At 66.8% G+C, this 57,671-nt stretch carries 44 protein-coding genes and 1 riboswitch (2 of these 45 only partly in view); of the genes, 21 read left to right on the top strand and 23 right to left on the bottom strand.

Features of this window, described 5'->3' with window-relative positions; genetic code table 11:
• Together ACFOWB_RS04795 and ACFOWB_RS04800 are read right to left on the bottom strand one after the other, a co-directional pair.
• A protein-coding gene (locus ACFOWB_RS04795; RefSeq protein ID WP_261405585.1) for a TonB-dependent siderophore receptor crosses the window boundary here: on the bottom strand, positions 1–1,916 show its 5' portion. Its footprint begins 280 nt before the window's first position; the window shows 1,916 of its 2,196 coding nt (coding positions 1–1,916); its start codon is at positions 1,914–1,916; its stop codon lies off the left edge, out of view.
• Between the two features lie 277 nt (positions 1,917–2,193).
• Positions 2,194–4,002, bottom strand: coding sequence for a pyrroloquinoline quinone-dependent dehydrogenase (locus ACFOWB_RS04800; protein WP_378145942.1), 1,809 nt, complete (start codon positions 4,000–4,002; stop codon positions 2,194–2,196).
• A gap of 391 nt (positions 4,003–4,393) precedes the next feature.
• Between ACFOWB_RS04800 and ACFOWB_RS04805 the strand changes: the two genes are divergently transcribed.
• Positions 4,394–6,889: a TonB-dependent receptor gene (locus ACFOWB_RS04805; RefSeq protein WP_378145944.1), complete on the top strand. Its 2,496-nt coding sequence runs from the start codon at positions 4,394–4,396 to the stop codon at positions 6,887–6,889.
• 81 nt (positions 6,890–6,970) lie between these two features.
• Here ACFOWB_RS04805 and ACFOWB_RS04810 read toward each other — a convergent pair whose 3' ends face one another.
• On the bottom strand, positions 6,971–7,942 hold the full coding sequence (locus ACFOWB_RS04810) for a LysR family transcriptional regulator (protein ID WP_261405581.1): 972 nt from the start codon (positions 7,940–7,942) through the stop codon (positions 6,971–6,973).
• Between the two features lie 158 nt (positions 7,943–8,100).
• Here ACFOWB_RS04810 and ACFOWB_RS04815 point away from each other — a divergent pair, with 158 nt between their 5' ends.
• From ACFOWB_RS04815 to ACFOWB_RS04835, 5 genes are all read left to right on the top strand, one after another.
• Positions 8,101–9,360 (top strand): sarcosine oxidase subunit beta family protein, encoded by a 1,260-nt coding sequence (locus ACFOWB_RS04815; RefSeq protein WP_261405580.1) that lies wholly within the window; start codon positions 8,101–8,103, stop codon positions 9,358–9,360.
• 152 nt (positions 9,361–9,512) lie between these two features.
• A complete protein-coding gene (locus ACFOWB_RS04820; RefSeq protein ID WP_261405579.1) occupies positions 9,513–9,797 on the top strand; it encodes a sarcosine oxidase subunit delta in 285 nt (94 codons plus the stop codon).
• Positions 9,794–12,775 carry a sarcosine oxidase subunit alpha family protein gene (locus ACFOWB_RS04825; RefSeq protein WP_261405578.1) on the top strand — a complete coding sequence of 994 codons (2,982 nt, stop codon included), beginning with the start codon at positions 9,794–9,796 and terminating at the stop codon, positions 12,773–12,775. Before ACFOWB_RS04820 ends, ACFOWB_RS04825 begins: the two co-directional genes overlap by 4 nt.
• Positions 12,768–13,343, top strand: coding sequence for a sarcosine oxidase subunit gamma (locus ACFOWB_RS04830; protein WP_261405577.1), 576 nt, complete (start codon positions 12,768–12,770; stop codon positions 13,341–13,343). The genes ACFOWB_RS04825 and ACFOWB_RS04830 overlap by 8 nt, the downstream gene beginning before the upstream one ends.
• A 466-nt stretch (positions 13,344–13,809) precedes the next feature.
• Positions 13,810–14,661 carry a TorF family putative porin gene (locus ACFOWB_RS04835; protein WP_378145947.1) on the top strand — a complete coding sequence of 284 codons (852 nt, stop codon included), beginning with the start codon at positions 13,810–13,812 and terminating at the stop codon, positions 14,659–14,661.
• Between the two features lie 398 nt (positions 14,662–15,059).
• On the opposite strand, the gene ACFOWB_RS04840 is transcribed toward ACFOWB_RS04835, so the two are convergent.
• From ACFOWB_RS04840 to ACFOWB_RS04860, 5 genes are all read right to left on the bottom strand, one after another.
• On the bottom strand, positions 15,060–15,584 hold the full coding sequence (locus tag ACFOWB_RS04840) for a hypothetical protein (RefSeq protein ID WP_261405575.1): 525 nt from the start codon (positions 15,582–15,584) through the stop codon (positions 15,060–15,062).
• A gap of 139 nt (positions 15,585–15,723) precedes the next feature.
• The gene (locus ACFOWB_RS04845) at positions 15,724–16,077 is read right to left on the bottom strand and encodes a YidB family protein (protein WP_261405574.1); all 354 of its coding nucleotides are present in this window, start codon (positions 16,075–16,077) and stop codon (positions 15,724–15,726) included.
• Between the two features lie 107 nt (positions 16,078–16,184).
• Positions 16,185–16,946 (bottom strand): metallophosphoesterase, encoded by a 762-nt coding sequence (locus ACFOWB_RS04850; protein ID WP_261405573.1) that lies wholly within the window; start codon positions 16,944–16,946, stop codon positions 16,185–16,187.
• Positions 16,947–17,023: 77 nt separating this feature from the next.
• Positions 17,024–17,434: a hypothetical protein gene (locus ACFOWB_RS04855; protein WP_378145950.1), complete on the bottom strand. Its 411-nt coding sequence runs from the start codon at positions 17,432–17,434 to the stop codon at positions 17,024–17,026.
• Positions 17,435–17,797: 363 nt separating this feature from the next.
• Complete coding sequence (locus ACFOWB_RS04860; RefSeq protein WP_378145952.1) at positions 17,798–19,753, bottom strand: polyhydroxyalkanoate depolymerase; 1,956 nt, start codon at positions 19,751–19,753, stop codon at positions 17,798–17,800.
• A gap of 137 nt (positions 19,754–19,890) precedes the next feature.
• On the opposite strand from ACFOWB_RS04860, the gene ACFOWB_RS04865 reads away from it, so the two are divergent.
• From ACFOWB_RS04865 to dnaA, 4 genes are all read left to right on the top strand, one after another.
• Complete coding sequence (locus tag ACFOWB_RS04865; RefSeq protein ID WP_378145954.1) at positions 19,891–21,252, top strand: ActS/PrrB/RegB family redox-sensitive histidine kinase; 1,362 nt, start codon at positions 19,891–19,893, stop codon at positions 21,250–21,252.
• Positions 21,253–21,430: 178 nt separating this feature from the next.
• Positions 21,431–21,697, top strand: a complete 267-nt coding sequence (rpsT, locus tag ACFOWB_RS04870; protein WP_261405569.1) for a 30S ribosomal protein S20 — start codon at positions 21,431–21,433, stop codon at positions 21,695–21,697.
• A gap of 681 nt (positions 21,698–22,378) precedes the next feature.
• Positions 22,379–22,819: a rhodanese-like domain-containing protein gene (locus ACFOWB_RS04875; protein WP_378145958.1), complete on the top strand. Its 441-nt coding sequence runs from the start codon at positions 22,379–22,381 to the stop codon at positions 22,817–22,819.
• A 79-nt stretch (positions 22,820–22,898) separates the two neighbouring features.
• The gene (gene dnaA, locus ACFOWB_RS04880; protein WP_261405568.1) at positions 22,899–24,362 is read left to right on the top strand and encodes a chromosomal replication initiator protein DnaA; all 1,464 of its coding nucleotides are present in this window, start codon (positions 22,899–22,901) and stop codon (positions 24,360–24,362) included.
• 239 nt (positions 24,363–24,601) lie between these two features.
• On the opposite strand, the gene ACFOWB_RS04885 is transcribed toward dnaA, so the two are convergent.
• A complete protein-coding gene (locus ACFOWB_RS04885; RefSeq protein WP_261405567.1) occupies positions 24,602–25,390 on the bottom strand; it encodes a mechanosensitive ion channel family protein in 789 nt (262 codons plus the stop codon).
• A 288-nt stretch (positions 25,391–25,678) separates the two neighbouring features.
• Here ACFOWB_RS04885 and dnaN point away from each other — a divergent pair, with 288 nt between their 5' ends.
• From dnaN to gyrB, 3 genes are all read left to right on the top strand, one after another.
• Positions 25,679–26,797 carry a DNA polymerase III subunit beta gene (gene dnaN / locus ACFOWB_RS04890; protein WP_261405566.1) on the top strand — a complete coding sequence of 373 codons (1,119 nt, stop codon included), beginning with the start codon at positions 25,679–25,681 and terminating at the stop codon, positions 26,795–26,797.
• Between the two features lie 166 nt (positions 26,798–26,963).
• Positions 26,964–28,106 (top strand): DNA replication/repair protein RecF, encoded by a 1,143-nt coding sequence (recF, locus tag ACFOWB_RS04895; protein WP_261405565.1) that lies wholly within the window; start codon positions 26,964–26,966, stop codon positions 28,104–28,106.
• 251 nt (positions 28,107–28,357) lie between these two features.
• Positions 28,358–30,790 carry a DNA topoisomerase (ATP-hydrolyzing) subunit B gene (gyrB, locus tag ACFOWB_RS04900; RefSeq protein WP_261405564.1) on the top strand — a complete coding sequence of 811 codons (2,433 nt, stop codon included), beginning with the start codon at positions 28,358–28,360 and terminating at the stop codon, positions 30,788–30,790.
• A 213-nt stretch (positions 30,791–31,003) separates the two neighbouring features.
• Here the strand turns inward: gyrB and ACFOWB_RS04905 are convergent, their stop codons facing one another.
• From ACFOWB_RS04905 to ACFOWB_RS04940, 8 genes are all read right to left on the bottom strand, one after another.
• Entirely contained in the window at positions 31,004–33,439 is a 2,436-nt protein-coding gene (locus ACFOWB_RS04905) for a helix-turn-helix domain-containing protein (RefSeq protein WP_378145962.1), read from the bottom strand.
• 19 nt (positions 33,440–33,458) lie between these two features.
• On the bottom strand, positions 33,459–34,454 hold the full coding sequence (locus ACFOWB_RS04910) for an ATP-binding protein (protein WP_261405562.1): 996 nt from the start codon (positions 34,452–34,454) through the stop codon (positions 33,459–33,461).
• A complete protein-coding gene (locus tag ACFOWB_RS04915) occupies positions 34,447–36,678 on the bottom strand; it encodes a hypothetical protein (RefSeq protein ID WP_378145964.1) in 2,232 nt (743 codons plus the stop codon). Before ACFOWB_RS04915 ends, ACFOWB_RS04910 begins: the two co-directional genes overlap by 8 nt.
• Positions 36,679–36,739: 61 nt before the next feature.
• Positions 36,740–37,486, bottom strand: a complete 747-nt coding sequence (locus ACFOWB_RS04920; RefSeq protein ID WP_378145966.1) for a TnsA endonuclease N-terminal domain-containing protein — start codon at positions 37,484–37,486, stop codon at positions 36,740–36,742.
• Complete coding sequence (locus ACFOWB_RS04925; RefSeq protein ID WP_261405558.1) at positions 37,479–38,003, bottom strand: hypothetical protein; 525 nt, start codon at positions 38,001–38,003, stop codon at positions 37,479–37,481. The genes ACFOWB_RS04920 and ACFOWB_RS04925 overlap by 8 nt, the downstream gene beginning before the upstream one ends.
• A 198-nt stretch (positions 38,004–38,201) precedes the next feature.
• Positions 38,202–38,630, bottom strand: a complete 429-nt coding sequence (locus ACFOWB_RS04930; RefSeq protein ID WP_378145969.1) for a hypothetical protein — start codon at positions 38,628–38,630, stop codon at positions 38,202–38,204.
• The gene (locus ACFOWB_RS04935) at positions 38,627–40,555 is read right to left on the bottom strand and encodes an AAA family ATPase (protein WP_378145971.1); all 1,929 of its coding nucleotides are present in this window, start codon (positions 40,553–40,555) and stop codon (positions 38,627–38,629) included. The genes ACFOWB_RS04930 and ACFOWB_RS04935 overlap by 4 nt, the downstream gene beginning before the upstream one ends.
• Positions 40,556–40,572: 17 nt before the next feature.
• Positions 40,573–41,208, bottom strand: coding sequence for a hypothetical protein (locus tag ACFOWB_RS04940; RefSeq protein ID WP_261405555.1), 636 nt, complete (start codon positions 41,206–41,208; stop codon positions 40,573–40,575).
• A gap of 223 nt (positions 41,209–41,431) precedes the next feature.
• Between ACFOWB_RS04940 and ACFOWB_RS04945 the strand changes: the two genes are divergently transcribed.
• Positions 41,432–41,656, top strand: coding sequence for a helix-turn-helix domain-containing protein (locus tag ACFOWB_RS04945; protein ID WP_261405554.1), 225 nt, complete (start codon positions 41,432–41,434; stop codon positions 41,654–41,656).
• Between the two features lie 277 nt (positions 41,657–41,933).
• Here ACFOWB_RS04945 and gcvP read toward each other — a convergent pair whose 3' ends face one another.
• The 4 genes from gcvP to ACFOWB_RS04965 all read right to left on the bottom strand — a co-directional run bounded on the left by gcvP (position 41,934) and on the right by ACFOWB_RS04965 (position 47,663).
• The gene (gene gcvP, locus ACFOWB_RS04950) at positions 41,934–44,777 is read right to left on the bottom strand and encodes an aminomethyl-transferring glycine dehydrogenase (protein WP_378145974.1); all 2,844 of its coding nucleotides are present in this window, start codon (positions 44,775–44,777) and stop codon (positions 41,934–41,936) included.
• A 10-nt stretch (positions 44,778–44,787) separates the two neighbouring features.
• Positions 44,788–45,150: a glycine cleavage system protein GcvH gene (gene gcvH, locus ACFOWB_RS04955; protein WP_378145976.1), complete on the bottom strand. Its 363-nt coding sequence runs from the start codon at positions 45,148–45,150 to the stop codon at positions 44,788–44,790.
• A 16-nt stretch (positions 45,151–45,166) separates the two neighbouring features.
• Entirely contained in the window at positions 45,167–46,324 is a 1,158-nt protein-coding gene (gene gcvT / locus ACFOWB_RS04960) for a glycine cleavage system aminomethyltransferase GcvT (RefSeq protein WP_261405553.1), read from the bottom strand.
• A gap of 138 nt (positions 46,325–46,462) precedes the next feature.
• Positions 46,463–46,570, bottom strand: a riboswitch (glycine riboswitch).
• A gap of 319 nt (positions 46,571–46,889) precedes the next feature.
• The gene (locus ACFOWB_RS04965; RefSeq protein ID WP_378145979.1) at positions 46,890–47,663 is read right to left on the bottom strand and encodes an FCD domain-containing protein; all 774 of its coding nucleotides are present in this window, start codon (positions 47,661–47,663) and stop codon (positions 46,890–46,892) included.
• Positions 47,664–47,865: 202 nt separating this feature from the next.
• On the opposite strand from ACFOWB_RS04965, the gene ACFOWB_RS04970 reads away from it, so the two are divergent.
• Genes ACFOWB_RS04970 through glcF form a run of 3 tightly spaced genes read left to right on the top strand, consistent with a single transcriptional unit; the run spans position 47,866 to position 51,789 of the window.
• A complete protein-coding gene (locus ACFOWB_RS04970; RefSeq protein ID WP_378145981.1) occupies positions 47,866–49,323 on the top strand; it encodes an FAD-linked oxidase C-terminal domain-containing protein in 1,458 nt (485 codons plus the stop codon).
• Positions 49,320–50,474 carry an FAD-binding protein gene (locus tag ACFOWB_RS04975; RefSeq protein WP_261405551.1) on the top strand — a complete coding sequence of 385 codons (1,155 nt, stop codon included), beginning with the start codon at positions 49,320–49,322 and terminating at the stop codon, positions 50,472–50,474. Before ACFOWB_RS04970 ends, ACFOWB_RS04975 begins: the two co-directional genes overlap by 4 nt.
• 1 nt (position 50,475) lies before the next feature.
• A complete protein-coding gene (gene glcF, locus ACFOWB_RS04980; RefSeq protein WP_261405550.1) occupies positions 50,476–51,789 on the top strand; it encodes a glycolate oxidase subunit GlcF in 1,314 nt (437 codons plus the stop codon).
• 17 nt (positions 51,790–51,806) lie between these two features.
• Here the strand turns inward: glcF and bhcR are convergent, their stop codons facing one another.
• The gene (gene bhcR / locus ACFOWB_RS04985; protein ID WP_378145983.1) at positions 51,807–52,616 is read right to left on the bottom strand and encodes an HTH-type transcriptional regulator BhcR; all 810 of its coding nucleotides are present in this window, start codon (positions 52,614–52,616) and stop codon (positions 51,807–51,809) included.
• Between the two features lie 182 nt (positions 52,617–52,798).
• On the opposite strand from bhcR, the gene bhcA reads away from it, so the two are divergent.
• Genes bhcA through bhcD form a run of 4 tightly spaced genes read left to right on the top strand, consistent with a single transcriptional unit; the run spans position 52,799 to position 57,131 of the window.
• Positions 52,799–53,989, top strand: a complete 1,191-nt coding sequence (gene bhcA, locus ACFOWB_RS04990; RefSeq protein WP_378145985.1) for an L-aspartate--glyoxylate aminotransferase BhcA — start codon at positions 52,799–52,801, stop codon at positions 53,987–53,989.
• A 14-nt stretch (positions 53,990–54,003) separates the two neighbouring features.
• Complete coding sequence (bhcB, locus tag ACFOWB_RS04995) at positions 54,004–54,966, top strand: beta-hydroxyaspartate dehydratase BhcB (protein WP_378145987.1); 963 nt, start codon at positions 54,004–54,006, stop codon at positions 54,964–54,966.
• A 13-nt stretch (positions 54,967–54,979) separates the two neighbouring features.
• Positions 54,980–56,143: a 3-hydroxy-D-aspartate aldolase BhcC gene (gene bhcC / locus ACFOWB_RS05000; RefSeq protein ID WP_378145989.1), complete on the top strand. Its 1,164-nt coding sequence runs from the start codon at positions 54,980–54,982 to the stop codon at positions 56,141–56,143.
• 22 nt (positions 56,144–56,165) lie between these two features.
• On the top strand, positions 56,166–57,131 hold the full coding sequence (bhcD, locus tag ACFOWB_RS05005) for an iminosuccinate reductase BhcD (RefSeq protein ID WP_378145991.1): 966 nt from the start codon (positions 56,166–56,168) through the stop codon (positions 57,129–57,131).
• 312 nt (positions 57,132–57,443) lie between these two features.
• On the opposite strand, the gene ACFOWB_RS05010 is transcribed toward bhcD, so the two are convergent.
• Positions 57,444–57,671 carry the end of a response regulator gene (locus ACFOWB_RS05010; RefSeq protein ID WP_378145993.1) on the bottom strand. It continues 570 nt past the right edge of the window, so the window shows 228 of its 798 coding nt (coding positions 571–798); the start codon falls outside the window, past its right edge — the gene reads right to left on this strand; its stop codon occupies positions 57,444–57,446.

Consider the following 57,671-nt stretch of genomic DNA (forward strand, 5'->3'; position numbering starts at 1 on the left):
GACTTGGCGTCATAGCCCGCCCAGACCTTGAAGGAATGGCGGGGGATCGCGGTGATCTGCTTGCCGTCGAGGCTGGCCGGCTTGGAAATCTCCGTGTCGATATAACTGTAGGCCGCCTGCAGCGTGATCCCGTTCTGCATGGCGCCGGTCGCGTCGAGCTCGAAGCCGCGGTTGCGGAAGTCGAGCTGGGTCTGCTGGTTCAGCCCGCTGACGACCGCGTAGACCACGCCGTCCTTCTGCTTGAGGTTGAACACCGAAGCGGTGATCAGCGAGTTGGTGCCGGGATGGGCGTATTTCACGCCGGCTTCGACCTGCTCGCCGACGGTCGGCTTGGTGACGCTGCCGTTGATCACAGTGCCGGGGTTCGGCACGAACGAGGTGCCGTAGGCCGCGAACGGCGTCAGGCCGAAGTCGGTCACGTAGCTGACGCCGACGCGGCCGGTGAACTTGCCGCCGTCCTGCTTCTGCAGCTCGATCGTGTCGCGCGGCGTGGTCGTGGTGGTCTTCGACAGGAAGTCGCTGTCGAACCAGTCGTAGCGTCCGCCGAAGGTGAGCCGCCAACGGTCGATCTCGACCTCGTCCTGGCCGTAGACGCCGAACAGCTTCTGGGTCTGATGGTAGTAGGCCGGGAACGCGCCCGCGTCGTCGTAGTCGGGCTTCGAGATGTCGTTGGGGTCGGTGAAGGTCCCGAACGCCTGCTTTTCGGTGTATTTCAGATAGCTGTAGTCGAAGCCCGTCAGGATCTTGTGACGGGCCGGTCCGGTCTCGACCTTGGTGAGCAGATAAGTGTCGGCGGCGACGCCCTGGACGTCGTCGACCAGCAGGCCGGTGTCGCGCAGCGTGAGGTTGAGATCGGGGACCGGCTGGGTGCCGTTGTATTCCTGCCGGGTCGAGAGCGCGGAGTAGCGCACGTTCTGGTGCAGCGTGACGAACTCGTTGAACTGGTGCTCGAACTCGTAGCCGATCCGGCCCTGCTTCTGGCGGAAGTCGTTGAAGTCGTCGGAGGCGAGCGGCGTGCGGATCGCGCCGCGCGTGACGAAATTGGCGTCGTAGTCGTTCTGATAGGCCGCCGAGCCGCCGGTCGTGGCGTCCATATATTCGCCGAGCAGCGTGATCTTGGTCGCGTCGGTCGGCTCGAAGGTCAGAGCCGGCGCGATGAAGGCGCGGTTGTCCTTGACGGCGTCGAGCTCGGTCCCGGCGTTGCGTCCGAGGCCCGTGAGGCGGAACATCACCGAGCCGTCGGCGTTCACCGGGCCGCCGAAGTCGAACGCGCCCTGCACGCGGTTGAACGAGCCGGTCTGCGCCTCGACCTCGGCGAACTTGTAGTCGGTCGGACGCTTCGAGATCAGGTCGACGACGCCGGCCGACGAGCTCGCGCCGTAGATCGCCGAAGCCGGGCCCTTGAGGATCGAGATCTGCTCGAGGCCATAGGGTTCCAGGCGGAACAGGCCGTTCGGCGCGTTGAACTGGCGGAGGCCGTCGCGGAAGATGCCGGTGTAGGTGACGTCGACGCCGCGGATGAAGAAGCTGTCATAGCGCGGGTCGAAGCCGAACGCCCCGACCTTGACGCCGGGCGTGTAGGCGAGCGCTTCCTGGAGGTTCTGGGGCTGGCGGTCCTCCAACTGCTTTTGGGTGATCGAATTGATCACCACCGGCGCCTCGAGGATCGGCGTGTCGGTCTTGGTGCCGCTGCGCGTGGTCTTCGCCACGTAGCCGTCGCTTGTGGCGACGCCCGGAGCGCCGTCGATCGTCGGCGCCCCGCCGCCGCCCGGTCCGGTCGCCTGACCCTGGTTCTGGCCCTGGACCGTGATCTCCTCAAGCTGCGTGCCGCCGGCGGCCTGCGCATGCGCGGCTCCCGCCGACAGCGCGGCGATGGAAACGGATGCAGTCAGCGCGAGTAGAGTGCGATACGCCACGGAAAGGCCCCCGATGAAGACATCGTTCGGCCTTACTGACGCGCCTGACGGCGCGCAATCAGAGATACAATAGCTTACACGACCCAGAGTTTAGAATTTGATCTAAACCAATTCCAGATAAGCTGATTTTCTTGATCAGGCCTCGTGACCTCTGTCCGACGGCCGCAACCCCAGACGGAAAACAGGCGATTGCGGCCGCCGTCGCGGCAAATGATCTTGTCGAAGCGTGTTGCCTTCCGGCCACGAAGCCGTGAGCGGTCCGCCGAAATCAGCGGCGTCAGTCCGGCAGGCCGAAGGCGATCACCGCCCCGCCCTGTCGGAAGCCCCAGATCTGGCTGCCGCCGGCCGCCACCGCGACGAAGTCCTTGCCCCCGGCCTTGTAGGCGATCGGCGGCGCGTTCACGCCCGCGCCGGCGTTGAAGCTCCAGAGCTTGGCGCCGTCTTTGGCGTCGAAAGCCGAAAAGTCGCCGCCGCCCTCGCCGCTGAACACCAGGCCGCCGGCTGTGGCCAGAACGCCGCCGATCAGGGGTTCGGGAGTCTTGGTCTGCCAGAGCAGGCGGCCGCCGGCCTTGAGGTCGATCGCCGTAAGCAGGCCGTAAGTCCCGGACGTCACGGGCTCGATGTTGAAGTAGCGCACTTCCGGCTTGCCGCCTTCGGCCGGAAGGGTGCTCGCGCGGTAGACCGCGGGCCAGTGCATCGCCGCGACATAGGCGACGCCGGCCGCCGGATCGACGGAGGCCGGCGACCAGTTGACCCCGCCCGCCACTCCCGGGGCGATCGTGATCCCCTCCGGCGTCGGCGCGCGGAACATGTTCTGCTGCGGCGAGAAGGGCTCGGATTTGTAGAGCAGCCGCCCGGTCTCGCGCTCGTGCACGAAGTACCAGCCGAGCTTCGAGGCCTGGCCGACGGCCGCGATCTTCCGGCCGTCCACCTCGACGTCGAACAGGCTCGGCGGGCTCGCGACGTCGTAGCCCCAGAGGTCGTGCGGCGTCTGCTGGAACGCCCAGCGCAGCTTTCCGGTCTTGGCGTCCACGGCGACGAGCGAGGAGGTGTGGAGATTGTCGCCCGGGCGGCTCTCTCCGGCCGACTGCGGCGAGGGGTTTCCGACGCCGAAGAACAGCAGGCCGCGCTCGGGGTCGTAAGCGGGCGCATGCCAGATCGAGCCGCCGCCATATTTCCAGGCGTCCTTGTGTTCCGCCGCAGCGGCCTTCTCGGCCGCCACGTCGCGGTGGAGCGGGACGCCATAAGCGGTCGCCTCCGAATAGGAGCCCTCCCAGTCCGGGACCGTGACGTCGAACTTCCAGACCGGCTCGCCGGTCCTGGCGTCGAACGCAGCCATGAAGCCGGGGCGCCCGTAGCGGCCCGCGACCCCGATCACCGCGCCGAGCGGCGCGCCCGGCCGCGGCGCGTCGAGATGGAGCCCGTAGCCGACGCCGGTGATGCCGGAGACCACGAGCCCGTCATAGACGAGCGGCGCGGCGTTGGCGCCGACGCCAGTCGCGCCCGAGACCTCGCCTTTGAGCGCGGGATCAGCGTTCCCGAGCGTCGCGCGGTCCTCGCCGCGCGCCTCCTCGTCGGCGGCGTCGGTGAGCGGGCGGTCCCACACCACCTTGCCGGTCGCCTGGTCGAGCGCGACGAGGCGCGCGTCGACGGTCGCGACGAACACCTTGCCGTAGCCGAGCGAGGCTCCCCGGTTCGCCGGCCCGCAGCACAGCTTCTTGGCCTTGGACTTGTGCTCGTAGCGCCAGAGCTCGCGCCCGGTCGCGGCGTCGACCGCCATCACGTGGGAGAACGGCGCGGTCAGATACATCACCCCGTCGGCGACGACGGGCGACGTCTGGAACGTCGCGGCGTATCCGGTCTGGTAGATCCATTTCGGCGCGAGGCGCTTCACGCTGGTCCGGTCGATGGACGAAATCGGCGAGAAGCGGCGGCCGCCATAGTCACGCCCCGGCAGCAGCCAGTCGGCCGCGTCGCCGTCGGCGGCCTTGAGCCGCGCATCGTCGACCGGCCCGGCTCGAAGCGGGGCTGCTCCCGCAACAGCGGCGAGAAGCGCCAGGCAGGCGGCGAAGCGAAGACGCGTCATCGGCGAGACCTCGGGCGGACGCCGTTTCTGTTGTCGAGCCGTGGCGTCTCGGCGGCGATCTAGCGCCCGAACCGGCCTTCGCCGCAATGGCTCAAAAGGCCGAAACCGCGGAAACAGAGGGCGGCGGGATAGAGTGAAGCAGTGTCATGATTAGCACGCGAACATGCCGCGCTTCGTCTTCAACTCACTTTCATGTGAAGGGCAATATTCTGCAAAAAGCAGAGATCAGTAATCTAAGGATTTAATAATAATGTTGCATATCAGCATCTTAGCTTAGGTATCGTATTTCGCCACACTCACGGCGGATTGATGGCGAACCCGGCGTCGCTGTACAGATTGTGAAGGTTCGCCATGCACCAACGAGTCGCGTGGCGTCGGGGGGATTATCGAAATGACGTCACGCATGCGTGTCGCGCTGCTGCTCGCCTCGGCGAGCGCATTTGCGCTGGGTTCCGTCGCGGCCAGAGCGCAGGACGCCGGCACGACGGCGCTTGAGGGGATCGAGGTCATCGGCACGACGCCGATCGGCGGCGACGGCATCGACCGCGACAAGATCCCGGCCAACGTCGTGACCGTCGACGGCGCGGAGCTCCGCGCCAACGGCAACCTGACGCCGCAGGAAGGCCTCCAGCGGCAGGTGCCGAGCCTCAACGTCAGCGACGTCACGGGCAACCCGTTCAACAAGGAAATCCAGTTCCGCGGCTACCAGTCGGGCGGTCTCGTCGGCGTTCCTCAGGGTCTGGCCGTCTATCAGAACGGCGTGCGCGTCAACGAAAGCTTCGGCGACACGGTCAACTACGACTTCATCCCGCAGGTCGCGATCGACCGCACCGACATCTGGACCAACAACCCGGTGTTCGGCCTCAACGCGCTGGGCGGCGCGCTGAGCTTCCAGACCAAGAACGGCTTTACGTTCCAGGGCGTCGAGCTCGAGAGCCAGATCGGCTCCTTCGGCCGCTACCAGGGTTCGGCGCAATGGGGCACGCAGGTCGGCCCCTGGGCGGCCTATATCGCGCTCGAAGGCGCCCGGGACGGCGGCTGGCGCGACTATTCCGAGTCGAAGCTCCGCCGCTTCTTCGGCGACATCGGCTACAAGACCGACTCCGCCGAGATCCACCTCAACGCCACCTACGCCAAGAACAGCCTCGGAGTGGTCGGCCCGACCCCCTTCGAGCTTCTCGAGCAGCGCCGCCGCAACGTCTACACCGGCGACCAGGTGAACGAGAACGAGATGGGCATGCTGAACCTCTCGGGGAAGTTCGAGCTGCCGAACAACTGGTCGCTCGAGGCCAACGCCTACTATCGCAAGTACAAGCGCGACGGCGTCGACGGCAACGACACCGAGGCGAGGCCCTGCCCGGGCGAGCCGCAGTTCATGTGCCTCGTCGAAGACGACGATGACGACGACAACAACAACAACAACAACAACAACAACAACAACAACAACAACAATAACAACGACATCGATCCCCGCCGTTATCTCCGCGATCCGGACACCGGCAAGCGCGTCCGTAACCCGGGCTTCCCGGCCAACGACGACGCTTTCGGTCCTGGCTCGACGCCGGGCTCGATCGAGCGCTCGCGCACCCGCACCGACGCCGCCGGCGCCACGCTGCAGGCCTCCAACGAGTCCGAGTTCTTCGGCCGCAAGAACCACTTCGTGGTCGGCGCGACCTACGATTACGGCAAGACGGACTTCAAGGGGTGGAGCGAGCTCTGCGTCATCCCGGCGAACCTGCAGTGCATCGGCACCGGCCAGGAATACTACACGACGATACCGGGCGGCATCATTCCGGTCGATGTGGTGGGCAAGAACCAGTACTTCGGCCTGTACGCCTCCGACACGCTCGATCTGACCGACAGGCTGTCGGTGACGGCCGGCGCGCGCTTCAACTTCGCCCGCATCGAGCTTGAGGATCGCCGCACGATCTTCCCGCTCAAGAAGAACGGCAACCGCGCCGACAAGAGCCTCGACGGCACCCATGACTTCTCGCGCGTGAACCCGATGGTCGGCATGACCTACAAGTTCACCTCCGAGATCACCGGCTTCGCCTCCTACGCCGAGACGAACCGCGCGCCGACGCCGCTCGAGCTCGCCTGCGCCGACGAGAACGTGCCGTGCCCGCTTGAAGCCACGCTCGTGTCCGATCCGCCTCTGAAGCAGGTCATCACGCGCACCGCCGAAGCCGGCTTCCGCGGCCGCCACAGCGTGTTCGACGGCGTGTTCGCCTGGAGCGTCTCGGCCTATCGCGGCGAGAACACCAACGACATCTTCCAGGTGGCGAGCCAGAACATCACCGGCCGCGGCTTCTTCGTCGACGCCGGCAAGACCCGCCGCCAGGGCGTCGAGCTCGCGGCGCAGTACTACGCCGACAAGTGGGCGATCTACGCCAACTACTCCTACATCGACGCGACGTTCCGGAAGGACATCACGCTCAACTCCAACAGCCCGGCGGCCGGGCCGCGGGGCCTGCAGGTCAAGAAGGGCGACAAGCTGACCGGCATCCCGGACCACCAGTTCAAGGCGGGCGCGTCGTACCGCGTCACTCCGGAATGGACGGTCGGCGCCGACGTCATCATCAACAGCGCGCAATACATCGTGGGCGACGAGAACAACCGGTTCCCGAAGCTCGACGGCTATGCGGTGGTGGACGTCAACACCTCGTACCAGATCACCCGGGAGCTCAAGCTGTTCGGCGGGATCAAGAACCTGTTCGACAAGAAGTACGAGACCTCGGCGACCTTCTTCGAGACCGACGACATCGGCTTCCTGAACCTGTCGGATCCGCGCTCGCTCACCCCGGCCCGCCCGATCACCTTCTATGCGGGGCTGAACTACCGGTTCAACCCGCCGCCGCCGGTCGAGCCGCTGGTCACCAAATACTGAGCCATCAAGTCCTGAGCCGTTCCTCCAAGCGGCCTCTGCGAGCGGCCGGTCCTTCGGGACCGGCCGTTTTCGCTTGAGGCGTCAGGAGACCTCGATCGCGGCCGCAAGCGCCGGGGAGGCGCGCTCGATCGGCGGCAGAGCCGTGGCGCGAAGCTCGGTCCGGGCGAATTCGGCGAGCCGCGCAGGGAGCCGCCCAAGCGAGCGCGCCAACGCCACCAGCGTGATCCGCCGCGTCGCCTGCGGCCCCGGTGTCGGGGCGAAGCCGATCCGGGAGAGATCGACACCGGACTCATAGGCGCAAAGCGGCGTCGTCAGCGCGAAGCCTCCGCCGGCCGCGACGGTCGCGGCGACGCCGTAGGGCGTGTCGAATTCGAGACCGCGCGGAAGCTCGACGCCGAGCCGCCGCAGGTGCCGGTCGATCTCGACCCCCGTCGAGGAGCGGGCGCTGTAGCGCACGAAGGTGAGCTCGCGCGCGAGCGTCATGAGCTCGGCGGTCGAGCGCGGCGCGACGACCCCGAGCGGCAGCGACAGCACGTAGGTCTCGCCCGCGATCGGCCAGCGTTCGACCCCGTCGAGATCGCCCAGATCATCCGCGCCGATCATCACCTCGAGATTGCGGGTCACCAGCGCGCCGGCGTGGGCCGCGGTGAGCCCGGAGCGGATCGACACCTCCTCGGCGCGGCCGCGAAGATGCTCGGCGAGCGGCGCCGACAGCGCGCGCGACAGCGAGTCGACGAGGCCGATGCGCACCAGCGGTAGCCGTCCGCGGGCGATCTCGCTGAGGCCCGGCGCGATCTGCCGGGCTTCCGAGACGAGCGCGCTCGCCCGTTGGCGCAGCAGCGCGCCGGCCGGCGTCAGCGCGAGCGGGCGCACCGAGCGGTCGAACAGCGCGGCTCCAAGCCGGGCCTCGAGATCGGCGACCGCGCTCGAGATCGCGGGCTGGGTCAGCCCGAGGCGGCGGGCGGCGGCGGCCATCCCGCCCTCCTCGCAGGCCGCGAGGAAGATGGTGAGGGCGCGCAGGTCGAAGGGCAGGTCGTCGGGTCGGGAGGGCATGCTCGGTCCGTGAACGACGGCCGTCATGCGGGCGCGGCGACCGCGACGCGCCCGCATGACGGCCTCACGACATGCACTATAACTCAAACTTATATTGAGGGTGCAAGCCGCCGGGTCGATCGTCCCCTGATCGACGACCGCCGGATGCGTTGAGCCCCATGTCGACAGACCGCTACTCGATCTTCTCCCTGCTGCGCGAAACCCTGCGCGGCCACACCGGCTGGAAGCCCGCCTGGCGCAGCCCCGAACCGAAGCCGCATTATGACGTCGTCATCGTCGGCGGCGGCGGCCACGGGCTCGCGACGGCGCACTACCTCGCCAAGACCTACGGCGTGCGCAACGTCGCCGTGCTCGAGAAGGGCTGGATCGGCGGCGGCAATGTCGGGCGCAACACCACGATCGTGCGCTCCAACTATCTGCTGCCCGGCAACATCCCGTTCTACGAACATTCGATGAAGCTGTGGGAGGGGCTGGAGCAGGACCTCAACTACAACGCGATGGTCAGCCAGCGCGGCATCCTCAACCTGTTCCATTCCGACGGGCAGCGCGACGCCTACGCCCGCCGGGGCAACGCCATGCGCATGCACGGCGTCGACGCCGAACTGGTCGACGCGCCGGAGCTGAAGCGCATCCTGCCGATGCTCGACTTCGACAACGCCCGCTTCCCGATCAAGGGCGCGCTCCGCCAGAAGCGCGCCGGCACGGTGCGCCACGACGCCGTCGCCTGGGGCTACGCCCGCTCGGCGGACGGCTTCGGCGTCGACATCATCCAGAACTGCGAAGTGACCGGCTTCCGCATCGAGGACGGCCGCATCGAGGGCGTCGAGACCAGCCGCGGCTTCGTCGGCGCGTCGAAGGTCGGGCTCGCCTGCGCGGGCAACTCCTCGCGCGTCGCCGCCATGGCGGGCCTGCGCCTGCCGATCGAGAGCCACGCGCTGCAGGCCTTCGTGAGCGAGGGAATCAAGCCCTTCATCGACACGGTCTGCACCTTCGGCGCGGGACATTTCTACGTCTCGCAGTCCGACAAGGGCGGCCTCGTCTTCGGCGGCGACATCGACGGCTACAACTCCTACGCCCAGCGTGGAAACCTGCCGACCGTCGAGGACGTGCTGGAAAGCGGCATGGCGGTGATGCCGGCGATCGGCCGCGTGAAGCTGCTGCGCTCCTGGGGCGGCATCATGGACATGTCGATGGACGGCTCGCCGATCATCGACACGACGCCGGTCGAGGGCCTCTATCTCAACGCCGGCTGGTGCTACGGCGGCTTCAAGGCGACGCCGGCCTCGGGCGACTCGTTCGCCCATCTCATCGCCAAGGACGCTCCGCACCCGGTCGCGACCGCCTACCGCCTCGATCGCTTCGCCACCGGCCGGACGATCGACGAAAAGGGCGTCGGCGCCCAGCCGAACCTGCACTGAGGGGGCAGACGATGAGACAGGTTCACCGTCATCCCGGCCGAAGCGGCGACGCCGCGCAGAGCCGGGATCGCCTTCCGAACAAAGCGCCTTTCCTGATTACGATCCCGGCTCTCCGCTTCGCTGCGGCCGGGATGACGGCGGGTATTTGACCCATGCGCATCGCTTGTCCCTATTGCGGCGCCCGCGGCGTCGACGAGTTCTCCTATCTCGGCGACGCGACCGTCGTGCGTCCCGACCCGGCCGCGGAGACGGCGCTCGCCGACTTCGTCGACTACGTCCACACCCGCGAGAATCCGTTCGGCCGCCACCGCGAGCTCTGGCAGCACGCGTCCGGCTGCCAGTCCTGGCTGGTCGTCACCCGCGACACCCGCACCCATGCGATCGAGGCCGTCGAGGTCGCCAAGGACGTCGCGCTCGCCCGCGGAGAAGCCAAGTGAGCCAGTCGCATCGCCTGCCCGCCGGCGGCCTCGTCGACCGCGCCAAGAGGCTGTCGTTCAGCTTCGACGGCAAGACCCTCGAGGGCCACGCCGGCGACACGCTGGCCTCGGCGCTCGTCGCCAACGGCGTCAAGCTCGTCGGGCGCTCGTTCAAGTATCACCGCCCCCGCGGCTTGGTCTCGGCCGGCGCGGAGGAGCCGAACGGCCTGGTCGAGCTCCGCACCGGCGCGCGGCGCGAGCCGAACGTCAAGGCCACGACCGCCGAGCTCTATGACGGCCTGACCGCGCAGAGCCAGAACCGCTGGCCTTCGCTCGCCTTCGACCTGATGGCCGTCAACCAGCTCGCCGCGCCGATGTTCACGGCGGGCTTCTACTACAAGACCTTCATGTGGCCTGCGGCCTTCTGGGAGAAGCTCTACGAGCCGCTCATCCGCCGCGCCGCGGGTCTCGGCAGTCTCTCGGGCGAGGCCGATCCCGACGAATATGAGAAGGCGACCGTCCACTGCGACGTGCTGGTGATCGGCTCGGGCCCTGCGGGCCTTGCGGCTGCGCTCGCCGCCGGACGCTCGGGCGCTCGCGTCGTGCTGGCCGAAGAGGACTTCGCGCTCGGCGGACGGCTTCTCGCCGAGCGCCTGACGGTCGGCGGCGTCCCGGCCGCGCAATGGGCCGCGCAGGCGGAGGCCGAGCTCGCCGCGCTGCCCGACGTGACGCTGCTGAAGCGCACGGCCGTGTTCGGCGTCTATGACGACGGCGTCTACGGGGCGATCGAGAAGGTGGCGGACCATCTGCCGGTTCCGGCGCCCCATCAGCCGCGGCAGCGCTACTGGCGCATCGTGGCGAAGCGGACGGTGCTCGCGGCCGGCGCGATCGAGCGTCCGATCGCCTTCGGAAACAACGACCGCCCGGGCGTCATGGCGGCGGGCGCCGTTCGTTCGTATCTCAACCGTTTCGGAGCGGCGCCGGGCCGGCGCGCGGTCGTCTTCGCCAACAATGACGACGCCGCCCGCACGGTGGCGGACCTCGCCGCGGCCGGCTGCGAGGTCGCCGCGGTGGTCGACGCGCGCGGCGACGCGACGGCGCTTCAGGCGGCGGCCAAGGCGGCGGGCGCCACCCTGCTGTTTGGCGGCCAGGTGGTGGAAGCCTTGGGCCGCGGCGCGGTGGCGGGCGCGCGGATCGCCTCCGCCAAGGGCGGGACGCTCGACGTCCCCTGCGACCTCATCGCGGTCTCGGGCGGCTGGAACCCCTCGGTGCAGCTCTCCTCCCACCACGGCGCGAGGCCGCGCTGGGACGATCGCCTGGCGGCGTTCCTGCCGGGCCAGGCGCCCGCCGGCATGGCGGTGGCGGGCGCGGCGTCGGGCGCCTTCGGGCTCGCCCAGTGCCTCGCCGAGGGCGCGCAGGCCGGACGGGCGGCGGCCGAGGCAGCGGGCTTCTCCGGCGGCGGCTTCGACCGTCCCGACGTCGAGCCGGAGCCCGAAGAGGTCTACGGCGCGGGTCCCTGGCGCGTCTCCGGTTCCAAGGCCAAGGCCTTCGTCGACTTCCAGAACGACGTCTCGGTCAAGGACGTCGAGCTCGCGGCCCGCGAGGGCTTCGTCTCGGTCGAGCACCTGAAGCGCTACACCACGCTCGGCATGGCGACCGACCAGGGCAAGACCGGCAACGTGCTCGGCCTCGCGATCATGGCCGAGGTCACGGGCCGCACGATCCCGCAGACCGGATCGACGCTCGCCCGCTCGCCCTTCGCCCCGGTCGCGCTCGGCGCGCTCGGCGGCGCCCACCGCGGCAAGGAGTACCGGCCGACCCGCCTGCCTCCGAGCCATTTCTTCGCCGAGGAGCAGGGCGCGGTCTTCGTCGAGACCGGCCAGTGGATGCGCGCGGCCTATTTCCCGCAGGCCGGCGAGAAGGACTGGTTCGAGTCCATGGTCCGCGAGGTCACGACGGTCCGCACCAAGGTCGGGGTCTACGACGCCTCGACGCTCGGCAAGATCGACGTGCAGGGTCCGGACGCCGGCGCCTTCCTCGACCGCGTCTATACGAGCGCCTTCTCCAAGATGCCGGTCGGCAAGGCCCGCTATGGCCTCGCGCTGCGCGAGGACGGCTTCGTGCTCGACGACGGCACGATCGCGCGGCTCGCCGAGGGCCACTACTACCTCACGACCTCGACGGCGCACGCCGCGCAGATGATGCGCCATCTCGAGTTCTGCCGTCAGTGGCTGTTCCCGGAGCTCGACGTCCACCTCGCCTCGATCACCGACCAGTGGGCCAAATACGCCATCGCCGGACCGCGGGCGCGCGACGTCGTCGCGGCGCTGGTCGACGAGGGCAATGACGTCTCGAACGAGGGCCTGCCGTTCCTCGGCGTGAAGGAGCTCACCGTCTGCGGCGGCGTGAAGGCGCGGCTGTTCCGGCTCTCCTTCTCGGGCGAGCTCGCCTATGAGCTCGCGGTTCCCGCCCGCTACGGCGACGCCATGATCCGCGCCATCGTCAAGGCGGGCGAGCCGTTCGGCATCTGCCCCTACGGCGCCGAGGCGCTCGCCGTGATGCGCATCGAGAAGGGCCACGCCGCCGGCCCCGAGATCAACGGCCAGACGACCGCCGGCGATCTCGGCATGACGGGCCTGCTCTCGACCAAGAAGGACTTCGTCGGCCGCACGCTCGCGACGCGCGACGGGCTCGTCGATCCGAACCGGCCGACGCTGGTCGGCCTGCGGCCGGTCGACCGGACCGCGCGGCTGCGCGCCGGCGCCCATCTCGTGAAGCGCGGCGTCCAGCCGGTCGCGGCCAATGACGAGGGCTATGTGACCTCGGCGGCCTATTCGCCCTCAAACGGGCACTGGATCGCGCTCGCGCTGCTCTCGCGCGGGCCGGAGCGCATGGGCGAGATCGTCCGCGTGTTCGATCCGGTGCGCGACGGCGACGTCGAATGCGAAGTGGTCTCGCCCTGCTTTGTCGATCCCGAAGGAGCGCGCCTCCGTGCCTGAGCCCCTGATCGCCCGTTCCGCGCTTCGCGCCCATGTCGCGCCGGCCTCCGCGCCGGGCTCAGCCCCGGGCGCGCGCCTGCGCGAGGTCCAAGATGTGCTGGTCGCCACCGTGGCGGCCTTCAAGGGACGCGAGGACGAGCTCGCCGCCGCTGTCCGCGAACGCTACGGCCTGGATCTTCCGGCCGGCCCCGTGCGGGCTGCGGCCGGCGCGAGCGCGTTCATCGGCGCGGGGCCCGGCAAGTGGCTGTTCGTCTCGAGCGACCCTTCGGCCGATCCCTCGGGGCTGCCGGCCGCCGTCGTCGACCAGTCGGACGGGCGCACGACGCTGTCGCTCTCGGGGCCTGCGGCGCGCGAGATCCTCTCCACGCTGGTCTCGATCGATCTGCATCCGCGCGCCTTCGGGCCCGGCGCCGCCGCCGCGACCCATGCGAGCGGCGTCGCGGTCCATCTATGGCAGGTCGACGACGCTCCGACCTATGAGATCGCGGTCTTCCGCTCCTACGCCGCGACCCTGTGGCGGTGGATCGCCCATGCGGGGGCGGCCCGCGGGATCGACGCGGCGCTCTGACGTGTCCGTGTTCGCCTAAAAATTAGGCGGGCGGGGCGTCCCGTCCTCCCTGGTTGCGCATGGCGCGCGCAGCCGCGTCCCGCCTTGGTGGCGCCGCAACATGAAAAATCTTCGGCCGGCCGTCGCCGGCCATGCACATGCGCGATGCGTCCTCGACCGATTCCAATCCCAAGTGGGTGTGAGAACGTAGAGATACGTCTCTTGACTTCTCCAGACGCCGATCTGCGTCCGAGGCGTGGCGGCTTTCTGAAGATTATGCGGCGGCCCGCATCTGCCGCGACTTGCCAATATCCAAAGCCTAACAGAAGTTAAGTGTTGATGGTCTTGCCACACTACAAAGTGTGACAAAAAAGCATCTTCGCCGCGCTACGCGCTCCAAGCTTAAAAATCGGGCTCGACTTTCGACCGGGGTGGGCCGATTTTCACTGGCAACCGCCTGAGCGTGTTTAAGAATCGGGGACTTCAGATGAACAAGACTTTCGGCTTTACCCTTAAGGCCCTTGCCGGCGTCGCCGGCGCCGCCCTCATCGCGGGCAGCGCGACCGCGGCCGATCTCGCCGCTCCGGAGCCGGCGGTGATCGCCGAAGTTCCGTCCGTGATCGACGTCGCCTTCGGCGTCGCCGGCGTGACCGACTACACCTTCCGCGGCCTCTCGCAGAGCCAGAGCGACCCGGCGATCCAGGGCTACGCTGAGCTGCAGGCGTACGGCTTCTACGCCGGCGTTTGGGCCTCGAGCGTCCAGTTCAACCAGCCCTTCCAGACCGATCCGTCGGCCGAAGTCGACTTCTACGCCGGCTATCGCGCCACCCTCGGCCCGGTCGCCATCGACGTCGGCGGCCTGTACTACTGGTACCCGGGCGAGCGCGACAACACCGCCCGCTTCGCCAACCTCCGCGAGCTGGACTACTGGGAGCTCTACGCCAAGCCGTCCGTGACCTTCATGGACGTCGTGTCGCTGACCGGTAACATCTACTGGACCTCCGACTACGCGAACGTCAGCGGCGACGGCCTGTACCTCTCGGTCATCCCGAAGGTCTCCATCCCGGTCGACGCCTTCCCGGACCTCGGCTTCTACGTCTCGGGCGAGCTCGGCAAGCAGTGGGTGAAGCGCGAGAAGTTCGGCGCGTTCCTCCCCGACTACCTGACCTGGAACGTCGGCGCCGGCGTGACCTACAAGGCCATGACCCTCGACGTCCGCTACTCGGACACCGACCTGAAGAAGGGCGAGTGCTTCGCGTACACCGGCTTCTCGAAGTCCTGCGACAGCCGCGTCGTGGCCAAGCTCTCCTTCGACACCTCGCTCTCGAAGCTGAAGTGATCGGCTGAGACCCTAACGGTCTCTCCAGAAACGCCGCGCTCTTCTGGGCGCGGCGTTTTTCTTTGCGCGGGGTCCCTCCGGGGGACCGCCGCAGCCTCATGAAAAAGGCCGCGTCGGGATCGCTCCCGGCGCGGCTTTTTTCATGAGAGCGTGATGAAATCGGTCCGGCTCGCCTCAGCCGTCATGCCCGGCGGCGGCCGGGAGTCCACGACCTTCTGGAATCGTGGAGCGCTGCGCCGAAGTCGTGGATGCTCGAGCAAAGCTCGGGCATGACGGCCTGGAGCGGAGCTGCGCTCCTTTGGACCAGCCGCTCCAGGCCGCTCGAAAGCCCCCGGAGCCGCTCGCGGGCCGCCGGCCGAACGGGCTCCCCGCCGGCCGCCGACGCCGCGTCGCCTGGCTCAGGCGCCTTCCTTGAGCTTGGCGTTGCACTGCGAGTAGTAGCCGCCGCCCTTGGCGATCCAGTTCGGCTGCTCGACGCCGGCCTCCTTGTTGGCGCGGTACTGGTCGAGGCAGGTGTGCATCCGCGCCTTGCCGGGCGTCTCGGTGGAATATTTGTCGGAGACCGAGGTCGGGAACGACAGCTTGCCGCCGGCCGCGGGCTTGGCGGCCGACGTCGCCTTCGGGGCGGGCGTGCCGTTGGGCGCGGTCGTCGTGGTCGAGGGATTGGGCTTGGCGGCGGTCGAGGCGGGCTTGGCCTCGACCTCCTTCTCGGCGGCTGCGGCGTCGGCCTCCGAGGCGTCGTCGTCGGCGCATTCGGCCTTGCGGAAGTCGTTCCACTTCATGCCCTTGAGGGCGTCCTTGGCCTTGGCGTCCTGATATTTGGCGCTGCATTCCTTCATGGTGAGTGCCTGGGCCGGCGCGCTGGGAAGGCTCAGGGCCGCGGCGAGCGCGATCGCCGAGCAGAGGCTTAACGAGCGGAACATGCGACATCGTCCTTCTGGCGGGCGGCCGGTTTCGGCCGCTGGGAGACCGCGGCGAGGCCTCGCTCGGGCCGCCGCGGAATTCGTATCAGATCGACTATAGGTCGGCGGAAGTCGCCGGCCACGGCGCCTTCGCAGGCCCTCAGGCCGCCGGCGGCTTGAGCTCGCCCTCGGGGCTCTGCTGGTCGACCGTCTGGGGAAGCTGTCCGGCGAGCAGTTCGAGCGCGGTGTCGACGGGCACGCCGAGCTTGGCGGCGATCGCGCGCACCTGTTCGTTGTCGAGCGCGCTGCGCAGGTCCTCGACCGTGATCGGCTCGTTCTCGCCGCGGCCGAGCCACGACTTCACCTGCTGGCCGTAGCCCGAGCTCTGGAGCTGGTCGAGCACGCCCTGCATGCCGTTCGGGAACACGCGCTCCAGCAGTCCCGGAAGCGCCGCCGCCCCGGCCTGGGCGATGGTGTCGCCGAGCGAGCCCTTGATGGAGTCGAACAGTCCCATGCCGGTTTTCCTTCGGAAATGAAGACGTGCTTTTACGGCTCCCGCGCGACAATCCCGCGGCGGAGCCGTAATTAAGAAAGCCTTGACGCGCGATGGCAAGCGGCGGCTCAGGCCCGCGCCGCCTGGACGAGCCGCATGCGATCGCCCGCGATGACGAGCCCGGACAGGATCCCGGTGCGAAACGCGCCCGTGTCGAGGTTGAGGCGATGGGGATGGCGAAGGTCGACCGGCGCGGTCGGCGTGTGCCCATGGATGACCGCGACGCCCTCTGGATAGGGGCCGGGGCTGTCGAGGAAGGGCCAGCGCGTCCACATCAGCGTGCGGTCCTGCTGGCGCGCGAGCGGCGTCTCGGGATCGAGCCCCGCATGGACGAAGAACAGATCTGCGAGCCGGAAGCTCGTCGGCAGGCCCGACAGCCAGTCGATGAGCCCGTCGCGTTCGAGCGCCTCGCGCAGGCGCCTGGGCCAGTCGGCGTCGTCGGCGGAGACGCCGAAGCTCAGGAGCGTCTCGCGGCCGCCGAAGTCGAGCCAGGCGTCGCGCGCCTCCGGATCGCCCGAGGCTGCGCTCAGCATCCGGTCCTCGTGATTGCCCGTCAGCGTCACCGAGGCCGCAGCCGGCAGCAGGGCCGTCATCCCGGCTTTGGCGCGGAGCAGCGCCCGGCGGCTCGCGGGGCCGCGGTCCACGAGGTCGCCGAGCTGGACGAAGGTCGCGCGGTCGGCGCCCGCGAGCTCCTCGGCGAGCGCGCCCATGAGGGCCTCGAACAGGTCGTCATGGCCATGGACGTCGCCCACGGCCGCCACCGCCTCGCCGGGAGGCAGGGTCCGGATCGCAGGGCGCCAGTCGGAGCGGGGGAGGTAGATCGCAGCCATCGGGGCTGAATGCCACGAAAACGAAAAAAGGTCCGCGCCGGAGCGCGGACCTTCCCGGATTCAGGAAGCGACCAGGGTCACTTCACGATCATGACCACGACCTTCTGGCCGGCGGCGGTGTCGAGCTCCTTGGCGTCGAGCGTGCCGTCGTTGTCGGGGTTGGCCGCCTTGAAGCGGGCGCGCAGGATCGACAGCCACTCGTCCATCTCGAGGGTGTCGTCGCCGTCCTTGTTGGCCTTCTTCCAGTCCTTCTTGGTCAGGCGACCCTCGGTCTCCTTGCTCTCGAGCGTGGTGTCGCCGTCCGGGTTGATCTCGGCGAACAGCTTCGAGCCGGCATGGATGACCTCGGCGATGTCGAGCGTGCCGTCATTGTCGGCGTCGATCGTCTTGATGACTTCCTCGCCCGTCATCTTGGTCTGGGCGAGCGCAGGAGTGGCGACGAACGCAGCGGCGACGAGCGCGGCGGCGGCGGCGAACCGGTAAGTCATGATCTTCTCCCAATAATAATAAGAAGCGAGCCGCTACATCGTCGGAATCAAGCGATGTTTGACGTCTATCGCATTGACGTCACTTAGCTGACCTTGAACTAATAAGAAACAAATAAACAGCAACGGTCTGCGACCTGGCGCCGCGCCGGTCTTCGCGGCGGGCGCCGCGATCTTCGAACGGTTCAAAACAGCCCGGGACATCGCTGGCCGAACGCCGCGCGACCTGTCGAAACTGCAGGCTGTCGGGTCCCTGTCAGGCCGTACGGCTGAAAGCCGCCCGACGCGCCCGCGCGTCCAGTCGGCGCCGCGCCGTCCTGGCGCGGCCCGCGAGCGGTCGTCCGATCTGAGGCGCCCCGAGCGTGGTCAGGCCGGCTTGGCGGCTCCGTTCGAGGCTGGCTTGGCGGTGCGCGCCGGCGCGGCGGGCTTGGCCGCGGCGGAGGTCGCCGGCGCCTTGGCGGGCTCCTTCGAGGCGGCAGCCGCAGGCGCGGCCTGCGCCGAGGTCTCGGGGGCAGACGTCGAGGCCGCCGCAGGCGCGGCAGGTTTGGGCGCCGCCGCCTTGGACGCCGCAGGCTTGGACGCAGCGGACTTGGACGCAGCGGGCTTGGGCGGAGCAGCCTTGGGCGCCGCCGCCTTCGCCTCCGCGACGGCCGGCGCCTTCGCCGTCCGAGCAATCGCGGCCTTCGTCGCGGCAGGCTTCTTCGCAGCAGCCTTCTTCGCAGCAGCCTTGGGCGCCGCGGACTTCGGAGCCGGCGTCTTGGCGACCTCGGGCGCCGGCGTCTTCGCGGCAGCCGGTTCGGGCGCCGCCGCCTTGGCGGGGGCAGGAGTCTTGGCAGGGGCAGGAGAATTGGCGGGCGCAGTCGCCGGCTCGCCGGTCACGATCGGGGCGACCGCCGGAACCTCTTCGGCCGAAGCGACGCCTTCGCTCTCCTTCGGCCGCAGGGCCGGCGCCGGGTCGGCCTTCGCGGCCTGCGGTTCGGCGGCCTTTGCGGCGGGCTTGGCCGCGCGCGGCTCGTTCGACAGGATGAAGTCGCGGATGCGCGGCGCGATCTCGGAGCGGAAGCGCGAGCCGTTGAACACGCCGTAATGGCCGACGCGCTCCTGCAGGTAATGCACGCGCTTCTCGTCGGAGAGGCCCGAGCACAGCTTGTGCGCGGCCTTGGTCTGGCCGACGCCCGAAATGTCGTCGCGCTCGCCCTCGACCGTCATCAGCGCGCAATGGGTGATCTTGGAGCAGTCCACCGGCTTGCCGCGATGGGTCATCTCGCCTTTGGGCAGCGCCTGGCGGACGAACACCGTGTCGACGGTCTGCAGGTAGAACTCGGCCGAGAGGTCCATGACGGCCATGTACTCGTCATAGAACTCGCGGTGCTTCTCCGCGGAGTCGCCGTCGCCGTCGACGAGATGGTTGAAGAACTCGTAGTGGGCCGACATGTGGCGGTCGAGGTTCATGCTCACGAAGCCGGTGAGCTGCAGGAAGCCTGGATAGACCTGCCGGCCGACGCCGGGATGGGGCCAGGGAACCACCGTGACGACGTTGCGCTGGAAATATTCGGTGCCGCGATCGATCGCGAGCTCGTTCACGGCGGTCGGGTTCTCGCGGGTGTCGATCGGCCCGCCCATCAGCGTCATGGAGCGCGGGCTGTAATGATCGCCCTCGGCCTCCATGCGGGCGACCGCGGCCAGCACCGGCACCGCCGGCTGGCACACCGCCATGGCGTGGCACTCGCCCTTCAGGAAATGGAAGATCGAGATCAGGTAGTCGATGTAGTCGTCGAGATCGAACGCGCCCTCGGAGAGCGGCACCAGGCGGGCGTCGGTCCAGTCGGTGACGTAGACGTCGTGGTCGGGCAGCATGGCCTCGACCGTGCCGCGCAGCAGAGTCGCATAATGCCCCGACATCGGCGCGACGATGAGAAGCTTCGGCTGGGGCTTCGCGCCCGGCGGCAGGTCGCGCTCGAAGCGGATCAGGTCGCAGAACGGGCGGCTCCACACCACCTTTTCCGTGACGGCGACGCGCTGGCCGCGCACCGGCGTCGTGGCGATGCCGAATTCGGGCTTGCCGTAGCGCCGCGTCGCGCGCTCGAACATCTCGCACATCGCGCCGATCTTGCGGCCCCATTCGGTGTGCGAGGCCGGGTTGACCGGATTCTTGAAATAGATCCGGTAGGCGTCGGCGAGCGCGCGGGCGGGGCCGAGGGAGGCCTGCGCCGCCTCGAACATCCAGTAGAGCGGCATGGTGGTGGCGGAGCCGCCCCAGTCGGCGCCTTCCGGGGCGCCGCCGAATTCGCCGATGCCGGCCGTCTTCTTGTCACGCGCCATTCAACCCTCGAGCCATGTTGCGCTGCGGGATAGGCTGACGATTCTCTTTATCGCCTCATCCGTCAATGGGTCCTTCCGTGGGGGGCCGTTCGACGGGCGGCTTCGCGCGGGACCCGCGGCCGGATAAAGTCGCGCTCATGCCGAACCCCGCCGCCCACGCCGACCGCCTCGTCGCCTATCCCGACTTAAGGCTCGACACGCTGATCCGCCTCAGGTGGCTCGCGGTCATCGGCCAGTCGTTCGCGGTGCTTGGGGTGCATTTCGGCTTCGGCTTCGTGCTGCCGGTCGTGCCGTGCCTGCTGGCGATCGGCGCCTCGGCGGCGCTCAACATCGGCCTCCGGCTCGTATTTCCCGTGACCCATCGCCTGCGCGGCCTGCCGGCCGCGCTGCTGCTCGGCTACGACGTCGTTCAGCTCGCGGCGCTGCTGTTTCTCACCGGGGGGCTCGAAAACCCGTTCGCGATCCTGTTCCTCGCGCCGGTGATGATCTCGGCGACCGCGCTGCCGCCCTTCACCACGGCCACGCTCGCGCTGGCGGCGGCCGCCTGCGCGACGCTTCTCGGCTTCTTCCACCTGCCGCTGCCCTGGCCGGGCGGCGACCCGATCGAGATGCCGTTTCTCTATGTGGCGGGCATCTGGATCGCGCTCATGCTCGCGATGGCGTTCATCGGGACCTACGCCTGGCGGGTGTCGGAGGAGAGCCGCGCGCTCTCCCAGGCGCTCGCCGCGACCGAGATCGTGCTCGCGCGCGAGCAGCATCTGTCGGCCCTCGACGGCCTGGCGGCCGCCGCCGCCCACGAGCTCGGCACGCCGCTCGCCACCATCGCGCTCGTGGCCAAGGAGCTCGAGCGCGCGCTGGTGCCGGGCCCCCACGACGAGGACATGACGCTCCTGCGCGAGCAGGTGGCGCGCTGCCGCGACATCCTGAAGAAGCTGACCTCGCTCGACGAGGAGGGCGCGCCCTTCGACAGCATGGAGATGGCCCATCTCATCGAAGACGTGGTGGCGCCCCATCGCAATTTCGGCGTGGAGCTTGCGGTGACGTTCCGCGGCGAGGGGCCGGAGCCGCGCTGGCGGCGCAATCCGAGCGTTCTTTATGGCCTTGGCAACATCGTCGAGAACGCGGTCGACTTCGCAAGCGCGCGCGTCGAGATCACGGCGCGCTGGAGCCAGGCCCAGGTCGAGATCACGGTCGAGGACGACGGGCCGGGCTTCGCCTCCGACGTGATGGCGCGGCTCGGCGAGCCCTATATGTCGCGCCGCGAAGCCGACCGGCCGGCCACGATGGAGGGCGGGGGACTGGGCCTCGGCTTCTTCATCGCCAAGACCCTGCTCGAGCGCTCCGGCGCGCGGCTCTCGCTCGGCAACCGGGCGGCCCCGGCGACGGGCGCGCGCGTGACGGTCGTCTGGCCGATCGAGCGCTTCGACGCGGCCGCCGCGCGCCTTGCAGGCGGGGCCGGACGCCCGGCGAGCGCCGCCGCCGCGCCCGACTCCGCCTGAAACGTCTGAGCCGCGCCCGAAAGAATTGACGCTTCGCGCGTCTGTTGATACGAGACGCCCAATCGCGGCGGGCCCCTCGGCCCGCCGCTTACGTTTTCGCGCTTCCGCGCATCCGCCCCAGGCGGGCCTCCTAGCGAGGCCCCGCGGGACGGCGAACGTCTCGAAGGACCGTTTCGCAATGGCCAATACGCCCTCGGCCAAGAAGGCCGCCCGCAAGATCGCCCGCCGCACCGTCGTCAACGGCGCCCGCCGCAGCCGGATGCGCACCTATCTCCGCAAGGTCGAGGAGGCGCTCGCCTCCGGCAGCCAGGACGACGCCCGCGCGGCGCTCAAGGCCGCCGAGCCGGAGATCATGCGCGCCGCCCAGAAGGGCGTGCTGCACAAGAACACGGCCTCCCGGAAGGTCTCGCGGCTCGCCGCGCGCGTGAAGGCTCTCTCGGCCTGACGCGACACTTAGACGACGACAATTTGACGTTGCAAAACCCGGCCGCGCGCCGGGTTTTGTCGTTTAAGTCCGCTAAATGACGGCGTCCTAAGGGTTAATGCGTACGCAGATTCCGTCTTGACTCGCATATTCGGCTGAATCGCAACTCATGCGAGTCTGGGCGCCGTCGGCGGGCAGAAAAATAGCTTATGATTCAAATTGTTAGGACTAGGACACGCCGGGGAGGTTTGAATCCGGGGGTCCGCGGGCCTGCTTCGCGACGCGACCATGAAAAATGTGGCGAAAGATTCACGGACCGAGTCGATCACGGCGCAGCAATGATTTTGCTGGCTATCGAGGATGTTTAGGGGAGTCGCCCCTTGGGCCCCTACGCAGTTGCGGAACGGGCCTGACCGATTCGTTTCCGGACGGCCATTGCGTCCCCAAAATCCCCTGTGTATCTTTCAGCTCATGGAGACGGCGGAACTAATCTTTAACTAAAGATATCGTCGAGCCGGTCTTCCTTAAATAATCGCAATGGGTGTCTGAGACTTCCCGGCGCCGCTCTCGCGGGTGATGTCGGGATCAGGAGGCGCTTGTCTTCAAGCGTCTTTGAGTAAACCGCCAGGGCGGGCGGTTCGGAAATCCAAACAAGATCTTGCAGTTGGGGCGTCGGCCGTAACGGCCGACGATAGCGGGCGCATGTCTCATTTTCTTCCCTATGCCGGAGACGTCTCTCCCTCCGACGCGTGGGACTCTCTCAAGGCCGACGGCCGCGCCGCCCTCGTGGACGTGCGCACCGTCGCCGAATGGTCTTTCGTCGGCGTCGCCGACCTTGGGACGCTGGCCAAGCGCCCCATCTTCCAGGAATGGCAGAGCTACCCGACGATGCAGGTCGATCCGGGCTTCGCCGACAAGGTGGCGGCGGCGCTCGAAGCCGCCGGCGCCGGCGAGGACGCTCCGGTGTTCTTTCTGTGCCGCAGCGGCGCGCGCAGCCAGGCGGCCGCCGCCGCGATGGCGGCGCGGGGCTTCACGCAGTGCTTCAACGTTCTGGGCGGCTTCGAAGGGCCGCTCGACGGCGCGCGGCGCCGCGGCTCGACCGCCGGCTGGAAAGCCGACGGGCTGCCCTGGATGCAGTCCTGAAGCCGCCCTGACGCGCCGTCGTCCTTCCTTTTCGCCTCGACCGTCCAATCCTCATTTCGACGTTTTCCGGAGAGATTCGATGCTCCCTGCGCCGTCCGCATTTTCCAGGACCGCCGTCTCCGAGACCCGCGCCTCCGACGCGACCGACGCCGCCTGGCGCCCGATCGCCGGTCGCCTGCGCGAGGAATATGGCGAGGACGTCTTCACGAGCTGGTTCAAGGGCGTCGCGCTCGAGCGGCTCGAGGACGGCGTCGCGCATCTGAGCGTCCCGACCCGGTTCCTGAAGACCTGGATCCAGGCGCATTACGCCGAGCGGATTGCCGCGCTCTTCGCCGAGCATGAGCCCGATGTCGGCCGCGTGGCGATCTCGGTGCGCAGCGCCGCCGCCAAGCTCGCGGCCCCGAGCCGCGACGTCGTCGTCGCGCCGGCCCCGGTCGAGCAACCCGAAACGCGGTCGGTGACGCCCTTCCCGCTGTCGCCGCGGGTCGATCCCAATCGCCTGCAGGGCTCGCCGCTCGACCGGCGCCTCACCTTCGAGACCTTTCTGGCCGGCCGTTCGAACGCGCTCGCCTACGCCGCCGCGCGCCAGATCGCCGACGCCCGTCCGGGCGACGCGGTGCAGTTCAACCCGCTGGTGATCCATGCGAGCGTCGGCCTCGGCAAGAGCCACCTGCTCCAGGCGACCGCCCACGCGGTCGAGGCCTCGGGCCGGCGCGTGCTCTATCTCACGGCCGAAAAATTCATGTTCGACTTCGTCGCGGCGCTCAAAGCCCAGACGGCGCTGTCGTTCAAGGAGAAGCTGCGAGCCATCGACCTGCTGGTGATCGACGACCTCCAGTTCCTGCAGGGCAAGACCGTGCAGCAGGAGTTCGGCCACACGCTGAACGCGCTGCTCGACGGCGGCCAGCAGGTGATCGTGGCGGCCGACCGTCCCCCGGCCGAGCTCGAGGGCGTCGACGAGCGCCTGCGCTCGCGCCTCGCCGGCGGCCTGACGCTCGAACTCGGGGCGCTCGACGAGGAGCTGCGCGCCAAGATCCTGAGCGTGCGGATCTCCGCCGCCAAGGCCGTCCACTCGCGCTTCGACGTGCCCGAGGACGTGATCGCCTATGTGGCCCGCACCGTGACGGCGAACGGCCGCGACCTCGACGGCGCGGTGAACCGCCTGCTCGCGCACAACACCCTCACCGGCTCGACAATCACGGTCGAGATGGCCGAGACCGCGCTGCGCGACCTCATCCGTCAGGTCGAGCCGAAGCGGGTCAAGATCGAGGACATCCAGCGCATCGTCGCCAAGCACTACCAGGTGAGCCGCGCCGACGTGCTGTCGTCGCGCCGCACCCAGAACGTGGTGCGTCCGCGCCAGGTCGCGATGTATCTGTCGAAGGTGCTGACGCTGCGCTCGCTCCCCGAGATCGGCCGGCGCTTCGGCGGGCGCGACCACACCACGGTGCTGCACGCGGTGCGCAAGATCACCGAGCTCGTGAAGACCGACGGCGCGCTGAAGGACGAGCTCGAGCTGCTGACCCGCATGCTGATGGAGTGAGGGTTCGAGCGCCCGGGCAAGCCCGGCGCTCGAGCATGCGGGCCGCCCGTGCAAGCCGGAGCGCCCGAACCTCCGTCCGTCATCCCGGCCTTGAGCCGGGATCCAGAACCGAGACGCGGCGCAAATAGTGCGCGACGCCGGCGTTCATGGATCCCGGGACAAGCCCGGGATGACCGTTTGCGGTTCCGGCGCTTGACGGCCAGGCAGGGCGCGTTCGTCGCCCCGCCGCCCAACTCCGTTTACTCCGCCGCCTGCGAGGCGGCCTCGCGCGCCGCGCGGCGCTGGGTCACGAAGCGGTCGATCTCGTATTTGAGCGCGGTGGTGTCGTTGGCCGGCGCCCAGGCGCGCACGCTGAGCTCGATCGCGTCGCCATAGCCGGTCTTGGTGATGAGCGGCGCGGGCGCGGCGAGCGCGCGCGGGTTCTGCTCGAGGAAGCTCGCAAGGTCCGCCATCGTGGCGTCGGCGTCGCCGTTGACGGCGCTCACCGTCGTCTCGACGCGCCGCGTCGGATAGGCCGAGTAGTTCACGAGCGCGGTTCCCCAGACGGAGGCGTTCGGGATCAGGATCTTCACGTTTTCGGGCGTCGCGAGCTCGGTGAAGAACAGGCTGAGCTCCTTCACGACGCCGGCCTTGCCCGCGACCTCGATCTGGTCGCCGACCCGGAACGGGCGGAACAGCAGCATCATCACGCCGGCCGCCATGTTGGAAAGCGTGCCCTGCAGCGCGAGGCCGATGGCGAGCGAGGCCGCGCCCAGCACCGCGAGCAGGCTCGTGGCCTGGATGCCGACGAGCTGCAGCATCGCGATCAGCACGACGGCGAGCAGCCCGTAGCGCGTCAGGCTCGACAGGAAGCTCGCGACGGTGACGTCCATGCGCTTCGACGCCATCAGGCCGCGATAGACGCCGGCCGAGGCGAGGTTGGCGACCCAGAAGCCGACGAAGGCGAGCAGCAGCGCGCCCAGGACGTTCATGCCGTAGACCACGACGAGATTGGTGAGGAACGTGAAGTCGATCGGGATTTGAGGCATCGAGTCTCCTTTCGCGATGCGGCCCCGCGATCGCGCGAAGGATCGAGCGCGTCGGGTCGGCCAGGCGTTGGGCGAAGGTCTAAACCTAGGCGCTGTCGCCGGCTTGTCAGGCCCCGCCGCGTCAATCCGCGCGTGGCCGGGCGCGACGGAGCCGCGCGCGCCCTTGCCTAACGCCGGTCCGCTGGGGCAATGTCCGCAGTCCCTAGGCGATCCCCATCGCACCTGCGGCCGAAAGCGACGTCGCCCAAGACGCGCCGGACGGCCACGCCTCTACGGAGCGGGACGAACATGCGCGTGACCCTCGAGCGAGCGGCCCTGTTGAAGGCTCTCGCCCATGTCCATCGCGTCGTCGAGCGGCGCAACACGATCCCGATTCTCGCCAACGTGCTGCTGCGCGCAGGCGACGGCGGCCTCAAGCTGCAGGCGACCGACCTCGACCTCGAGATCGTCGAGCGCGTCGCGGCCGAGGTCGCGCAGGGCGGCGCCACCACGGTGCCGGCCCACACTTTCTACGACATCGTCCGCAAGCTCCCCGACGGCAGCCAGGTCGCGCTCGAGATGACGGGCGAACGCGGCCAGCTGACGATCCGCGCCGGCCGTTCGCGCTTCACGCTGCAGACGCTGCCCGACAGCGACTTCCCCGACCTCGCCGCCGGCGAGCTGCCGGTGCGCTTCGAGATCGGAGCGGCGGATCTCCGCCGCCTCATCGACAAGACCCAGTTCGCGATCTCGACCGAGGAGACGCGCTATTATCTCAACGGCATCTATCTGCATGTCGCGGACCTGCCGGGCGGCGCGACGCTCCGGGCGGTGGCGACCGACGGCCATCGGCTGGCCCGCGTCGAGCTCGCGGCGCCGTCCGGCGCCAAGGGCATGCCGGGCGTGATCGTGCCCCGCAAGACCGTCTCGGAGATCCAGCGCCTCGTCGAGGATCCCGAAGGCCTGGTGGCGGTCGAGCTCTCGGCCACCAAGATCCGCGTCTCCTTCGGCCAGGCGGTGCTGACCTCGAAGCTGATCGACGGCACCTTCCCGGACTACAACCGCGTCATCCCGACGGGCAACGACAAGCGCCTCACCGTCGACCGCGCGGAGTTCGCGAGCGCCGTCGACCGCGTCTCGACGATCTCGTCGGAGCGCGGGCGCGCCGTGAAGCTGTCGCTCGCCGACCGCAAGCTGGTGCTGACGGTGACGAACCCGGATTCGGGCAACGCCACCGAGGAGATCGAGGTCGACTACGACAGCGATCCGCTCGATATCGGCTTCAACTCCCGCTACCTGCTCGACATCGCGAGCCAGCTCGAGGGCGACACGGCGCTGATCCGCCTCGCCGATCCCGGTTCGCCGACGCTCGTCCAGGACCGCGACGACGCGCCGGCGCTCTACGTGCTGATGCCGATGCGGGTGTGAGGCGAAACGATCCCGGCCGATCGGGCGCGGCGCTTGCCGACCCCCTCTCCCGCTTGCGGGAGAGGGTAAGGGTGAGGGCCTGTCCGGAAGGACGCCGTGATCCGACGCCCCCTCATCCGCACCTTCTCCCGCAAGCGGGAGAAGGGGTCCCAGCCGTCGCGCCCAAATGACCCCGCCCCGCCGCACCGCCGTCACGCGGCTGAAGCTCTCGGCCTTCCGCTCCTATCCGGCGCTCGATCTCGACTGCGGCGAGGCCTCGGTCGCGCTCGTGGGCGCGAACGGGGCGGGCAAGACCAACATCCTCGAAGCCGTCTCGCTGCTCGCGCCCGGCCGGGGCCTGCGCCGCGCCGCGCACGCCGAGCTCGCCCGCGCGCCCGGCGACGGGGCCTGGGCGGTGGCCGCCGACGTCACGGGCGCGGCGGGCTCGGCGCGGCTCGGCACCGGCGTCGAGGGCGGCGGGAGCGAGGCGGGCCGGCGCTGCCGCATCGACGGCGCCTCGGTCGGCTCTGCGGGCGCGTTTTCCGAGCATCTGCGGCTCGTCTGGCTGACGCCCGACCTCGACGGCCTGTTCCGCGGCTCGGCGGGCGACCGCAGGCGGTTTCTCGACCGGCTGGTGACGGCGGCCGACCCCGAGCACGCCGCCCGCGCCTCGGGGCTCGAGCGGGCGCTGCGCAGCCGCAACCGCCTGCTCGAGGACGTCCGCGCCGACGCCCGCTGGCTCGACGCCGTCGAGCGCGAGGTCGCCGAGCTCGGCGTCGCGGTCGCGGCCGCGCGCGCCGAGACGGTCGGCCGGCTTTCCGGCCTCATCGCCGAGACCGCCGATCCCGCCTCGCCGTTCCCCGCCGCGCTCATCGCGCTCGACGGCGTGCTCGAGGCCGATCTCGCGCGCGATCCGGCGTCCGCCGTCGAGGACCGCTACCGCGAGCGCCTCGGCCGCGCCCGCCCACGCGACCGCGCCGCCGGCCGCACGCTCGAGGGCGCGCATTTGAGCGACCTGCTGGTGCGCCATGGGCCCAAGGACATGCCGGCGGAGAAATGCTCGACCGGCGAGCAGAAGGCGCTGCTGGTGGGCCTCGTGCTCGCCCACGCCCGGCTCGTCGCGCGGCTCGACGGCTGGGCCCCGGTGGTGCTGCTCGACGAGGTCGCGGCCCATCTCGATCCGAGCCGGCGCGAGGCGCTGTTCTCGGCGCTCGAGGCGCTGTCGGCGCAGGTCTGGATGACGGGCGCGGACCCTGCGGGCTTCGCCGAAATCGGCGGCCGGGCGCGGCTTTTCGCGGTCGCGGACGGGGCCGCGCGCCCGGTTTCTTGAGGCTTGCGCGCCGGCCTGTGGACGGGCCTTGGACGCGGCGCGAAAAATCACCATATGACAAATGCTTAGCCGCGGGTCTCCGCATGCGCGGCTTTGTGGGCGGCCGGGGCCCGAACCTCGCTTTTCGCGGCCATCCGCGCTACCAATCGAATGACGAGAACTCGCCTGATTCCTGCGGGCTGACGCGAACGCTCGCCGCCCGCAGGGCGCTCCCCTCCACGAGGGGGCGGCCGAACGAGAGAGACCCCACCATGTCCGACATCCCCCCGACCGGCGGCGCCGAGGACTACGGCGCGGATTCGATCCGCGTGCTGAAGGGTCTCGACGCGGTCCGCAAGCGGCCGGGCATGTATATCGGCGACACCGACGACGGCTCGGGCCTGCATCACATGGTGTACGAGGTCATCGACAACGGCATCGACGAGGCGCTGGCGGGCTGGGCCGACGAGGTCACGGTCACGCTGAACCCCGACGGCTCCTGCACCGTGACCGACAACGGCCGCGGCATCCCGACCGGCATCCACACCGAGGAGGGGATTTCGGCCGCCGAGGTCATCATGACCCAGCTGCACGCCGGCGGTAAGTTCGACCAGAACTCCTACAAGGTCTCGGGCGGCCTGCACGGCGTCGGCGTGTCGGTGGTCAACGCGCTCTCGGTCAAGCTGCGCCTGCGCATCTGGCAGAACGACAAGGCCCACGAGATGTCGTTCACCCACGGCGTCGCGGATGCGCCGCTCGAGGTGACCGGCCCCTCGAACGGCAAGCGCGGCACCGAGGTCACGTTCACGCCCAGCATGGACACGTTCAAGGGCGTGACCGAGTTCGACTACGCCACGCTCGAGCACCGGCTGCGCGAACTCGCCTTCTTGAACTCGGGCGTGAAGATCGTGCTGACCGACGCGCGCCACGCCGACGTGAGGCGCGAGGAGCTCTATTACGAGGGCGGCGTCGAGGCCTTCGTGCGCTATCTCGACCGCGCCAAGTCGGCCCAGATCCAGACCCCGATCGTGCTGCGCTCGGAGAAGGACGGCATCGGCGTCGAGGTCGCGATGTGGTGGAACGACAGCTACCACGAGAACGTGCTGTGCTTCACCAACAACATCCCGCAGCGCGACGGCGGAACGCATCTGGCGGGCTTCCGCGCGGCGCTGACGCGGCAGGTCAACGGCTACGCCGAGACCTCCGGCATCGCCAAGAAGGAGAAGGTCCAGCTCACCGGCGACGACGCCCGCGAGGGGCTCACCTGCGTGCTCTCGGTCAAGGTGCCGGACCCGAAGTTCTCGTCCCAGACCAAGGACAAGCTGGTCTCCTCGGAAGTGCGTCCCGCGGTCGAGAACCTCGTGAACGAGGCGCTCAACCGCTGGTTTGAGGAGCATCCGGCCGAGGCCAGGACCATCGTGCAGAAGGTGGTCGAGGCCGCCGCCGCCCGCGAGGCCGCCCGCAAGGCGCGCGAGCTCACGCGCCGAAAAGGGGCGCTCGACATCGCCTCGCTGCCGGGCAAGCTCGCCGACTGCCAGGAGCGTGATCCGGCGAAGTCCGAACTCTTCATCGTCGAGGGCGACTCGGCCGGCGGCTCCGCCAAGCAGGGCCGCGCGCGCGAGTTCCAGGCGGTTTTGCCGCTGCGCGGCAAGATCTTGAACGTCGAGCGCGCGCGCTTCGACAAGATGCTGTCGAGCCAGGAGATCGGCACGCTGATCACGGCGCTCGGCACCGGCATCGGCCGCGACGAGTTCAACGTCGAGAAGCTGCGCTACCACAAGATCATCATCATGACGGACGCCGACGTCGACGGCAGCCACATCCGCACGCTGCTGCTGACGTTCTTCTACCGCCAGATGCCCGCCCTGCTCGAGCGCGGCCACGTCTTCATCGCGCAGCCGCCGCTCTACAAGGTCACGCGCGGGCGCTCCGAGCAGTATCTCAAGGACGAGCGCGCGCTCGAGGACTACCTGATCGAGCAGGGCCTCGACGGCGTGACGCTGAAGCTCGCGAACGGCGAGGCGCGCTCCGGGCTGGACCTCCGGACCGCGGTCGAGCAGGCCCGCTCGGTGCGGAGCGTCCTCGGTCAGCTTCATTCGCGCTACCGCCGGCCCGTCATCGAGCAGGCGGCGATCGCGGGCGCGCTGCGCCCCGACATCCTGCTCGACCAGGCCCAGGCCGACGAGACCGCGGCCTACATCGCCCGCCGCCTCGACCTCATCGCCGAGGAGACCGAGCGCGGCTGGGAGGGCTTCGCGAGCCCCGACGGCTTCACCTTCGCCCGCACCGTGCGCGGCGTGCGCGAGGCGGCGGCGATCGACGCGGCCTTCCTCGCGAGCGCCGACGCCAGGAAGCTCGACGAGAAGGCCGCCGGCCTCCAGGAGGTGTTCGGCAAGAACCCGACGCTGCTTCGCAAGGACGATGCGACGCAGGTCCACGGGCCGAGCGCTCTGGTCGACGGCGTGCTGGCGGCGGGCCGCAAGGGCGTCTCGGCGCTCCAGCGCTACAAGGGTCTCGGCGAGATGAACCCCGAGCAGCTCTGGGAGACGACGCTCGACGTCAACGCCCGCACGCTGCTCAAGGTGCACGTCAAGGAGACCGACGAGGCCGACGACATCTTCACCAAGCTGATGGGCGACATCGTCGAGCCGCGCCGCGAGTTCATCCAGGACAACGCGCTCCAGGTCGCCAATCTCGACGTCTGAGTGTCGAATTTCAGAATAAATGAGTCTATGCCGTATATAGCGAGTCTATGAGAACGGCCGAGAGCGTAAATATATTTCCTTCAACCACACAGACAGACTTTCAGAAGTGGTTAATTTTTGACGCCCAGAACGAAAACCCCTGAGATCTTTTTTCTATTGCAGAAAAGCAACCTCAGGGGTCGATACTTTCTAGACGTTTAGTTTAGAGCGCAATTATTTTGGTTTTGGCCAATCAATTCCGGCATATTTGAGCCGCTGCCTTATGCTCGCCTTATGATATTGGATTCCAAATTTGTCATTGACGTACTTTGTAAGGGTCGCAAGCGTTATGCCGCGCTCGCCTTCTTGAATGCGCTGTATTAGTCTTCTTGCATAAACTTCGAACTCGTCTCTTTGCTCGGCGCTCAAAAGGCTTTTTGAAGATGTGACCCTTGTCGACTCCACCGAGAGACCGTGTTTTCGGTAATTGGGGAGCCAGACTTTCATTATTGTCTCGGCGGCAACGCCGTAGCGCTCGGCAACTTCGTGCACGGTCAGTCCAGATAAAATATCAGCAATAGCCAGCAGGCTTCGTTTTCTCGCTTCGAAATGAGTCTTATCTGCTGCAGCTTTCAACTCAGCAGCTGTGCTGGTCGTGGGTATATGAAGATATTTGATCCAAGCGACCTTGCCAGCGGCCACTTGCTCAGAAACATGACCGATCTCGTCAGAGATACGGGCGATCGCTGCGTCGACGTCTTTCCGAACGAACACAAGAGGGATATCCCACTTCGTGTATTGTATTTCGTGGACACCCTCTTCATTAAGCCAAGCCTTGATTGCTTTCGGCGTCATGGCGAATAATTCTGAGAGTTCGGTCGACAGGATGTAGTCGCGTTTGAACCTGGCGATCGCCTCGCGGCTGACAAGGTACTTGAATCCACCGATAGTTTCGACGGTGGTTTCGATATGTCCATGCTTCGCCAGGTGATTTGCCGGGGTCGGCTTGATGCCCATGTCATTGCAGGCTTCCGTGAGCGGGCGGACATCCGCGTCGACCGCTTGGCTGTTAAGGAAGGCCATCACCTCCGCTTTATCTATCTCCCAACGGTTCCCGACCGCCTCGACGCCCTCCTTCACACCGAAAATCCGAAGCCGGCCGCTCAGAAGGTGATTGAGCACGTCGATCCACACTTCGGCGGTCCCGCCGGCCTGGGCTAAGGCGATCCGAAGCTCGCTCGTTCGCCCGCCTACTCCTCGAGGCATGGCTTCAATCCGGCTGCGCAGCTCGCGCCACTTTTGACGGTTCACCAGCATATCTGGCGTCTGATAGAGCGTTGACGCTCGGTCTGACGCGACCGAGATGAAGCCCGCGTCGACAAGCTCCCTGAGCAGCTTCGGGGCGATCTTCTCCTCGAGCGCGAGTTCTGTGAGGGAGACGATTTCCGTCTGCTCCTGCCTAAGCGCTTCAACGGCTGACCGCTGGAAAACAAACGGCTTCCCTGAGGTGCCACCGGTCAGCACCAGTTCGGGATAGACCTTGAGGCGGGCGACACGCTGCACGGTCGCGCCCAAAACATCGGCTGCTTCCTGCGCTGACATGGTGGACCGAGCCCACCGCAAAAGCACACTGGGGTAGGGGGTGTGTTTGAGCCGATCGAGATTTCGATCGTAGTAGTCGTGGAGCGCGGCCGAAACCAAATCGCATACCGCCGGATCGCTGATTTCAGGATCCGTCAAGTCGGCGATAATTCCCAGCTCGATCCCCAGAGGGTCCCGCCCTTTGACGGGCATCGCCTGACTGCGGACATTGTCGACGACCGGTGAAAAAGATTGCGGCCACCCGAACAAAATCTTCATGCCGGCTGCCAGGAGGCTGATATCGGTCTGCTTGCTGTGACCGTGCATGATCTGTTTGCGAAGAGCTCCCGATTGTACGGGCATCGCGGCGAGGCCGAGCATAAGAGCGAGGTGAAGGATTTCGCCCGGGGGGATCTTCCCAAGAATCTCTGGAAGCCCCAGGAGCGCCGGATCGGCCAACGTCGGAATGCCAGAAAGGAGATGCGCCAGCGGGACGAGATAGGTCGCCTCCTCGGCGCTCACCCGGCTTGTCGGTGCGGTGCGGAGATCAAAACCGCACTGGATGCAATGGGTCATGGAGGATCCGCCCCAGCGCAGCGGGCGGCCGCAGTCGGGGTCAGGGCAGTTCTCGACGAGGACTTCGAGAGATTCAGGGCAAAAGCCGAGCGGGACGATGTCCCACACGGATCGATGATAGGGATCTTTTCGAAGCGACTCGGGTGAGATGGCCCGACGGTTGGTCGATAGGAACCGATCGCGGATGACGACGCCTCCGACCGAACGGAGATTCCGCTCCTCGGATTCCTTGCCCGCGTCGAGGTACATTCGGCCCTCGATTTCCGGCAGTGGCAAGCCGCAGAGTTCGGCGAAGTCCTTTGCCGCTTCCACGTATCGCGCTGGCGAGGAGACGGCGAATTGTGGCAGTCCGACCGGGCCGCAAAGAGCCGTCAGGCTGTCGTGCCCGGACGCCTGGAGAAGCCTCGTCAGGATGCTGACGAGGCTTTCCCCGGGTTTAGGGACCACCCGGTCTGGCGCCGTGCGCTCCCCGATAACGAACATGAAGGGCTGAGGAGCTTCAGCGTCGGGCAACTCCTTCGAGGTGCACGGATCAATCAAGAGAATCTGCCCATGGTTCAGGCCACACCTGCTCGGGGAGAGGAGACCGAGACGCCGAGAAGGGGTTCATCTTCGCTGCCTCAGAATAGCGCCATAGGCGGTCGAACCCCGTCGCGAAGGCTTCGAGATCAAGGCGCTCTCCACCTCGGTTGAGAAGCGAGTCGACGGCGGCTGTCTGGATCAGCTTCGCGGTCGCGCCGGGGTAACCGAGGGATGCGGCATGGATGCGCCTTGCGAGATCCGACTTATGCAGGTCGCTGACGGCGAAGCCGGCATGATCGCGAAGCTGCTGATCGAAGTGGGCCAGATACGCTCGATAGCGCTTCCAATCTTCGGGATCTTCGCTTTCGCGCTTATAGGGTTGGATCTCGAAATGGAAGTCGTTGCGACCGACCAGATGGCCGTTCGCTTCATAGATGCGTCGGGATCGGGTCGTTCCGACGAGCAAGAAGCTGCACTCGCCCTGGCTGTCATTGATGAGGCCCTGGATCCAGTCCGCGACCTTATAGGAGACCTTGCCGCGATCTCTTTCGACAAGGCGCTGCATTTCATCGAAGATCAGTAGGCGCGTTCCGCGCTTCCGAAGGCCTTTGGTGATCTGCAGTCGCTTGTAGTCGCCGTCACCGCGGTCCGGATTGATGTCCTTCAGCCGCTCCAGCGTCGCTCGACCTAAGGTCTTGGGGGTCGCCGAGCTCGGTACTTCCACATAGACGATAGGCATCTGGTCGGAAGTTGAGGAAGGCTCCGGCTCGAACGCAGCCCTGAACGTGTTGATGATCGTCGTCTTGCCGCCGCGGGTCGGAGCGGTCAAAGACGCGCAGGACGACTCAGCGCCGCCGGTCGCGCTTCGCATGAACAACCGAATCTTGCTGACGAGATCGGACGTACGATCGGTGTTAATGCGGATCGCCTTCACCGCCTGAATTCGTTGGGCGTGAAGGTCGGCCAGATGATCGAAATCTGCGCCTTTCAGAACGTTATCAAGCATTGCTACGCGTTACCTGTTTTGCGGACATAGGGGATGCGGCCATCAGAGACGCCGCGTCATCATCGTCGTCGTCGACCTCGGTCACGTGCGGCTCCTCGGTCAGCGGCGGGAGCTCCGGCTCTACGACCGTGGCTACGACCGTCTTGACCTTCGTTTTGCGTTGCGAACGAGGTTTCTTCGGAGGAGAATTCCGGCTCGGCTCTTCGAGCACGGGCGCGTCTCCCGCAGGCGTTTCGGCCACCGTCTCTTCCACGGACACGTCGACCGCGATCATGCGGCTCGTGCTCACCGCGCCATTTCTCGGATGGCCGCGCGCCGGCTTCGTCGTGACGATGACGCTGCCGGTCTCGCCGAGGCGCTGAAAGCGAGCGTCGATCGTCTTCGCAGCGCCGGCCTTGATCGCCTGAACTGTTTCAGCGATCAGCTCGGACCGCGTCAGCATAAGGTCCTTAAAGTTCTTGGACTTACGATCGCGGTCGCGGTTTTGCAATTGAATGATTTTGTGCTGCCAGAGCGAAAGGCCCCTGGCGTAATCCTTCTGATCGCAGACCAGCGGGAGGTATTCGCCCGTAGTCTTAAGAAGAACATGCATCTCGCTTAGGTCGGCGGGATCAAATCTGAAGTCGACGTCGATTTTGGACTTCTTTGTCCCGGCCAACATGCGGCGGATGGTGTCATCGCTGCGGAAGGTGAGGTTCTGAAAGCGGACTCCGCTTCGGTTCAGAGCTGCGGTTCCGTGCCGCGAGAGAATGGACTTCAGCACCCCGATCCGCTCGGGCATATCGATGCGCCGCTTCGCCGTTCCTTCGATCCAGCGACGTTCCGGCGTCGTCCCAATCATGCGGTTGCGGCTTTTGCAGTAGTCCCCGAGCAGCCATTTCAAAAACAGAAACTGGAACTTGGCGAAGGACATCCGCATGGTGTTCTGCGGATTGATCTCCAGGTCTCTCAGGAGCTTCGGATTGCCATAGGTCGTTCCCGGCAGCCGGTGCACGAAGCGCTTGTTCATCGTCCCGAAGAACCGCTCGATGATGCCCTTGTGCTTGGGGGTTTTGACCGGCGACGTTTCGAGCTCGATCGCGAGTTCGGCGCACGCTCTGGGCAGCGAGATGCCGACGATCTCCTTCGCGTTGTCAGCGACGAGCTTCATCGGAGTGCCCATGGCGAGCCAATCTTGCTCGAGGCCGGGCACCTGCTTGAGGAGCTCGGCCTTCGGGGCGATAGCCTGACGAAGGCACATCATCACCGAGTAGACGCTCGGCGGCTCGAAGCCGATGTAGAATCCGAGCGGATATCGTGAATAGGCGTCGATCGCCATGGTGAGCCAAGGACGTCCTCCGCATGGAAGGGCCGAGGCCTCGTCGAAGAGCATCCAGCCGTCGAGCTTGGTGTGATCGATGAGGACGCGCTCGAGCGGATACGTCGCCTCGGGAGCGACCTTGAGCGGCTTGAGTTCAAGATCGGCGGCTCGCGAGCCGTGCCTCGAGCGGATGGTTCGGTAGTAGTCGCAGTCCTGGATCCGCCGGAAAACCGTCGACCGCGCTGGGTGAGGCAGCAGCAGCTCCTGCAGCGACCTGTCAGACGGATCGGCGGTTTCGATCAGTTCGCGGTTGCGTTTTTCAACCGCGCCGAATGCCGCTTCATAGACGGCGGTCGCCGGCAGCAGCGCCCGGTTCAGGTAGACGCTCTTGATTGCGTTCTGGATGATCTCTTCGACGGCGTCATCGATGCCGCGTGTCCGCCCCTTTTTCTCATCGTAGGAGCGCATCGCCTTGAGAGGCCGCCTGCCTGGAGCGCCGCGTTCGCGGAGCCAGGTCAGAAGTGTTTTCCAGTTGGGCTTCTTGGCGTGCCCTTTCTCAGCGGCAACCTCATCGATCAGGGCGGTGAGACAGGGTTCGTTCTTGAGAAGGCCCGGGCGCGCGTCGAAGGCGACGCAATAGGCGTGTCGCCACTCAGCCTTGGTAGTCGCCTCGGGAGGAAGGGACTCCAACGCGCGATTCGCGACGTCGCTATGCGCGACCGGCAACCGCTTCCAGTCTTTGACGCTCAACCGGTCGGAGGCGTAGAGCGAAACGAAATCGTCGTCGCTCAGGACCTTGATGCGGCCGTTTTCGGCGTCCTCGAACACCATGCGACCGTCGTCGAGCAAGCGCGTGAAGGAATACTCGCGCTCGTTGATCGTCACGCTGCCGCCGCGCGTAATCCGGAGGTTGAACTCGGCCATCAGCGCAAGCTCTCGAAAGGCTGGGAGGCAGGGAGCGAGGGACGTGCGGGAAGGATGCTCATCAGGCTGACCGCAACCTCCTGATGCGTGAGCGGTAGCCGTCTTCGAGCGTGACGAGCGTCTGCGATCCGAGCGGCTGATCAAGCTGGAGGCGCACGATCCGCCGGAGCGCCAGCGCCATCACACGGGCGGCGCCGAGATCGGGATCGGACATCGCACGAGCGCAGTCCAGGAGGCTGGATTCCGTGATGGTCTCGAGATGCGCGATCAGAGAGGTGAGAGCTGCGGGCGACGGCGAGAGGCGGCGAGCCTTCTCGAGCTCGACGGCGTTCTCATGCCAGGTCGACGCGACCTTGAGCCGGAGGTCCGTGAAGAATTCGAGGTTGGAGCCGATGCTGCGGTAGATCGCCCGCGCGCGCTTCAGGCGCCCTCGCTCTTCGGGCTCCATTTTGAAGAGATCGCGCCGATACTTGACCTCTAGGTAGGTCTTGCGGCGATTGCGTTTGATCCCAAAGTCCGGGGTGTAGCGCGTCGGCTTCCCGTTGAAGGTGAAGTGCAGCGTGTGAGGCTGATCCATGTAGCTGACGACATCGTTGTCGACCTCCAGCCATCGGATCGCGCGGCGCTCGAGATAGGATTCAGAGGCGATCATTCGATCGCACTTGACGCTCGGATAGAGGCTGACGGGTCGGTTCCGGCGGCCGTTGAAAACGGTGCGTATGGGCTCCCCGTTCTCGAGAACCTCCATCCGGGCGTCGTAGGCCGCGAGGATCTTTTCGGACTGCTTCTTCGTGAGCGGGCTAAACACAGGTCGCCTCCGGAAGGGATGCTCCGGACGAGAACGACCAGTTCAGAGAGTGGATCGCCGGTGCGATCAGCGCCTTCAGGCTGCCTCCGCCGGAAAGCCACTGCGCGCGTTGCGCGACGAGCTGGGAAAACGGGGCAGTTGGAAGATCATGAAGCCTGTTGAAGGCCTCGATCACCGCGCACGTTTCCCTCTGCGGCAAAGCGGGACCACAGAGCAGATCGATCAAGCGGATCCAGGACATCTGCTTCCGGAGCTCGACGAGAGATGAAGGATCGAGCGATGCGGCGGCGATGATGTCGGGAGCGGTCATCCTGGGAAGAGAGAACTGCCCGGAAGGGGCGCGCTCGCACAGCATCCAAGGCATTACGAGAACGCGATCTTCGGCCGCGAGCGAGATCTCGCAGACAATCTGAACCTCGAGTCCCCTCCGGTCCGCGACCAGTTCGGCGGCGGCGAAGTGCTCGTCCTTGAGCTCGCAAAGGCCTCCTGCGAAGCGAGGCCTGGCGTAGTCCAACATGGCGACCCTCTTGGCGCACGTCTCCAGTCGCAGAGAGCGGACTCAGCTGCGGCGGTCATATTGGGAGTTCGGTGAAGTTCAGTCGGAAGAGCTAAGCTCTAGGATGTGAAATGGACCAATCCCTCTTTCGAGGTTGTAAACGGTCCGGGCGGCACGGATTGAAAGTCCGGGTCGACCCGCAGCCTCTTTGAGAGTGAGTTAACGGGGTATTTGGATCCTATTTTTGTACGCGCGAAGAGCAAGCATTTCAGCGATTTCCGCGACGCCCGGCGTCAATCTTTCCATTGCCGCCAAGGCCTTGGAAGAGGTGGACAGGGCGACGCCTCTCTGCAGCAGCCACTTTCGGATTGCGGTCGTGGCCAATGAATTGTCCGTGATGACTGAGCTGGGAAAGCGGTTCTCGGAGACCACTCGCTCAATCAGTCGAATAACGGCCACCGGCGGATGACCGGTGATGAGCTCGACCTGCAATTGTCCCGAGGCAGGGATGAGCAAAGCGCAGCACGTAATGCCGGAAGCGAACCGGTAGCGCTCCAGAAGCCATGCGTGCGGGTCCGGGACCAACGCCGCGTAAGTTTTCCCCCTTAAAGCGCCTGTCGGCCCCGTCGTCAGTGCGAGATCGGTCATGCCGAGCACCCCGCTTCGAAATCCCCTCGACTGGGCGTGGCGGCATCTCTGCACAGACGGGCGACATCTTCGCCTCGGACGAAGCGGTGGTGCACAAGAAGCGCGGCGACCGCCTCGATCTCGGTTCTGTGCCGCCGTACAAGATCGTTCGCCCGCAGTTGAAGCCGCGCGAGATCAGCCTCCACGCCGTTGCGCAGCTGCTCGTTGGTCGACAGGGTTGCGGCGACGCGGTCGGCGGCCCCAAGGAAGGTCAGTTTTTTGCCGAGCCCGAACGAGCCGTGGGCGCCTGCCAGCAGCGAAGTGGCGACGGCGAGATCGGACGCCTCTACCCCGCCGGAACCGGCGTCCACAGCCCCGCAAAGAACTTCGTCGGCCGCGCGTCCGCCGAGAGTCACGACGACGTAGTCTTCGACGTCTGCGAAAGTCATCGGGCGGTGGCGGCGGGTGAAATTCGTGACGCCGATCCCCGCCCCGCCGGAAGCGACCTGAACGGCTCCAACCTTGAGGCCGAGGACCGTGGCGATCACCGCATGTCCGGCCTCGTGCAGCGCCGTCTGCCGCAACAGCTCCTTGTCCATTTCGATCGGCGGCGCGATCGCGGCGGCGAGGTCCGCGGCTCGCAACTCGCGGGAAGCATCGCGGGCGATCTGCCGAGCCTCCGTGACGATCCTGACGATGTCGGCGCCCGACATGCCTTCCGTCATTTGCGCGAAGGGCTCGAGGTCCTCCGAGGCGAGGTCGCGGCCAAGATAGCAGCGGAAGATAACCTCCCGGTCCGCCTTGTTCGGCAGATGGATCTTGACGACCTTGTCGAGCCGTCCAGCACGCCTTAACGCCGGATCGACTCGGCTGGCGTTGTTGCAGGCGCCGATCGTGATGAGCCCTGGATAGCGCAACGTGCCGTCGATCAGATCGAGGACGCCGTTGACGAAGTTGATCCACCAGGCCGCGTATTTTCCTTCCTGGCTATCGCGGTCGACGATGCTGTCGATCTCGTCGATCATCAACAGTCCTGGCCGATGCGCGCGGGCCGCCTCGATGGCCGCGCGCGCGGCCTTCAGTGCGTCGTCCAGATGGCCTTCGCCTGCAGAGAGCCAGCGAGAGACCGAAGTCGTTTCGAGCGGCAGCTGCGTCGTCTTCGCCAGAGCCATCGCATAGATGCTTTTGCCCACGCCTGGAGGTCCTTCGAGCAGTATTCCTTTAGGGAGATCCTTGAGCGTGATGCCGGGCTCGCCTCGCCTCAAGCGCTTGATGTCGCGCGCCAGCGCCATGCCCCACGTCTTCGCGGCCCCATATCCTGCGAGTTCAGAGAGGTCGGGAATCCCGTTGTCCATTGGCGATGGCGGCGTGACGGTCGTTGCACTGAGGCGCTTGACGACATCTGCGACCGAGGAACCGGGTCTCGCGGCGAACGCCATCGCCCGCAGATCGAGGACGTCAGGAGCGCCCACGTCTTCGGGCGAAACAGCCTCGCCATAGAACTCGGTGAGGGCGCGAGCGATGTCGACTGCCGAGGGCTTCGGCACGACGATCCAGCGATCGCAGTTTCGAACGAGAATTGCTGGCAGTTGCCGTTCTGGATCTGCAGCGACGCCGATGACGGATCGACCCTGGGCGATCTCGCTGCTGATGGTGTTGGCCATATCCTCGAGATATGTCGATCGCCTGCTGGTCGGTTTCGACGGTACGTCGGAGCGAAACAGATAGGGATCTGAAAGACCGAATTCGTCTGGAGTTCGGCTGTCGACGAGGTTGCGCACGATCGCGACAACCAACTCGACCCAGCTTTCAGATGGCGCTTCGATGACCCAAGCCAGCGGTTGCTTCAGCACCGTTGCGAATGTCGGTATGTCGATCGCTTCAAGCACAGCGGCCCGAACCAAACGCTTGGTGAAAGGCAGCGCGGCGACCTCTTCCTCGTCCATTTCCCTCGTCCGCATGCTCAGCGCTCCACTCGATATTCTTCGACCGCGGACATCGGTGTGATGGCACTCTCGAAGTCGATCGTCAGGAGACCGCCTGAGACGAGCGCGAAGACGACGCCATACGTGTCCGAGGCTTGAACAACGGCGGCGCAGTCCTCTAGCGTGGCGAGAGGGTTGTCGCGCGCCACAGCTTGAACCGAGAAGCGGTCGCTGGCGGCGACGGACAGGTTGGCGTAGCGAGCTACGAGCTTGCAGTTATCCAGGAAGGGCTTGCGGCGGATCCATCGCTGAGGGAGCAAGCGAATTGTTTTATCCGCCTTTTCGACGGCGGATCCCCGGAGGAGCCAGAGGCGCTTACGGATTTCCGCGTCATACCAAATCCGTGTCGGGACGACGACGACGACCATGGCGCCCTTGGGACCGCGGACTGGGACCGGAACGATCTCCGTCGTGCCCAATAAAGATTTCAGGTTTTCCGCTTGAGCTTCGAACTCGCAATCCACGAGCCGGTAGTGCGGCAGAGCGCAAATAACGGTCTGCGTCTCGAGAGCTAAGCGATCCAAATCCTTCCGACGCCGCCTTTGACGCTCGCGGAAGGATTGCTTTCCGTCGTATTCAGGGATTGGACGTATGATGGGTGCGTCGAGAAGCACGGCGCCCTCTTCCTCGGTCAGCGTGGCCGGAAAGTTCGATTAGGGGCGTCGTGACAGGGCTCGGGATGACCGATCTGCACGCGAGTGAGTTTGAGTTCGGCGCGGCTATCGCTAACTGCGACCTGAACTTCCTTCCGGTCTTGGAGCCGGGTGCCCTTGTCGTATCTGCTCTGCGCTCGCCGCGAAACAGCAAAGTTGACTTTATGTCAATCGAAGCGAGAGTATGGTTAACGAACGCCAAATAAAGGCGGCGCGCAGTCTTCTCGACTGGTCGCAGCAGGAGCTCGCTGAGCGCGCGGGAATCGCTCGGTTTACGCTGATCAAAATCGAAACTGGCGAAGCTCGGGCTCAGGAGGCGACGATCTCCAAGATCGTGGCTGCTCTGGAGAATGAGGGCATCGTGTTCTTCGAGACCGAGGGACGCTATGGGGTGTCCAACAAGCGCTGATCGATCCGCCATTAAGAGCGGAGACGCGCTACGCCGGTCACGATCATTCCGCGACCTTAGAAAGCCGTTGAGATCCTCTATGGCGATCGACAGCTGAACAATGCGATAGACAAAGGGCTAGCTATAAAGCCCCGTGGGCACGATAAATTTGCAGCCAAACCTCCGCGCGCCAAGCAATTTGGCCGAATCTACACGGCACTGGCAGTTAATCCGCTGCCGCACACGCAGCAGCGGATTAACTTTACTCAGGAGATTGATTGCTCGATCAGAAAGTCGATCAAAGCCTGTAATCATCAACCGGCGGGCAGCCACACACTAAATTTCGATCGCCAAACGCATTGTCAACGCGGTTGATCGGCGGCCAGTATTTGTCGACGCGGAAAGCCCCCGTCGGAAAACACGCGACTTCCCGGCTATACGGCCGTTCCCAAGGGCCGATCAGATCCTCGACGGTGTGGGGCGCATTCTTGAGGCAATTGTTATCCCTGTCCGCTCGGCCGTCCTCGATCGCGCGCGCCTCCTCGCGAATGGCGAGCATGGCGTCGCAAAAGCGGTCGATCTCCGCCTTGTTCTCGGACTCTGTCGGCTCGATCATCAGCGTGCCCGCAACAGGCCAACTCATGGTCGGCGGATGGAAGCCGCAATCGATCAGGCGCTTGGCGATGTCGTCGACGCTAACACCGGTCGCCTTGGTTAGCGGTCGACAGTCGACGATGCATTCATGCGCAACGCGCCCGTTGCGGCCCGAGTAGAGGATCGGATAGGCGGTCGAGAGGCGTTTCGCGATGTAGTTGGCGTTGAGGATCGCAATCCGGGTCGCCTGCGTGAGTCCGCGCCCGCCCATTAGCAAGCAGTACGACCATGAGATCGGAAGGATGGACGCCGAGCCGTAAGGCGCGGCCGAAACCGTGAACTCCCGGCCGTCCGTCTCGGGATGACCCGGCAGGAACGGGATCAGGTGCTCCTTGACGCCGATTGGCCCCATTCCCGGCCCGCCGCCGCCGTGCGGGATGCAGAAGGTCTTGTGCAGGTTGAGGTGGCTGACATCTGAGCCGATATCGCCCGGCCTCGCCACTCCGACTAGCGCGTTGAGATTCGCGCCGTCCAGATAAACCTGCCCGCCATGACCGTGGACGATCTGGCATATTTCTCTGACGGTCTCTTCGAACACGCCGTGGGTCGAGGGATAGGTGATCATCACCGCCGCAAGACGGTCCCCATATTGCTCGGTTTTGGCTTTCAGATCGGAGACGTCGACGTCGCCGTTCGGCGACACACCCACCACCACGACTTCCATGCCGCACATCTGCGCCGAAGCGGGGTTGGTGCCGTGCGCCGATGACGGGATCAGGCAAATCGTTCGCTGAGCGTCGCCGCGGCTCAGATGATAGGCCCGTATCGCAAGCAGGCCGGCATACTCTCCTTGCGCGCCCGAGTTCGGCTGCATTGAGATCGCGTCGTATCCGGTGATCTTGCAAAGCTTGTCGCTGAGGTCGTCGATCAATCGCTTGTAGCCCTTGGCCTGGTCGGAAGGCGCGAAAGGATGGATCTCCGAAAACTCCGGCCATGAGATCGGCAGCATCTCCGCGGTCGCGTTCAGCTTCATGGTGCAGGAGCCAAGCGGGATCATCGCCCGGTCGAGCGCAAGGTCGCGATCGGCGAGGCGGCGCATGTAGCGCGTCATCTCCAGTTCCGATCGATTCATGTGGAAGATAGGGTGGGTCAGATACTCCGACGTCCTGACCAGCGACTGCGGAAGGTGGCTCTCGGGCCAAGCCTCGTCGTACCTCAGATGATCGCCGCCGAACGCGCGCCAGACCGCCTCGACAATCTGCGCCCGCGTGCGCTCGTCGACGGAGATCCCGATCCGGTCCGAGCCAACCTTTCGCAGGTTGACGCCGTTCGCCACGGCCTGCTTCAGAATCATCTCTTGGAACGCGCCGGCCTCAACGGTGATCGTGTCGAAGAAGGTACCGGGCTCGACCTTGAAGCCTAGGCTCTTCAAGCCCTCCGCCATCCGGACCGCGTCGCTATGGACTCGCTCAGCGATGGCCTTCAAGCCACGGGGTCCATGGAACACGGCGTACATCGAGGCGATGACCGCGAGCAGCACCTGGGCGGTGCAGATGTTCGAGGTCGCCTTCTCGCGGCGGATGTGTTGCTCTCGGGTCTGTAGCGCGAGCCGGTAGGCGCGGTTCCCACGCGAGTCGATCGAAACGCCCACGATGCGGCCTGGCAGCAAACGCTTGTGCTCGTCCCGAGTCGCCATGTAGCCGGCGTGTGGACCGCCATAGCCCATCGGCACGCCGAAGCGTTGGGTCGAGCCGACGGCAATGTCTGCGCCCATCTCGCCCGGCGGCTTCAGCAGCGTCAGCGCGAGCGGGTCGGCCGCGACTGTCGCGATCGCGCCGGCCGCGTGGAGCTGCGCGATCGGCGCCGAGAAGTCGCGGATCACGCCCTCGACGCCCGGATACTGGAACAGCGCGCCGAAGACCTCTTCGGCCGCCAGATCCTCGAAGGGATCGCCAACGACGATCGTCCAACCGAGCGGCGCGGCGCGGGTCTTCAGCACCGCGATAGTTTGCGGCAGGCAGTCGGACGCGACGAAGAAGGAGGTCGCCTCGGATCTCGAGACGCGCTTGGCCATCGCCATCGCTTCGGCCGCAGCGGTCGCTTCGTCGAGCAGCGAAGCGTTCGCCACGTCGAGGCCGGTGAGGTCGGCGACCATGGTCTGGTAGTTGAGGAGCGCCTCGAGACGGCCTTGGCTGATCTCCGGCTGGTAGGGCGAGTAAGCGGTATACCAGGCTGGGTTCTCGAAGATGTTGCGCTGGATCGCGGGCGGCATGGTCGTGCCGTAGTAGCCTTGGCCGATCAGCGAGATCACGAGCCGGTTCTCGCTCGCGATCTCACGCATCTTCTCAAGCATACGTTGCTCGGAGAGCGAGGGGCCAAAATCGATCTGACCGGCCCACCGAATGGTTTCGGGCACCGTCTCGTCGATCAGAGCGTGCAACGTCGGCGCGTCGACGACGGCGAGCATCTCGTCGATCTCGGCCGTTGTCGGGCCGATGTGGCGACGATTGGCGAAGTCGTGCGGATCGTATCGGTCGACGCTCGTCATGGGCGTGGCATCACTTCGTGATTTCAGCATAGGCGGCCTCGTCCATCATCCCGTCGAGCGCCGACGCGTCGGCGAGCCTGATCTGGTAGAGCCAGCCCGCGCCCTGGGGATCGGAGTTCAGCAAGGCGGGCTCAGCGATGACCGCGTGATTGACCTCCGTCACCTCGCCGTCGACCGGCGCATAGACGTCGGAGGCGGCCTTGACCGACTCGAGCATGGCGGCGGCCTGACCCTTCCTAAGCGCCGCGCCAACCTTCGGCGCTTCGACGAAGACGATGTCGCCGAGCTGGTCGGCCGCGTATGCCGTGATGCCGACGGTCGCGACGTCGCCGTCAACCCTGAGCCACTCGTGCTCTTGGGTGAATTTCAACATGGGGATCTCCGAAAGTTCAGCCGCGCTTGAAGCGGGCCGGGACGAAAGGAAGGGGCGAGACGACGGCCGGCATCCGCTGGCCGCGGACTTCCGCGAAGACGCGCTGGCCGACCCTGGCGAGGTTTTTCGGCAAATAGCCCATGGCGACAGGCGCGTTAACGCTTGGCCCAAAGCCCCCGGACGTGACGGCTCCCGCAGCCTCGTCGTCGTCTTCAGCGGCGAACAATTTTGCGCCGGCGCGGACCGGCACGCGGCCTTCCGGCCGCAGGCCGACGCGACGCCGCGGCGCGCCCGACGCGATCTGATCGAGGATCTTCTGGTCGCCGGGGAAGCCGCCTTCACGAGCCCCGCCGAGCCGGCGGACCGGAGGGATCGCCCATAGTAGCGACGCCTCGACAGGCGTCGTTCCGGCGTCGATGTCAGCGCCATGGAGGCACAGCCCGGCCTCGAGCCGGAGCGAATCGCGCGCGCCGAGACCGATCGGCTGGACGGCGTCGTCGGCCAGGAGCGCTTGCGCGAGCTCCTGCGCTATTTTGCTGGGTGCCGAGATCTCGAAACCGTCCTCTCCGGTATAGCCCGAGCGCGAGACCGAGCAGCGAGCGCCTACGATCTCGACCTCGCGAAAATCCATGAAGCGCATGCCGGCGACGTCCGGCGCGAGCCGTGCGAGGGCGATTTCGGCGCCGGGGCCCTGCACCGCGATCAAGGCTTGGTCGAGCGGCTCGATTTCGCAAAGGTCCGCGATCGAGGCCCTCAGATGCGCCTCGTCGGCCGCCTTGTTGGCTGCGTTGACCACCAGGATCAGCCGGTCGCCGAGCCGCGCGACCATTAGGTCGTCTAGGATGCCGCCATCGTGGTTCGTCAGGAAGCCGTAGCGCTGCCGGTTGTCCGCGAGGTCGAGCACGTCGATCGGCGTGACCCGCTCCAGCGCACGCGCGGCGTCGGCGACATTTCCCGAACGCGCGCGAAGCGCGATCTGGCCCATATGCGAGACGTCGAACAGTCCGGCGGCCCTGCGGAGGTGAAGGTGCTCCTTCAGCACTCCGAGCGGATAGCTGATCGGCATGTCGTAGCCGGCGAACGGGCAGAACTTGGCCTCCAGCTCTCCATGGAGCGCATGCAGAGGGGTGCGCCGGAGCCTTGCTCCGGCGTCATGGCGCGCCGTTTCGGTCATCGCGGGCCTACCGATGCGTCGTGTGATGCGCAGGCGGTGGCGCCGGGCGAAACGCCCGGACGAATGAAGAACAAAAGAGGCTGAGGGTCATCATGCAACTCCGCGACAGATCAATCGCGGACCGTTCATACGGTCCGCTTTCCCCCATCTGTCACGGGTACCTGAGAGCTTCCCTCGACCGCGGTGGAGGCGGGGAGGTTTCTCCTTCGGTGGACGCCTCGAGGACGTCTCTCTCCAGATTGTCCAGCTATACGGTTTTGTGCCTGAGAGATTCCGGGGGGATTGCTCCGTCGGCGCCATAACCGATCAGAAGTCGGTCTGGGCTCTCCCGCATAGTTTGTCGGACGAGCAGAGCATGAAGCATCGCGCCGAGTTTCGCAATCAGCTGGAGACAATTCGGGGCTGGGCTTTGGTACGACGATCTTGACGACGTCAGACGTCAGGGCGACCGGCTCGCAAAGTAAGCAGTTACCGCGAAGATCCGCCGCAGGCTGCGCCGAACATTTGCTACGCTGGTTCTCGTCAGCGCTGGCGAGCAGCCGCCCGGTGGTTCGGCCGCGACTGGCTAGCGCTTGCGGTTCATGACGCCGCCCCCGGTCAGCCGGCGCAACGAGGTGTCGAGCTGCGTCTCGGCTCGGCGAAACTCGCGCGTCGCCTCGCGAAGGTAGGAGATGTGGGAATGGGCGGCCGCGCGCGCGCCCTCGGGATCTTTCCTCAGGATCGCCCCGACGATCTCGCGATGCTGCTCGCGCAGAATGTCCCGCGTGTGCGCGATGCTGAACAGCTGTCGCCGATTGACCAACACGTCCGCACGCAGGCCGCCGGCAAGCACGCGCATCACATGCAGCAGCACGACGTTGTGCGTCGCCTCGTAGATCGCGATGTGAAGGGCCGCGTCCGCTTCGGCGTCTTCGGCCGGGTCGTCGCCGCCATGAGCGCGGTCGATCCGATCCATGCGCTCCTGCAGGCCACGGCGGTCGACCTCGTTGGCGCGCTCGGCGGCCATCGCGGCGGCCGCGCCCTCCGCCATCGCGCGAAACTCCAGATAGTCGTCCGCGACCTCAGCGTTCGTCGTGAGCAGGTCGATCAGCGGATCGGAAATGACCGCCGCGCCGAGTTCGGCCACTTTCAGTCCCCCGTCTTCCCTGCGCGCGAGGAGACCGCGCTTCTCCATAATCGCGATGCCCTGCCGGATCGTCGGGCGCGACACGTCGAGATGTTCGGCGAGATCGCGTTCCGGCAGCAGCGTCGCGCCCGGCGGCAGAGACCCCTCCAGGATGAGGCTTTCGAGCCGCCGGACGACGAGATCGGCTGCGCGCTCGGTCTTGATGGGGTCCATAGCGTGCGGTTCCGCAGGTGACGTCCCGCTCTTAACACCAGCGTCCGCGATCCGCCAAAGCGCGGCGCCGCGCTGGTCGGCGCTGGCGACCGGATAACTTTTGGCCAGTTGCTCGTTGTGGTCAGATAATTTTACCAAAGCGCGGCGGGCGTGATGGGTCCGCGTTCGCTCGCGCTTCGCGACGCTGCCGGAAACAGCCCGCATGCCCCTGATTTCGATGCCCGAGCCCGACCCCGACATTCTCGCCCGGTCGCCCCAGATCCTCGCGGCCCTGAGGGCCGCTCTGCCGGCCGACGCGCTAGTGACGGACCCTTCGGAAACGCGCGCCTACGATTGCGATGCGCTCACTGCCTATCGCTGCGCGCCGCTCGCGGTCGCGCTACCGCGAACGACCGAAGAGGTCGCCGCGGTCATGCGGGTCTGCGGCGATCACGGCGTCCCCGTGATCCCGCGCGGGGCCGGAACGTCTCTGGCAGGCGGAGCGCTGCCGACGACCGACAGCGTCGTGATCGGCGCCATGCGCCTGCGCGAGGTGCTCGAGATCGACCTCGAAAACCGCTTCATCCGCGTCCAGAGCGGGATCACCAACCTGTCGGTCAGCGCGGCGCTTGCGCCTCACGGCTTCTTCTATGCGCCCGACCCGTCCTCGCAGCTCGCCTGCACCATCGCGGGCAACGTCGCCATGAACTCCGGCGGCGCGCACTGCCTCAAATACGGCGTCACGACCCACAATCTGATGGGCGTCCGCATCGTGCTGGCCTCAGGCGAGGTGGTGGAGCTCGGCGGTCCCGAGCCCGGCGCCGCAGGGCTTGATCTACTCGGTCTCGTCTGCGGCTCGGAGGGGCAGCTCGGGCTCGTGACCGAGGCGACCCTCAAGATCATCCCCAAGCCCGAGGGCGCCCGGCCGATGCTGATCGGCTTCGACACCGCGGAAGCGGCCGGCGAATGCGTGGCCCGCATCATCCGGTCGGGCCTGCTGCCGGCTGCGATCGAATATATGGACGAACTGTGCCTGCGCGCGGTCGAAAGCTTCGCCAAGGCGGGCTACCCCGCTTGCGCGGCGGTTCTGATCGTCGAGGTGCTGGGGTCCCAGGCCGAGATCGACGACCAAATCGCGCAGATCGGCGCGATCGCGGCCGAGCTGGCGCCGGTTGAGATGCGCAGCAGCGGCTGCGACGACGAGACCGCGGCGATCTGGAAGGGGCGCAAGGCTGCCTTCGGAGCGATGGGCCGCCTCGGCGACTATCTTTGCCTCGACGGTACGGTCCCGGTCTCCAAGCTTCCCATTACGCTCAAGCGAATCGGCGAGCTGTCTCGCGAGCATGGCCTCGAGGTCGCCAACGTCTTCCACGCCGGCGACGGCAACATGCATCCGCTGATCCTGTTCAACGCCAACGCCCCCGGCGAGCTCGAACGCGCCGAGGCCTTCGGGGCCGACATTCTGCGGTTCTGCGTCGAGGTCGGCGGCTGCCTCACGGGCGAGCACGGCGTCGGCGTCGAGAAGCGCGACCTGATGACCAGCCAGTTTGCGCCGGACGACCTCGCCATCCAGATGGAGGTGAAGGACGTGTTCGATCCAGACTGGCTGCTCAATCCCGCCAAGGTGTTCCCGCTCGACGTCAGCCGCGCCCGTCGCGACCGCAAGGGAGCACGGTCGTGACGGCCCCGCGCGCCCTGAAAGACCAAGTCGAGAACCTCGAACCGGCCGACGAGAAGGAACTCGCGGAAATCCTGTCCGGCTGCGCAGCCTTCGGCGAGAAGCTGCGGGTCGTCGGAGGCGGAACGAGGATCGAGCCGGCCTTCGTCGAGGCGCGTCGTCAGCTCTCGACGAGGCGCCAGACCGGGATCGTGGACTATGAGCCGGGCGAACTCACGCTGATCGCGCGAGCCGGAACGCCCGTGGCAGAGATCGAGGCGGCGGTTGCAGCGCAGGGACAGTCGCTCGCCTTCGAGCCGCCGGACCACCGCCGCCTGCTCGGCGCCAAGGGCAAGTCGACGATCGGCGGCGTCGTCGCCGCCAACGCCTCCGGGCCGCGCCGGGTGCTGGCGGGCGCGTGCCGGGACCACCTGCTCGGCATCCGCTTCGTCGACGGGCGAGGCCGCGTCCTGAAGAGCGGTGGCCGTGTCATGAAGAACGTCACGGGCCTTGATCTCGGCAAGCTTCTCTGCGGGTCGCACGGCGCGCTCGGCGTGCTGACGGAAGTCGCGCTCAAGACGCTTCCCGAAGCGCCGCGCCAGCGCACCATCGCCTTTTTCAACCTCGACGCGCGGGCGGCGGCCGGGATTTTCGCCAAGGCGCTCGCCACGCCATACGAGGTCTCCGGCGCGGCGTTCCACGCGGGCGTTGCTTGGCTGCGGATCGAGGGATGGGAGCGGCAAGTCATTTATCGCGTCGATCGCCTGCTCGCGCTGTTGGGCGGCCGCGACAGCGACGTCATCAAGGACGACGGCAGCCGGTTGCTGTGGCGGGCCTTGCGCGACTTCGACCATTTCGCAGCGTCGCAAGCTCCTGTCTGGCGGATCCTCGTAAAGCCGACCGACGCGCCGGCTGCGACCGCGGCGCTCGAGGCGCTCGGTCTGGAAACGTCGATGGACTGGGGCGGCGGCCTGATCTGGTGCTCGGGCGAGGCGGCGAGCGCCCGCTTGCGGTCGGCCCTGCCGGGTGGCCACGCGACGCTCGTGCGGCGCGGCTCGCGCCCGGCGGCGGAGGCGTCCCATCCGCTTTCCGCACCCGTCGAGGCGCTGTCATCGGCCCTGCGGCGGACCTTCGATCCGGCCGCGATCCTCAATCCCGGACTGATGGGCTTCTGACATGCAGACCAGTTTCAGCGCCGCCCAGCTGCTTGATCCCTCCGCCAGGCGCTCGAACGAGATCCTGCGGTCCTGCGTCCATTGCGGGTTCTGCACGGCCACCTGCCCGACCTACGCCGTGCTCGGCGACGAACTCGACAGTCCGCGCGGTCGAATCTACCTGATCAAGGACATGCTGGAGAACGACAGGACGCCGGACGCCAAGACGGTTCTCCATGTCGACCGCTGCCTCGGCTGCCTGAGCTGCATGACGACATGTCCCTCGGGCGTGCACTACATGCATCTCCTCGACCACGCCCGGCGGCACATTGAGCAGCGGTTCGTGCGGCGGTGGGACGATCGCGCCCTGCGGTGGCTGCTGTCGAGGATCCTGCCGCACGCCGGACGTTTCCGGCTGGCGTTGAGCCTTGCTCGGCTGGCGCGCCCGCTCCGCCGCCTCATGCCCGACGCGCGGCTGCGCGCGATGCTGGAGATGGCGCCGGCGTCCCTGCCGGCCCGCAGCGCCAACGACGAACCGCAGGTCTTTCCGGCCGAAGGCCCCCGCCGCCGCCGGGTCGCGCTGATGATCGGCTGCGCCCAGCGCGCGCTCAACACCGACATCAACGACGCCACCATCCGCCTGCTGAGGCGTCACGGCTGCGAGGTGGTGGTTCCCAAAGGCTTGGGATGCTGCGGGGCGCTGTCCCATCACATGGGACGGACCGATGAAAGCCACGCCTTCGCCGCGGCCGCAATCCGCGCGTTGAGCGCGGAAATCGACGGCGAAGGGCTGGATGCGATCGTCATCAACACGTCCGGCTGCGGCACGACCGTGAAGGACTACGGCCACATGTTCCACGACGACGCCGTCCTGGCCGACGACGCCGAGCGTGTCGCCGCGCTTAGCCGGGACGTCACCGAGGTCATGGCCGAGCTGGGGCTGGAAGCGCCGGGGCAGTCGCTGCCACTGCGGGTCGCCTATCACGCCGCCTGCTCGCTGCAGCATGGCCAGCAGGTGCGCGCCGCGCCCAAGGACCTGCTGAAGGCTGCGGGCTTCATCGTGATGGAGCCCAAGGACGCCCATCTTTGCTGCGGTTCGGCCGGAACCTACAATCTGCTGCAGCCGGCGATCGCAGGCGAGCTCGGCGCCATGAAGGTCGCTTCGATCGACGCGCTTCAGCCGGACGTGATCAGCTCCGGCAATCTCGGCTGCATGGTGCAGATCGGCTCGACCTCGCGGGCGCCGATCGCCCATACCGCCGAGCTGCTGGACTGGGCGACCGGCGGCCCGCCGCCGCCCGCGCTCGCGAGTCTTCTGGCGGCCCCCGCCGCATGACCGCGGCCGCCGATCCCTCACGCCGCGCCAAGAGACCGCGAAACCTCGTGCGCGCCGCGACATACGATCTGTCCGATCCGGTCGATGTCGGAGTCCGGCAGCCGATGGGTCGGTCCGGAGATCGAGAGGCCTGCGACCGCCTCCCCGTAGGCGTTGAGGATCGTAGCCGCCACGCAGCGCATGCCGGTCGTGCGTTCCTCGTCGTCGAAGGCGTAGCCGCGCTCGCGCGTCGCGGCGAGTTCGTCCCGAAGCTGCGCGAGCGAGGTCACGGTCTTGTCCGTGAAGCGTTCGAACGTCCGGCTCCTGAACATCGCGTCGAGGCGCGCGTCCTCGTAGCGGCTGAGCAGGGCTTTGCCGATCCCCGACGCGTGCATCGGCGAGAGCGTCCCCGGCGGAAAGAACGCCCGGATCGATTCCTGCGTCTCCACCTGGCTGACGAAGAGAACCGCGCCGTCCTTCTCGACCCCGAGATTGGAGGTTTCGCCGGTCTCGCGCATCAGCGCCCGCATCACCGGACGGCTGCGCTCGACCGCCGAGGCGCCGCGCAGGAAGGCCGAGCCGAGACGATAGGTCTCCGCCCCGATCCGCCACTCCTGCCGGCCGGCGCTGATCTCCACGAAGCTGCGGCGTTCGAGCGTCGACAGCACCCGGTGCATGGTCGCCACCGACTGGTCGAGCGCGACCGCAAGCTCCGACAGGGTGACGCCGTCGCGCTCGGCGAGAAAGCCGAGCACGTCGAGCGCGCGATCGAGCGCCTGGATCGTGTCGGTGGGCTTTGCGCCGCCAAATCCCTTCGGCCGGCCACGCCGACGCATGCCGGTCTCCATTCGATTTCCCCCTTCGCCACGACGCAAGCGCACGCCGATGATTTTCCATCTGATGGAAAAAGCCAATCGACTGATTGGAATATGCTTTTATCGATTCTATTGAAAATGAAAAATTTTTTCAAAAAAATTTTCAACTGCACCGTCAAGCGTTAGTTTCGTGAGACGCTTAAGGAGAATCCGCGATGTTCTCGCAAAACCCCGTCTTCATTCCCGGACCGACAAATATTCCGGAGATCCTGCGCAAATCCGTTGACGTCCCGACGATGGATCATCGTTCGTCGCACTTCGGCGATATTCTGCATCCGGCGCTCGCCGGCGCAAAGAAGGTGCTGAAAACGGAAAGCGCCGAAGTCTTCGTGTTCCCTTCGACCGGGACCGGGGGCTGGGAGACGGCGATCTCGAACACGCTGAATCCGGGCAACAAGGTGCTGGCCGCGCGCCACGGCATGTTCAGCCGCCGTTGGATCGACATGTGCGGACGCCACGGGCTCGACGTCGTCGTGGTCGAGGCGACGTGGGGCGCGGCGCTGCCGGCCGATCGCTACGAGGAGATCCTCACGGCCGACCGGGCGCATGAAATCAAGGCCGTTCTCGTCACCCACAATGAGACAGCGACCGGCGTCCGCTCGGACGTCGCCGCCGTCCGCCGCGCGCTCGACGCCGCCGGCCATCCGGCGCTCCTCCTCGTCGACGGGGTGAGCTCGATCGGCTCGATGGACTTCCGCATGGACGAGTGGGGCGTCGACGTCGCGGTGACGGGTTCGCAGAAGGGCTTCATGCTGCCCGCGGGCCTTGCGATCGTGGCGTTCTCGCCGAAGGCGCTTGCGGCGACCGAGACCGCGACGCTGCGCCGGTGCTTCTTCGACGTCCGCGACATGGGACGCAGCCAGGCGGCGGGCGGGTTTCCCTATACGCCTCCGGTCGGCCTGCTGAACGGGCTGAAGCTCGCGACTGGGCTGCTGCTCGCCGAAGGCCTCGACAACGTCTTCGCGCGCCATCGCCGCATCGCGGACGGCGTCCGGGCCGCCGTCGCCGCCTGGGGGCTCGAGCTCTGCGCCGAGCGGGCGGACATCCGCTCCGACACGGTGAGCGCCATCCGGACCCCGGTGGGCTTCGACGCGACGCGGATCGTGACGCATGCGGCGCAGGTCTACGACGTCGCCTTCGGCGTCGGGCTCGGCGATGTCGCCGGCAAGGTGTTCCGCATCGGTCATCTCGGCGCGCTCACCGACGTCATGGCGCTGTCGGGCGTCGCGGCCGCCGAAATGGCGATGGTCGATCTCGGCCTCGACGTGCGGCTCGGCTCGGGGGTCGCTGCGGCGCAGGAGGTCTATCGGCGCACCGCGGCCGCCGACCTTCGCGCGGCGGCCTGACGGGAGGCCCGCCGATGACGAGCCTTCCGACCTTCGACGAGATGCAGGCCGCCCATGAGCGCATCGCCCCTTACGTCCACCGCACCCCGGTGCTGACCTCGCGCTTCATTGACGAGGTCATGGGCGCCTCGCTGTTCTTCAAATGCGAGAACTTCCAGAAGGCCGGCGCCTTCAAAGCCCGCGGCGCGACCAACGCCGTGTTCGGGCTGAGCGAGGAGCAGGCCCGCCGCGGCGTCGCCACCCATTCCTCGGGAAATCACGGCGCGTGCCTGTCCTATGCGGCAGGACGCCGGGGGGTGCCTTGTACGGTCGTGATGCCGCGCACCGCGCCCCAGGCAAAGAAGGATGCGGTTCAGGGCTATGGCGGCCGGGTGGTTGAATGTGAGCCTTCGACCTCCTCGCGCGAGGCGGTGTTCGCGGAAGTCGTGGCAGAAACCGGCGCGGAGTTTGTGCACCCCTACAACGATCCGCGCGTGATCGCAGGGCAAGGCACCTGCGCCCGCGAGCTGATCGAGCAGGTCGACGGGCTCGACGCCGTGATCGCGCCGATCGGCGGCGGCGGCATGGTGTCGGGGACGTGCCTGACGCTCTCCCATCTCGCGCCCGAAATCGCGATCTACGCCGGCGAGCCCGAGCAGGCCGACGACGCCGCGCGCAGCCTGAAGGCCGGCCGCATCATCGCCGACGACGCGCCGCACACCGTCGCTGACGGGCTGAAGGTCCCGCTGAAGGACCTCACCTGGAGCTTCGTCAGCCGCCACGTGACCGACATCCTCACGGTCTCCGAGGACGAGATCGTCGAGGCCATGAAGCTCATGTGGAAGCGCATGAAGGTCGTCGTGGAGCCGTCGAGCGCTGTGCCGCTCGCAGCTCTCCTGAAGAACCGGGCCGCCTTCGCGGGCAAGCGCGTCGGCGTCATCGTCACCGGGGGCAACGTCGACATCGACGCGCTGCCCTGGACCGCTCCGCGGGCGTGAGGAAGGAAACCAAATGACCATCGCATCCAGTCTCGTGGGCCTCGAGGTCGGCTTTGACGTGCCGGCCTTGCCGGGCATGCGCGAGGACGAGATCCAGACGCCCTGCCTCGTGCTCGACCTCGACGCGCTCGAGCGCAACGTCGTCAAGATGGGCGATTACGCCCGCGAGAAGGGCATGCGCCACCGCGCGCATGGCAAGATGCACAAGTCGGTCGACGTGCTGCGCCTGCAGATGGAGCGCGGCGGCGCGATTGGCGTGTGCTGCCAGAAGGTCTCCGAGGCCGAAGTGTTCGCGCGCGCCGGCATCGACGACATCCTCGTGTCCAACCAGGTGCGCGAGCCGGCCAAGATCGACCGCCTGTCGCGCCTTCCTGCGCTCGGCGCCCGCATCTTGGTCTGCGTCGACGATCTTGCGAACGTCGCCGAACTCTCGGCAGCCGCGCAGAAGAACAAGACGACGATCGGCTGCCTGATCGAGATCGACTGCGGCGCGGGGCGCTGCGGCGTGAAGACGGCGGCGGACGTGGTCGCACTCGCCCGCGCGATCGTGAGGGCCGACGGCCTGACGTTCGACGGCATCCAGGCCTATCAGGGCGCGATGCAGCACCTCGACCGCTACGAGGACCGCCGGGCCAAGCTCGACGCCGCGATCGCACAGGTGGCCGAGGCCGTCGACGCGCTGAAGGCCGAGGGTCTGGATCCCCGGCTCGTTAGCGGCGGCGGCACCGGCAGCTACTATTTCGAAGCCGCCTCGGGCGTCTACAACGAGCTGCAGTGCGGCAGTTACGCGTTCATGGACGCCGACTACGGCCGCATCCTCGACCAGGACGGGCGGCGGATCGACCAGGGTGAATGGGAGAACGCGCTCTTCATCCTGACGAGCGTGATGAGCCACGCCAAGGCCGACAAGGCGATCTGCGATGCGGGCCTCAAGGCCCAGTCGGTCGATTCCGGCCTGCCCTTCGTCTACGGGCGCGACGACGTGAAATACGTCAAATGCTCCGACGAGCACGGCGTCATCGACGATCCGCACGGCGTGCTGAAGGTCAACGAGAAGCTGCGCCTCGTGCCCGGCCACTGCGACCCGACCTGCAACGTCCACGACTGGTATGTCGGCGTGCGCCGCGGCGTGGTCGAGACGGTGTGGCCGGTCTCGGCCCGCGGCAAGGCTTATTGAGCCCGGGGAAGGGACGCATCCGATGATCATCGTTCCGGAAGCTGCGATCGCAGGGCTCGTCACGGCCGCCGATTGCTATGACGCGGTCGAGAAGGTCTTCGCCTCCATGGCGAAGCGCTCGGCCTACAACTTCCCTGTCATCCGGGAGGCGATCGGCCATGCGGACGCGCTCTACGGATTCAAGTCGGGCTTTGACCGCGACAGCCTCACGCTCGGCCTGAAGTCGGGCGGGTTCTGGCCCGGGAACATGGCGAGGGGCCTCACCAACCACCAGTCGACCGTGTTCCTGTTCGAGGCCGACACCGGCCGCTGCCGGGCGGTGGTCGGCGGCAACCTGCTGACGGCGCTGCGCACGGCCGCGGCCTCGGCGATCTCGATCCAGAGGCTGGCGCGCAAGGACGCGCGCACGATCGGCATGATCGGGGCCGGCCACCAGTCGGCCTTCCAGCTCCGCGCGGCGCTCGACCAGCGGCCCTTCGAGAAGGTGCTGGGCTGGAACGTCGATCCGTCCATGCTCGGGCGCCTCGAGGAGGTCGCGGCCGAACGCGGCGTCGCCTTCGAGGCGGTCGATCTCGACCGGCTGGGCGCAAGGTCCGACGTGATCGTGACCATCACCTCGTCCTTCGCGCCGATCCTCGAGGCCGCTCAGGTCCGGCCGGGCACGCACATCGCCTGCATGGGAACGGATACGAAGGGCAAGCAGGAGGTCGAAGCCGCGCTCCTTGGAAAGGCCAGCGTGTTCGCCGACGAGATCGCCCAGTCGGTCTCGATCGGCGAGGCCCAGCATGCGGTCGCGGCGGGGCTGATCGACGTCGGCGACATCGTCGAGATCGGTGCCGTAATCAATGGCGACCACCCCGGCCGCACTTCCGCCGAGGAGATCACGATCTTTGATGGCACTGGTGTTGGCCTTCAAGACCTCGCTGTCGCGTCCGCTGCAGTATCGCTTGCGCTCGAAAGGGGTATAACGGTCGAAGTAGCGTTCTAAGCAAAAGCGATATCTTCCAGGCCGGGCGCGAGCTTTCGGCCCCAAAAAGAGCGCGGCTTTCCGCCATAGCGGCCAGTCGCGTCTCGGAACAGCTCTTTCCCACCCGTATCAGGATCGTCAAAGATCTGATCCTGATCGCTGTGGCACAACCGACCCCAGCAAAGTATCTATAAGAGATGGTGCCGCCAAAATCGGTGCAATGATTGCCCATGACAACGCTAGGGGCGTCGCTTGCGACTATTATCTTACAAAAGCATTGAGAGAGGGACGAAGCCAAGTCGGACTGCCTATGATGTCATGACTGTCCCTAGGTCATGCCCCAGCCGTCATCGCGGTAACGGTTCGCTCCAAGCGTACCGCTCCTTTTGCTTGAGAAGCCGGGGGTGACGGGTACCATCCGGCTGTAGAGTGAGCCCCCAAGAAAGCAGCTTGCGGCTCTGGCTCGTTTGTCGATTTGGCGGCAGCTACTTCGACGAAATTGATTGTCTGCGTTTCTATAACGATCTGTGTGCGGGTCGCGACGCCAAGCTTCTGTATAAT

Source organism: Chenggangzhangella methanolivorans (genome assembly GCF_042648545.1).
GTDB lineage: Bacteria > Pseudomonadota > Alphaproteobacteria > Rhizobiales > Methylopilaceae > Methylopila > Methylopila methanolivorans.

Bases quoted from the DNA above. Each gene is read 5' to 3' on its own strand.
- ACFOWB_RS04810 (WP_261405581.1), bottom strand. From the start codon at position 7,942: ATGCCCTCCCGACCCGACGACCTGCCCTTCGACCTGCGCGCCCTCACC.
- dnaA (WP_261405568.1), top strand. From the start codon at position 22,899: ATGCTCCCTGCGCCGTCCGCATTTTCCAGGACCGCCGTCTCCGAGACC.
- ACFOWB_RS04845 (WP_261405574.1), bottom strand. From the start codon at position 16,077: ATGGGACTGTTCGACTCCATCAAGGGCTCGCTCGGCGACACCATCGCC.
- ACFOWB_RS04800 (WP_378145942.1), bottom strand. From the start codon at position 4,002: ATGACGCGTCTTCGCTTCGCCGCCTGCCTGGCGCTTCTCGCCGCTGTT.
- ACFOWB_RS04815 (WP_261405580.1), top strand. From the start codon at position 8,101: ATGTCGACAGACCGCTACTCGATCTTCTCCCTGCTGCGCGAAACCCTG.
- ACFOWB_RS04965 (WP_378145979.1), bottom strand. From the start codon at position 47,663: ATGGACCCCATCAAGACCGAGCGCGCAGCCGATCTCGTCGTCCGGCGG.
- ACFOWB_RS04850 (WP_261405573.1), bottom strand. From the start codon at position 16,946: ATGGCTGCGATCTACCTCCCCCGCTCCGACTGGCGCCCTGCGATCCGG.
- ACFOWB_RS04970 (WP_378145981.1), top strand. From the start codon at position 47,866: ATGCCCCTGATTTCGATGCCCGAGCCCGACCCCGACATTCTCGCCCGG.
- glcF (WP_261405550.1), top strand. From the start codon at position 50,476: ATGCAGACCAGTTTCAGCGCCGCCCAGCTGCTTGATCCCTCCGCCAGG.
- ACFOWB_RS04875 (WP_378145958.1), top strand. From the start codon at position 22,379: ATGTCTCATTTTCTTCCCTATGCCGGAGACGTCTCTCCCTCCGACGCG.
- gcvP (WP_378145974.1), bottom strand. From the start codon at position 44,777: ATGACGAGCGTCGACCGATACGATCCGCACGACTTCGCCAATCGTCGC.
- ACFOWB_RS04945 (WP_261405554.1), top strand. From the start codon at position 41,432: ATGGTTAACGAACGCCAAATAAAGGCGGCGCGCAGTCTTCTCGACTGG.
- ACFOWB_RS04805 (WP_378145944.1), top strand. From the start codon at position 4,394: ATGACGTCACGCATGCGTGTCGCGCTGCTGCTCGCCTCGGCGAGCGCA.
- ACFOWB_RS04925 (WP_261405558.1), bottom strand. From the start codon at position 38,003: ATGTTGGACTACGCCAGGCCTCGCTTCGCAGGAGGCCTTTGCGAGCTC.
- bhcC (WP_378145989.1), top strand. From the start codon at position 54,980: ATGACCATCGCATCCAGTCTCGTGGGCCTCGAGGTCGGCTTTGACGTG.
- ACFOWB_RS04835 (WP_378145947.1), top strand. From the start codon at position 13,810: ATGAACAAGACTTTCGGCTTTACCCTTAAGGCCCTTGCCGGCGTCGCC.
- ACFOWB_RS04865 (WP_378145954.1), top strand. From the start codon at position 19,891: ATGCCGAACCCCGCCGCCCACGCCGACCGCCTCGTCGCCTATCCCGAC.
- ACFOWB_RS04860 (WP_378145952.1), bottom strand. From the start codon at position 19,753: ATGGCGCGTGACAAGAAGACGGCCGGCATCGGCGAATTCGGCGGCGCC.
- ACFOWB_RS04855 (WP_378145950.1), bottom strand. From the start codon at position 17,434: ATGACTTACCGGTTCGCCGCCGCCGCCGCGCTCGTCGCCGCTGCGTTC.
- ACFOWB_RS04840 (WP_261405575.1), bottom strand. From the start codon at position 15,584: ATGTTCCGCTCGTTAAGCCTCTGCTCGGCGATCGCGCTCGCCGCGGCC.
- dnaN (WP_261405566.1), top strand. From the start codon at position 25,679: ATGCGCGTGACCCTCGAGCGAGCGGCCCTGTTGAAGGCTCTCGCCCAT.
- recF (WP_261405565.1), top strand. From the start codon at position 26,964: ATGACCCCGCCCCGCCGCACCGCCGTCACGCGGCTGAAGCTCTCGGCC.
- ACFOWB_RS04935 (WP_378145971.1), bottom strand. From the start codon at position 40,555: ATGGACGAGGAAGAGGTCGCCGCGCTGCCTTTCACCAAGCGTTTGGTT.
- ACFOWB_RS04820 (WP_261405579.1), top strand. From the start codon at position 9,513: ATGCGCATCGCTTGTCCCTATTGCGGCGCCCGCGGCGTCGACGAGTTC.
- bhcB (WP_378145987.1), top strand. From the start codon at position 54,004: ATGACGAGCCTTCCGACCTTCGACGAGATGCAGGCCGCCCATGAGCGC.
- rpsT (WP_261405569.1), top strand. From the start codon at position 21,431: ATGGCCAATACGCCCTCGGCCAAGAAGGCCGCCCGCAAGATCGCCCGC.
- bhcA (WP_378145985.1), top strand. From the start codon at position 52,799: ATGTTCTCGCAAAACCCCGTCTTCATTCCCGGACCGACAAATATTCCG.
- gcvH (WP_378145976.1), bottom strand. From the start codon at position 45,150: ATGTTGAAATTCACCCAAGAGCACGAGTGGCTCAGGGTTGACGGCGAC.
- ACFOWB_RS04930 (WP_378145969.1), bottom strand. From the start codon at position 38,630: ATGACCGATCTCGCACTGACGACGGGGCCGACAGGCGCTTTAAGGGGG.
- ACFOWB_RS04885 (WP_261405567.1), bottom strand. From the start codon at position 25,390: ATGCCTCAAATCCCGATCGACTTCACGTTCCTCACCAATCTCGTCGTG.
- bhcD (WP_378145991.1), top strand. From the start codon at position 56,166: ATGATCATCGTTCCGGAAGCTGCGATCGCAGGGCTCGTCACGGCCGCC.
- bhcR (WP_378145983.1), bottom strand. From the start codon at position 52,616: ATGGAGACCGGCATGCGTCGGCGTGGCCGGCCGAAGGGATTTGGCGGC.
- gyrB (WP_261405564.1), top strand. From the start codon at position 28,358: ATGTCCGACATCCCCCCGACCGGCGGCGCCGAGGACTACGGCGCGGAT.
- ACFOWB_RS04910 (WP_261405562.1), bottom strand. From the start codon at position 34,454: ATGCTTGATAACGTTCTGAAAGGCGCAGATTTCGATCATCTGGCCGAC.
- gcvT (WP_261405553.1), bottom strand. From the start codon at position 46,324: ATGACCGAAACGGCGCGCCATGACGCCGGAGCAAGGCTCCGGCGCACC.
- ACFOWB_RS04915 (WP_378145964.1), bottom strand. From the start codon at position 36,678: ATGGCCGAGTTCAACCTCCGGATTACGCGCGGCGGCAGCGTGACGATC.